This is a genomic window from Flavobacterium sp. FG68 (assembly GCF_057808895.1).
This window is the reverse complement of sequence record NZ_JBMDIY010000016.1, coordinates 1-57,671: the sequence shown is the minus strand read 5'-3', so window position 1 is coordinate 57,671 and position 57,671 is coordinate 1. Positions and strand designations below refer to the sequence as shown.

At 33.3% G+C, this 57,671-nt stretch carries 47 protein-coding genes and 1 other RNA gene (1 of these 48 running past the window's edge); 25 read left to right on the top strand and 23 right to left on the bottom strand.

Features of this window, described 5'->3' with window-relative positions:
* The 7 genes from ACODSB_RS11925 to ACODSB_RS11895 all read right to left on the bottom strand — a co-directional run.
* Positions 1–202, bottom strand: partial view of a hypothetical protein gene (locus tag ACODSB_RS11925; protein ID WP_488937203.1) — the 5' portion only. 11 nt of this gene lie to the left of the window's left edge; the window shows 202 of its 213 coding nt (coding positions 1–202); its start codon is at positions 200–202; its stop codon lies off the left edge, out of view.
* Positions 180–2,636, bottom strand: coding sequence for a DEAD/DEAH box helicase (locus ACODSB_RS11920; protein WP_488937202.1), 2,457 nt, complete (start codon positions 2,634–2,636; stop codon positions 180–182). Before ACODSB_RS11920 ends, ACODSB_RS11925 begins: the two co-directional genes overlap by 23 nt.
* Positions 2,636–3,577, bottom strand: coding sequence for a HamA C-terminal domain-containing protein (locus tag ACODSB_RS11915; protein WP_488937201.1), 942 nt, complete (start codon positions 3,575–3,577; stop codon positions 2,636–2,638). Before ACODSB_RS11915 ends, ACODSB_RS11920 begins: the two co-directional genes overlap by 1 nt.
* Before the next feature lie 247 nt (positions 3,578–3,824).
* A complete protein-coding gene (locus ACODSB_RS11910; protein ID WP_488937200.1) occupies positions 3,825–4,625 on the bottom strand; it encodes a TatD family hydrolase in 801 nt (266 codons plus the stop codon).
* Between the two features lie 79 nt (positions 4,626–4,704).
* Positions 4,705–5,040 (bottom strand): S24 family peptidase, encoded by a 336-nt coding sequence (locus ACODSB_RS11905; protein WP_180858273.1) that lies wholly within the window; start codon positions 5,038–5,040, stop codon positions 4,705–4,707.
* Positions 5,041–5,333: 293 nt separating this feature from the next.
* A complete protein-coding gene (locus ACODSB_RS11900) occupies positions 5,334–6,755 on the bottom strand; it encodes an RtcB family protein (RefSeq protein WP_488937199.1) in 1,422 nt (473 codons plus the stop codon).
* A gap of 1,047 nt (positions 6,756–7,802) precedes the next feature.
* Positions 7,803–9,329, bottom strand: a complete 1,527-nt coding sequence (locus ACODSB_RS11895) for a TROVE domain-containing protein (RefSeq protein ID WP_488937198.1) — start codon at positions 9,327–9,329, stop codon at positions 7,803–7,805.
* Positions 9,330–9,451: 122 nt separating this feature from the next.
* Here ACODSB_RS11895 and ACODSB_RS11890 point away from each other — a divergent pair, with 122 nt between their 5' ends.
* On the top strand, positions 9,452–10,066 hold the full coding sequence (locus ACODSB_RS11890; protein WP_488937197.1) for an HD domain-containing protein: 615 nt from the start codon (positions 9,452–9,454) through the stop codon (positions 10,064–10,066).
* Positions 10,067–10,464: 398 nt separating this feature from the next.
* Here ACODSB_RS11890 and ACODSB_RS11885 read toward each other — a convergent pair whose 3' ends face one another.
* Both ACODSB_RS11885 and ACODSB_RS11880 read right to left on the bottom strand, forming a co-directional pair.
* A complete protein-coding gene (locus ACODSB_RS11885; protein WP_488937196.1) occupies positions 10,465–11,466 on the bottom strand; it encodes a PorP/SprF family type IX secretion system membrane protein in 1,002 nt (333 codons plus the stop codon).
* A 15-nt stretch (positions 11,467–11,481) separates the two neighbouring features.
* Positions 11,482–15,855, bottom strand: coding sequence for a PKD domain-containing protein (locus ACODSB_RS11880; RefSeq protein ID WP_488937195.1), 4,374 nt, complete (start codon positions 15,853–15,855; stop codon positions 11,482–11,484).
* A gap of 321 nt (positions 15,856–16,176) precedes the next feature.
* On the opposite strand from ACODSB_RS11880, the gene ACODSB_RS11875 reads away from it, so the two are divergent.
* From ACODSB_RS11875 to ACODSB_RS11845, 7 genes are all read left to right on the top strand, one after another.
* Entirely contained in the window at positions 16,177–17,214 is a 1,038-nt protein-coding gene (locus ACODSB_RS11875) for a helix-turn-helix transcriptional regulator (protein ID WP_488937194.1), read from the top strand.
* Between the two features lie 221 nt (positions 17,215–17,435).
* A complete protein-coding gene (locus tag ACODSB_RS11870; protein ID WP_180858261.1) occupies positions 17,436–17,921 on the top strand; it encodes a MarR family winged helix-turn-helix transcriptional regulator in 486 nt (161 codons plus the stop codon).
* Between the two features lie 52 nt (positions 17,922–17,973).
* The gene (locus ACODSB_RS11865) at positions 17,974–20,364 is read left to right on the top strand and encodes a 3-hydroxyacyl-CoA dehydrogenase/enoyl-CoA hydratase family protein (RefSeq protein WP_488937193.1); all 2,391 of its coding nucleotides are present in this window, start codon (positions 17,974–17,976) and stop codon (positions 20,362–20,364) included.
* A gap of 93 nt (positions 20,365–20,457) precedes the next feature.
* The gene (locus ACODSB_RS11860; RefSeq protein WP_488937192.1) at positions 20,458–21,639 is read left to right on the top strand and encodes a thiolase family protein; all 1,182 of its coding nucleotides are present in this window, start codon (positions 20,458–20,460) and stop codon (positions 21,637–21,639) included.
* 56 nt (positions 21,640–21,695) lie between these two features.
* Positions 21,696–22,046 carry a four helix bundle protein gene (locus tag ACODSB_RS11855; protein WP_053471784.1) on the top strand — a complete coding sequence of 117 codons (351 nt, stop codon included), beginning with the start codon at positions 21,696–21,698 and terminating at the stop codon, positions 22,044–22,046.
* Between the two features lie 56 nt (positions 22,047–22,102).
* Complete coding sequence (locus tag ACODSB_RS11850) at positions 22,103–23,908, top strand: acyl-CoA dehydrogenase FadE (protein WP_053471785.1); 1,806 nt, start codon at positions 22,103–22,105, stop codon at positions 23,906–23,908.
* A 470-nt stretch (positions 23,909–24,378) separates the two neighbouring features.
* Positions 24,379–25,473 carry a glycoside hydrolase family 18 protein gene (locus ACODSB_RS11845; RefSeq protein WP_488937191.1) on the top strand — a complete coding sequence of 365 codons (1,095 nt, stop codon included), beginning with the start codon at positions 24,379–24,381 and terminating at the stop codon, positions 25,471–25,473.
* Positions 25,474–25,544: 71 nt separating this feature from the next.
* Here the strand turns inward: ACODSB_RS11845 and ACODSB_RS11840 are convergent, their stop codons facing one another.
* The 3 genes from ACODSB_RS11840 to ACODSB_RS11830 all read right to left on the bottom strand — a co-directional run bounded on the left by ACODSB_RS11840 (position 25,545) and on the right by ACODSB_RS11830 (position 27,101).
* A complete protein-coding gene (locus ACODSB_RS11840) occupies positions 25,545–26,030 on the bottom strand; it encodes a hypothetical protein (protein ID WP_053471824.1) in 486 nt (161 codons plus the stop codon).
* Between the two features lie 90 nt (positions 26,031–26,120).
* On the bottom strand, positions 26,121–26,642 hold the full coding sequence (locus ACODSB_RS11835) for a DUF4251 domain-containing protein (RefSeq protein ID WP_488937190.1): 522 nt from the start codon (positions 26,640–26,642) through the stop codon (positions 26,121–26,123).
* Between the two features lie 30 nt (positions 26,643–26,672).
* Entirely contained in the window at positions 26,673–27,101 is a 429-nt protein-coding gene (locus ACODSB_RS11830) for an META domain-containing protein (protein ID WP_488937189.1), read from the bottom strand.
* Positions 27,102–27,315: 214 nt separating this feature from the next.
* On the opposite strand from ACODSB_RS11830, the gene ACODSB_RS11825 reads away from it, so the two are divergent.
* Entirely contained in the window at positions 27,316–27,843 is a 528-nt protein-coding gene (locus ACODSB_RS11825; protein WP_488937188.1) for a superoxide dismutase family protein, read from the top strand.
* Positions 27,844–27,961: 118 nt separating this feature from the next.
* Positions 27,962–29,164, top strand: a complete 1,203-nt coding sequence (locus ACODSB_RS11820) for an LETM1-related biofilm-associated protein (RefSeq protein ID WP_488937187.1) — start codon at positions 27,962–27,964, stop codon at positions 29,162–29,164.
* A gap of 34 nt (positions 29,165–29,198) precedes the next feature.
* Here the strand turns inward: ACODSB_RS11820 and can are convergent, their stop codons facing one another.
* The 4 genes from can to ACODSB_RS11800 form a co-directional block, all read right to left on the bottom strand.
* Positions 29,199–29,837, bottom strand: coding sequence for a carbonate dehydratase (can, locus tag ACODSB_RS11815; RefSeq protein WP_053471791.1), 639 nt, complete (start codon positions 29,835–29,837; stop codon positions 29,199–29,201).
* 122 nt (positions 29,838–29,959) lie between these two features.
* Entirely contained in the window at positions 29,960–31,606 is a 1,647-nt protein-coding gene (locus ACODSB_RS11810) for a SulP family inorganic anion transporter (protein WP_256635609.1), read from the bottom strand.
* A gap of 80 nt (positions 31,607–31,686) precedes the next feature.
* Entirely contained in the window at positions 31,687–31,965 is a 279-nt protein-coding gene (locus ACODSB_RS11805; RefSeq protein WP_235992049.1) for a hypothetical protein, read from the bottom strand.
* A 133-nt stretch (positions 31,966–32,098) separates the two neighbouring features.
* Complete coding sequence (locus tag ACODSB_RS11800) at positions 32,099–32,578, bottom strand: Dps family protein (protein ID WP_488937186.1); 480 nt, start codon at positions 32,576–32,578, stop codon at positions 32,099–32,101.
* A 110-nt stretch (positions 32,579–32,688) separates the two neighbouring features.
* Here ACODSB_RS11800 and ACODSB_RS11795 point away from each other — a divergent pair, with 110 nt between their 5' ends.
* Positions 32,689–33,636: a LysR substrate-binding domain-containing protein gene (locus ACODSB_RS11795; protein WP_073484761.1), complete on the top strand. Its 948-nt coding sequence runs from the start codon at positions 32,689–32,691 to the stop codon at positions 33,634–33,636.
* A gap of 28 nt (positions 33,637–33,664) precedes the next feature.
* On the opposite strand, the gene ACODSB_RS11790 is transcribed toward ACODSB_RS11795, so the two are convergent.
* Both ACODSB_RS11790 and mnmC2 read right to left on the bottom strand, forming a co-directional pair.
* Positions 33,665–33,862: a hypothetical protein gene (locus ACODSB_RS11790; RefSeq protein ID WP_053471796.1), complete on the bottom strand. Its 198-nt coding sequence runs from the start codon at positions 33,860–33,862 to the stop codon at positions 33,665–33,667.
* Positions 33,863–34,028: 166 nt separating this feature from the next.
* Entirely contained in the window at positions 34,029–34,694 is a 666-nt protein-coding gene (gene mnmC2 / locus ACODSB_RS11785) for a tRNA (5-methylaminomethyl-2-thiouridine)(34)-methyltransferase MnmC2 (RefSeq protein ID WP_053471825.1), read from the bottom strand.
* 311 nt (positions 34,695–35,005) lie between these two features.
* Between mnmC2 and ACODSB_RS11780 the strand changes: the two genes are divergently transcribed.
* Positions 35,006–36,076, top strand: a complete 1,071-nt coding sequence (locus tag ACODSB_RS11780; protein ID WP_180858237.1) for a branched-chain amino acid aminotransferase — start codon at positions 35,006–35,008, stop codon at positions 36,074–36,076.
* A 242-nt stretch (positions 36,077–36,318) separates the two neighbouring features.
* Here the strand turns inward: ACODSB_RS11780 and ACODSB_RS11775 are convergent, their stop codons facing one another.
* Entirely contained in the window at positions 36,319–36,699 is a 381-nt protein-coding gene (locus tag ACODSB_RS11775) for a pyrophosphohydrolase domain-containing protein (protein WP_053471798.1), read from the bottom strand.
* Between the two features lie 343 nt (positions 36,700–37,042).
* On the opposite strand from ACODSB_RS11775, the gene ACODSB_RS11770 reads away from it, so the two are divergent.
* From ACODSB_RS11770 to ACODSB_RS11755, 4 genes are all read left to right on the top strand, one after another.
* Positions 37,043–38,284: an SRPBCC family protein gene (locus tag ACODSB_RS11770; protein ID WP_053471800.1), complete on the top strand. Its 1,242-nt coding sequence runs from the start codon at positions 37,043–37,045 to the stop codon at positions 38,282–38,284.
* 76 nt (positions 38,285–38,360) lie between these two features.
* Positions 38,361–38,903 carry an RNA polymerase sigma factor gene (locus tag ACODSB_RS11765; RefSeq protein WP_488937185.1) on the top strand — a complete coding sequence of 181 codons (543 nt, stop codon included), beginning with the start codon at positions 38,361–38,363 and terminating at the stop codon, positions 38,901–38,903.
* A 33-nt stretch (positions 38,904–38,936) separates the two neighbouring features.
* Positions 38,937–39,350, top strand: coding sequence for a hypothetical protein (locus tag ACODSB_RS11760; protein ID WP_053471802.1), 414 nt, complete (start codon positions 38,937–38,939; stop codon positions 39,348–39,350).
* An 18-nt stretch (positions 39,351–39,368) separates the two neighbouring features.
* Entirely contained in the window at positions 39,369–39,824 is a 456-nt protein-coding gene (locus ACODSB_RS11755; protein ID WP_053471803.1) for a hypothetical protein, read from the top strand.
* Positions 39,825–39,898: 74 nt separating this feature from the next.
* Here the strand turns inward: ACODSB_RS11755 and ACODSB_RS11750 are convergent, their stop codons facing one another.
* Positions 39,899–40,960: a WD40/YVTN/BNR-like repeat-containing protein gene (locus ACODSB_RS11750; protein ID WP_488937184.1), complete on the bottom strand. Its 1,062-nt coding sequence runs from the start codon at positions 40,958–40,960 to the stop codon at positions 39,899–39,901.
* Positions 40,961–41,198: 238 nt separating this feature from the next.
* Between ACODSB_RS11750 and ACODSB_RS11745 the strand changes: the two genes are divergently transcribed.
* From ACODSB_RS11745 to ACODSB_RS11735, 3 genes are all read left to right on the top strand, one after another.
* Positions 41,199–42,506, top strand: a complete 1,308-nt coding sequence (locus ACODSB_RS11745; protein ID WP_488937183.1) for a hypothetical protein — start codon at positions 41,199–41,201, stop codon at positions 42,504–42,506.
* Positions 42,507–42,638: 132 nt separating this feature from the next.
* The gene (locus ACODSB_RS11740) at positions 42,639–44,618 is read left to right on the top strand and encodes a KUP/HAK/KT family potassium transporter (RefSeq protein WP_053471806.1); all 1,980 of its coding nucleotides are present in this window, start codon (positions 42,639–42,641) and stop codon (positions 44,616–44,618) included.
* Positions 44,619–44,767: 149 nt separating this feature from the next.
* Complete coding sequence (locus ACODSB_RS11735; RefSeq protein ID WP_488937182.1) at positions 44,768–45,985, top strand: RsmB/NOP family class I SAM-dependent RNA methyltransferase; 1,218 nt, start codon at positions 44,768–44,770, stop codon at positions 45,983–45,985.
* 427 nt (positions 45,986–46,412) lie between these two features.
* On the opposite strand, the gene ACODSB_RS11730 is transcribed toward ACODSB_RS11735, so the two are convergent.
* Positions 46,413–47,453, bottom strand: coding sequence for an AMP-binding protein (locus tag ACODSB_RS11730; protein WP_488937181.1), 1,041 nt, complete (start codon positions 47,451–47,453; stop codon positions 46,413–46,415).
* 7 nt (positions 47,454–47,460) lie between these two features.
* Entirely contained in the window at positions 47,461–48,414 is a 954-nt protein-coding gene (locus ACODSB_RS11725) for a CPBP family intramembrane glutamic endopeptidase (RefSeq protein WP_488937180.1), read from the bottom strand.
* Positions 48,415–48,528: 114 nt separating this feature from the next.
* On the opposite strand from ACODSB_RS11725, the gene arsC reads away from it, so the two are divergent.
* The 3 genes from arsC to fumC all read left to right on the top strand — a co-directional run bounded on the left by arsC (position 48,529) and on the right by fumC (position 53,629).
* Positions 48,529–48,873 carry an arsenate reductase (glutaredoxin) gene (arsC, locus tag ACODSB_RS11720; RefSeq protein ID WP_488937179.1) on the top strand — a complete coding sequence of 115 codons (345 nt, stop codon included), beginning with the start codon at positions 48,529–48,531 and terminating at the stop codon, positions 48,871–48,873.
* A gap of 92 nt (positions 48,874–48,965) precedes the next feature.
* Complete coding sequence (locus tag ACODSB_RS11715) at positions 48,966–51,479, top strand: TonB-dependent receptor (RefSeq protein ID WP_488937178.1); 2,514 nt, start codon at positions 48,966–48,968, stop codon at positions 51,477–51,479.
* Between the two features lie 764 nt (positions 51,480–52,243).
* Positions 52,244–53,629 (top strand): class II fumarate hydratase, encoded by a 1,386-nt coding sequence (gene fumC, locus ACODSB_RS11710; RefSeq protein ID WP_488937177.1) that lies wholly within the window; start codon positions 52,244–52,246, stop codon positions 53,627–53,629.
* Positions 53,630–53,750: 121 nt separating this feature from the next.
* On the opposite strand, the gene ACODSB_RS11705 is transcribed toward fumC, so the two are convergent.
* Entirely contained in the window at positions 53,751–54,953 is a 1,203-nt protein-coding gene (locus ACODSB_RS11705) for an NAD(P)-dependent oxidoreductase (RefSeq protein WP_488937176.1), read from the bottom strand.
* Positions 54,954–55,194: 241 nt separating this feature from the next.
* Between ACODSB_RS11705 and ACODSB_RS11700 the strand changes: the two genes are divergently transcribed.
* The 3 genes from ACODSB_RS11700 to ACODSB_RS11690 all read left to right on the top strand — a co-directional run bounded on the left by ACODSB_RS11700 (position 55,195) and on the right by ACODSB_RS11690 (position 57,633).
* Positions 55,195–56,397 (top strand): serine hydrolase domain-containing protein, encoded by a 1,203-nt coding sequence (locus ACODSB_RS11700; protein WP_053471814.1) that lies wholly within the window; start codon positions 55,195–55,197, stop codon positions 56,395–56,397.
* A 142-nt stretch (positions 56,398–56,539) separates the two neighbouring features.
* Positions 56,540–56,937: a transfer-messenger RNA gene (gene ssrA / locus ACODSB_RS11695) on the top strand.
* 189 nt (positions 56,938–57,126) lie between these two features.
* Entirely contained in the window at positions 57,127–57,633 is a 507-nt protein-coding gene (locus ACODSB_RS11690) for an AAA family ATPase (protein ID WP_488937175.1), read from the top strand.
* Positions 57,634–57,671 lie beyond the last annotated feature (38 nt).

The window sequence follows — 57,671 nt, the reverse complement described above, 5'->3', positions numbered from 1 at the left end:
CTTGAAGTAAAAATCCCTTTCTTTTTAAGTATTTATTGTAAATACTTTTAATCTTTAACTCTTTTTGCTTCGATAACCAATTAAGTGGATTATCTACTTCTTCATCAGGAATTAATTTATAAATTTTAATAGCTATTGACCTAGACATTCCTTTAGAAATAAGAAGCAGTACTAAACTATTACTTGTACCTAATTCTAACATTGTAACTATGTTTTTCTAATTCTTCATCGTTCAATATTGATTTAAGAATGTCTGATAGTAATTTTGTATACTTCACTAAAACGTAACTAATAATTGATGAATAAACCTTTATTACTTCATTAATTGTTTTATTAATATGTGATTTGTTTTGAATGTCAATTTTTTCAAGGACATTTGCGTTAAAATTTATTTCTCTTAATATGAGATCTTGAAAGCTTCTATTATCTAACCAAAGAATTGCATAGAAAACCATTTGTGATAAAGAACGAGACACTTTATGTCTAAAATATGCTTCTTTACTGAAATCAAATATTTCATCAAGCTTAAATAATATATTCCTTAACTGTCCATAAAAGTTAGTTTCAACATGTGCTTTTTTTGATAAGACATCTTTTGTCCAGCGTGCATTGAAATTTACATGTTTATGAAAAACCCAATTTTCAATACCTTCTTCTTTAATTTTTAAATAAAGCTTATTTTGTAATTCTGGATCAATGCTTGGATTTAATTTTAATAACTCTTTGGGTATCTCAATTTGCTTTAATTTAACTGAAAGATTCTCATTCATAATATCAATAATATCTTCCGTTGCTCCTTTACTTTTTAGATAATCCGTAAGAATCTGATCTCCTTGAAGATATTTTACTTTTAAAAAAATAACTGCAAATTCAATAGTCTTTTTATTTTCATCTAAAGGCTGATTTAATGCATCAATTAATTCATTTATTGGATATTTTAATATCTTATTAATTGCAGGAACAATTTCTTTGTCTGGTTCATTTTCGAAGAATTCCTCTGCCCAAATTTCATCTCCTTTTTCTAAACAAATAACAGTTCCTGTTAGCGCATCTCTAATTCTACCTGCCCGTCCAATAATATTTCCAAATTCAAATTTGCTAAGATCTTCACTATCTTTTTTAGGATAAGGAATAAAAACTTTTTCCGCAGGTAAATTTACTCCTTCAACCAATGTAGATGTGCAAATAATATTATCAAGATAGCCATTAGCAAAAAGATATTCTAATTCAGATCTTATAATCTCTGGTAATTTACCATGATGGAATGCTGATCTAATTTTTAATATGTCAATCAAATAATAATCTGGATGAATTTCTTCTTTTATTAAATCAATTAATTCAATTACTTCGTTACTTAGTACAAATTTTTCATTATTATTATTCTTAGCATTAACTAAATGCTTTGAGAAATTTTCAACAAAATTCCCTTTTGGTAAATAAATAATATTTTTACTTTTTTCTCCAAATTGTAATAAAATTTTAACTGTGGTTATTAGTTTATTTTGCGAAATTTCTTTTTCATAATTAAAATCCACTGGTACCTCAATTGTATTTATTAATTTTTCTTGAAAGAAAATTTTAGCCAATATTACATTTTTATTTGTACTCGGTTTTAAACTAATCTTTAATTGAAATATTGGAGAAAATATTGTTTTTAAATTTTGACTAGCCTCTTTAAACATAAGTTCTAACAAAGTATCTGGATTGTTTAGAAATGGTCCTGCTATAATTTTTCGAGATTTTCGCCAATTAATCTCTATTTCATTAATCAAATATTCAAAAAGAAATCCTCGATTTCCTTCGTCTTCTACATTTTGAACCTCGTCAATAAAAATTAAATCGGGAGAAAATTCATAATTATATGAATATTGCATTAACTTCAAAGTTCTTTCTGGGGTTAAAATAAAAATTTCTTTATTAGAAAACTGGCTCGATTCAATATTATCATTTTCAATGAAGGCTGTGTTGATACTTACATCATCGCCCAATATCTTTTTAAAATCTTCTGACACCTGAGAAATTAAGGCTCTAGTCGGAACTATATAAAGTACAAAAAAGGAATCTTTTGCTAAAAAAGTTTGTCTAATATAATTTTGGATTATAAATGACTTTCCTGCTGAAGTTGGTGCTGATATCGCAGTATTGTAATTAGTTTTAGTTAATATATTCCATAAATATTTTTGATAATCTGAACCAATAATTTTTTTACTTCCGTTATCAATTTCATTTAAAGCAATCTTAGAACCAAGTTCAAAATCCAATGTTGTACCAAAACTATCATTAAAAAAAAGGTTACCACTATCTGAATTAATAGTTATTAATTCTTTAAAAAACTTTGAAGCAATCAAATTTCCTGACCGAGATAAAATTATATAAGCAGTTTTTCTATATTCTTGAGAAGGATATTCTAGAAATAAAGCTATGCCAAATACAGAACTTAAAAATTTATCTTCTTCTTCATTACTAGTAGAAATAATACTAGCTAACCAAATTGCTTTATCCAGTTTATCTTTCTCAATATCATTTTTATCAGTTTCAATTTCTAACTCTGAATAAAATCTATTTGTAATTAGCGAATTCAATACATATTTAAAATCCCGATGATTTTTTGCTGATTCAATAGTTAAATTAATCATTAGCTTTTATCTCTTTTATATTCTTTACCATTATGAAAGACCTCGTAACACATTTCTCTAAAAGAACTAACGTTTTGAACTGGCATCATAAAAAATTCAAAAGTGATATCTGATGTCTTTGGCAATGATGCTTTTATATATTTCGATCTTCTAAGCTTAACTGAATTAATAAATTTTGCAACATGATTTTCTATCTCTGTCAAGTTATCCTTTATTAGCTTATCGATTTTCAATTCTTGATACATCAAAAAAGCTGGATAACAAATACTATATTCCTTAAATTCAACCTGTCTTGTTCTAAGACTTTGATAAATTACATCTAAATCATTTTCATCTAAATTATTTAAATCCCTACTTAAATGTTTTTTTGCAACTTCTAGCTCTCTTCCAACCGCATCTGAATTATTAATATATCTTTTTAAAGAATCCATCACATCACCGACACATACATTAAAGTTGTTTCTCATTTTAGATTCTCCGATTAATAAAGTTGCTTTATCGTTAATATTTCCAATAAATAGCCCATCTGACCCTTTTATTTGGTCATTATTATTATATGTTTGAGCAATTTTGTGAACTATCATAGGTGTTTCAAGTACTGCTTCAACAAATAAATATAATATCAATTCTCCATATCGACCATCTGTTAATGGATCAATATCTCCAAAATAACTTAAAGCTTTTTCAGCGGGAACATATCCATCATCTATCAATTCTTTTATATCTTTTTCATCAAAAACATATTTCTCAACTTCTTGATAAAGGTGATTAATAAATCCTCTAACATCAGGTGTATTATCTTTACATTTTAAGCTGTAAAATTTAATTTTTACTTCATCTGAAATTATTTCTTCTTCACTTAGACAAAACCAACTAAAAAAAATATCTCTATCAACTTTTAAAAGTTTTAGCCAATCAATTTCTTTAATTTTTTTTGCCATTTTCTAACACGCTTATCATTAACTTCGTAAATATATAAAGAATAATATTACATTTTTACGGTTTTCCGTAAACTGAATTATTGTTAAAAATAGATATAAGAAAAAATTATTTTAACATCTCATTTCTATATTAATTTTCAATTATTATTTTTTTCTTCATTATCCCAAATATATATAAACAAAAAACCTTTAAACCCAGTACAAACACCTGATTTAAAAGCCAACAAATAATCTTTTATAAATATTTCTAAATAGTAAAAAAGCTTTTAGAATTCCTACTCGTTTCCTCCGCCACTTTATCTAAAGTAATTCCTTTAAACTGTGCAATTGTTCCGGCAACAAAAGGCAGAAAAGCAGGTTCGCATCTTCGTTCGTGATATTGCTGCAAAAGACTTTTCGGAACATTTTTTGGAAGCATAAACGGCGCATCGGTTTCGATCATCATTCGGTCAAGCGGAACGTATTGAATGACTTCTTTTAAATGACTGAAACGTTTGGTATCAGAAATCGCTCCTGTAAAACCAAGATAAAATCCGTTATCGAGATAGGTTTTGGCTTCTTGCAAAGTTCCCGTAAAACAATGCACGACTGCTTTTGGCAATTGTGGTAAATAGTCTTTTGTAATATTCATAAACCTTGTAAAAGCAGCTCTTTCGTGCAAAAACAAAGGTTTCTGAACTTCGATCGCCAATTCTAATTGCGCTTTATAACATTCTTCCTGTTTGTTTCTGGGCGAAAAATCACGATCAAAATCGAGTCCGCATTCGCCAACAGAAACGACTTGTTTTTGCTTTAATAAATTTCGCAGTTTTGAAATGCTTTTTTCGTCAAAACTCTTCGCATCATGCGGATGAATTCCGGCTGTGGAATATAATATTCCCGGATATTGTTTTGCGATTTCTAATGAAGCTTCGCTGTTTCGTATGCTTGTTCCCGTTAGGATCATTTGCGATACGTCGGCGTCGAGCGCGTCTTGTACAACATCGTCTATGTCGTTTTGGAATTGTTTATTGGTTAGGTTGATTCCTATGTCTATGTATGTTTTCATTTTTTTTATTTTTTTGCCACTAAGGCACTAAGACACAAAGTTTTTTATTTTTAAGGTGATTAAAATTGGAATTTGGAATTTAATCTTTGTCCATTTTCATATAAATTACCTCATTTTTAAACTCGCCCTGAATTACTTTTCCGTAAATGATTTTTGTCCAGCCATTTTCGAATCCGTGATTATTGGCGATTAGGAAACCTTTGTTTGTGTCGGTTTTTATGATTTTATGGGCGTCGATGTATCTGCCTTTTACTTTGCAGAATACTATATCGCCTATTTGGTAATTTTCGCTTTTTATAAATGTTAAGAGACTTCCGCTTTTTAATATGGGCCGCATTGAGTCTCCAAATGCTTTCATCTTTCCATTTCCGACTGTTTCTAATTCTGTTTTCAGTCGTTCGTATTTGTTATTCATATTTTTATTTTTGCCACGAAGGCTCTAAGACGCAAAGTTTCTTTTTGATCTTTGGTTTGTTTTTAATCTCGCAAAGACGCGAAGTCACAAAGTTTTTTTTGCCACAGATTATAAAGATTAAAAGGATTATTAAAAAATCTGCTGGATCTGCGTGAAAAAATTCTTTGCGAACTTTGCGTAAATCTTTGTGTGCTTTGCGGTTAAAATCATCACAAAGCGTTAGACGCACTGCTGTGCGTCTCTACGCTGAAAACTGCGACTGTGATTGAACACTCAAAACTGATCACTGACCACTAGTCCTCTCTACTCCCGTCATCCGCCATTCTCACTAATTTTGGGGTAAATTTGGCTACGACATCTACTAAATCTTGTTGTGCTTCCATTACCTGATTGATATCTTTATACGCCATTGGTGCTTCGTCCAGACCTGCTCCAATAAGTGTAACACCGTGATCTTTTAAGATCGTTTTCATCTCGGTTTGTGTGATGTTTTTTATGGCCTGAGTTCTGCTCATTTGTCTTCCTGCTCCGTGTGAAGCGGAATTTATGGCGTTCTCCTCACCTTTTCCTCTCACCAAAAATCCCGGTGCGGTCATACTTCCGGGAATGATTCCCATAACGCCTTTTCCGGCTGGAGTTGCCCCTTTTCTATGCACGATTACTTCTTCGCCATTCCAGATTTCTTTCCATGCGAAATTATGGTGGTTTTCGACTTTGGCTAAAATTGTTGCTCCCAAAGCTTTTTCCATTTTGTTATGGATAATCTCGTGACAAGCCGAAGCGTAATCTCCCGCAAGATTCATCGCCAGCCAATATTCCTGTCCTAATTGTGAATTCATATCCAAATAAGCTAAGTTTCTTGCTACTTCTGGAAGTTTACATTCGTCTTTGGCAATTTTGGTATAATGTCCGGCAATTGTTGCGCCCATTCCGCGTGAACCTGAATGCGTTAACAAAGCGACGTATTTTCCTTTAGGGATATTCAAAACGGCATCGTCTTTTGCAAATTCCATGATTCCGAATTCCACAAAGTGATTTCCTCCACCTGAAGATCCTAATTGTGACCAGGCTTTATCTTTTAAATTCTTCACAAACGGATTCATATTAAATGTATCGTTCTCCAAAACCGCATGATCTGATTTGTATTGTCCGTGAAATCCATGACCTGCTCCAAAAATAGAATTCGCAATTAATTCTTTTTTGAATTTGGCTTCGTTTTCAAAGTAAAAATCTTCCGGAATATCGTAAACTGACAATGCCATTCTACATCCAATATCAACGCCAACACCATACGGAATAATGGCATTTTTGGTGGCTAAAACTCCGCCAATTGGTAATCCGTAACCTTGATGCGCGTCTGGCATTAAAGCTCCGGCAACTGTAACGGGAAGTTTCATTGCTACTTCCATTTGTTTTCTGGCTCCGTCTTCGATATGATCTAATCCGTACGCAGAATAAGCATTTGGATTTTCATTTAAAGCAATGAAATCTTCCGGTTTTTCATTTGCTTTTTCGATTAAAGCAACGGCTAGTTTGCTGAAGATTTTATCGTCTATATAGTTTTCTGGAGTTTCTAAAACGTTTTTGAAATTAGTGATCATTTGATCGCGGTTAAATCCGTTTCTTTTGCTGTTTATTTTTAAGGCAATCCCAATTATTTTTCCTTCCGGGAATCCTAATTCTAATATATCTGTACCGTTTATTTGTGTATTCATTTGTTTTGTTTTTTTGATAGTACAAAGGTTGTTTTGTACTGCGCAGTTATTTTGCGTAGCTATTTTAATTCTAAATTTTTTGCTCAGCGAAGACATATTTCTCGCAAAGTCGCAAGGGCGCAAAGTTTTATTTTAAGTGATTAACACACAGTTTGTCATTTCGAGGAACGAGAAATCTCCACGAGAAGCTCTACAAAGATTGGACTCTCGTTACGGAGTTACTTGCGCAGATTTCTCGTTCCTCGAAATGACAAACCTGGTGTTTAATTTTATTTATTTGATGTTTATTCTACATCCATTTTAATTAATAATTTAAAAGAGGTAATGTTTAGGAATGGTTTAATTTTCTTTGGAACGAAGGAACCATTTCCTGACGACACTCTTTTTTTAAGAGCAATAATCTATTAAGTGACTTTAGGACTCGAACCTAACTAATCAACCAACGAAGTAACACTTATAAACGGCATCTTATTTTTTGAAAAAGTGATAATTGATGAGAGTATTTTGAACCCTATACGAAGTAGCTCTCACACACGGCATTTTTCATTTTTTAAAAGAAGTAAAAAGCAATAAGAGAAACGGGGCTTGTCTTGCCAGAGTCGAACTGGATAGCCTTGCTGATTTTACAACTTCGCTATTCCTCCCCTAAATTTGAGACGAAGTAACTCTTATTTACGACATTCTTTTTATTTTATCGGGTTATGAGCGACAAGAGACTATTTTATGCGTGTTTCCACTTACACCATCAGATTATCTGAACAGGATTCGAACCTGTAACACAATTCCCTCGAAGTAACTCTTGTCTACGACACCAATGTATTTTAAACAAGGCAATAAGCAATAAATGACATATCCTGCTCTAACCATCTGAGCTATATTTTTATAATTAAACAAAAATAGTGAGAATCGAACTCACGACCCGGGCGTTAAAAATGCGAAGTAACACTTATTTACGGCACTTGTTTTTTCTTTATTTTCAATGAACTTATTTCTTTTACAAATATTCAAATACTACTGCGCAATTATTCTGCGCAGCAGATTCTTTTTTTACAATTCTATTCGATTGATGTAATTCAACGCACTGTTTTTATCTTCTAAAGCATTCAAAACATCAAATACTTTATCTGACCAGCCGGCTATTAAATATACATCGTTTTTTTCGATGTTTATTGGTGACTGACCGTAACCAGCCAAATCAAATAAATACAATTTTGCGTTTGGTGCGATAGTTTTGTATCGGTTCCATGAGTTTGCAAATGAATCTTTTGTGTACGTATTATTCCACATTTGAACATCTGTAAACAACATTACTTTATCTACAATTTCTTTTCGGCTGATTAAATCTTCTACAACCAAATGACCGTTTGTATCGTAACCCTCTTCACCTTCGCGTTTGTAATATTCGTTAACGTTAGCCAATATGCTTCGTTTTGGCATATTGATTATTTTCCAACGGTCACCAAACATACCGCTTACTACATTTTGGCAACGGCTTTGCATTAACATACCCAACATCAAACCGATATCGTAAAGCATTACTTTACTTTTTGGTGAGATTGCTTTTTGCATTGAACCCGAAACGTCGCAGGCAATTACAACCGATGTATTGACATCAAAACCTTTTATGTTTTGTGAACTTGCCATAACGGCATCTTCTAAAGCATCTAAAACCATTGAAGTGTATTTGAAATTCAAGTCTTTCACTTCACGATATGCTGCTAAAAAACGAAATGGCAATTGTTTTGAGTTGGCGACCGCTTTTTCGTTAGAAAGGTAATCGCATACTTTCAACATATGAAAACCGGAAACATTGGCTTCTAAGATATTTCGTAAGTTACGCAACAATGCCATGTAACCTATTTTACCGCTGTCGATTAATTCTTCCCATTTCTGAGTAAATGCTTTTTGCTTTTCATTCTCATCATAGAATTTTACTTGACCTAATTGCGACAACTCTGTTTCCCATGTATATGGCGTTTGCAAAGTGTTGTTTACCAATTTATCAAAGATTAATTGCTGTGCTTTATCTTTTGCTTTTGGATGAACCAAAAACAAAGCGTCTTTTAATTTTACAGCGCCATCACGATTGTATTTTGCGAATTGGTATTCGTCAAATTTGTTGAACGAAACGGCTAAACCTTTTTGTATTTGTTTTGATAAACGGTTTAACTTTTTAACGCCATTTCGTTCGTTTGCCATTTGGTAATACGCTAACAATTCTGTTATTTCGTCTGCACGTTGTATAACGTGTGTGATCATTTTACTGATTAATGAATCACCAGAATATATCTTGGCTAATTCTACTACCAAAACTAATGGTACAGAACGCATATGCATTTCGTTACGGGCATAAACAGCCAATTTTGCTACAAATACCGGATTGCTTTTTTTGATTAGGCTTTGTATTCTTTGTAAACGAGTTGTATCTTTTTCATAAAATGAAGCGTTTAAACTTGTTGTTACAACTGCTGCGTACAATTCGTATTCTGATGTTAAAGAAAAAGCTGGTGCATTTTCATGATTAACTATATTGCTTTTATTGTTTTTCTCTTTTGCTAAAAAATTGAATTTCATAATTTCTGGTTTTTAAAATTAGACAATGGTTATTGTTTTATTTCCTGAGCAAAGATTTCAGAACTACTGCGCAATTATTTTGCGCAGTAAAAAAGAAATTTTAAATTTGAGTAAAAAAGATCATGAATTTAGAGAAAATCTATTCTGAATTACTTTTGAATATTGGCTTTTCAGCAAATGAAATTCAGCAGAACTGGAAGGATCTAGAAAAGGCATATTCAACAAAATCAAGGCATTATCACAACTTAACTCATATTTCGGCTATGATTGAGAGTTTTGAAACGTATCGTGATAAACTGCAAAATCCAAATGAAATATTATTTTCTATTTTTTATCATGATTTTGTTTATTCGGCTTCTAAAAAAGATAACGAACTTAAAAGCGCCGAATATGCTTTGGCAATTTTACCTGAAAATGTCAACTTAAATAAGCAATTAGTATTTGATGCTATTTGTGCTACGCAGCAACATCAGCATAATAATATTGAGGATATTAACTGGCTGATTGATTTTGATTTGAAAATTCTTGCCAGAGATTGGGAAGATTATAAAATCTATTTTGAACAAATTAGAAAGGAATATCGTATTTATCCTGATTTTCTATACAAACCCGGGCGTGCCAAAGCCCTGAAACATTTTCTGGAAAATGAGTTTATTTTTCAGACCACTGAATTCCGAAATTTATATGAGGAGAAAGCGAGAATTAATATTGAAAAAGAGATTTCTTTATTAACGTAAAATTATCCGTAGCAATATTCCGTAGAGACGCACCGTAGAGGCGCACCGTAGAGGCGCACTGCAGTGCGTCTACGCAAAGTAATTCGACACCAATATGCCGTAATAATTAAACCCGACAGGTTTTGAAAATCTGTCGGGTTTTCTGTATGTGCTTTACGTTGTGGATAATCGTTGCGGAGACGCACTGTTGTGCGCCTCTACGGTGCGCCTCTACGGAATATCTGTGTGGAATATCTGGGCGGAAAATTGAAATCATTTTATAATTATTAAAAACGATTTTTTTTGTTATCTCAGATGCGTGAGGGATTGAGGCGGTATCCTTTTGTGAAGAGAAACGGAACAAAAGATATAGCCGAAAGCCCGACCCGAAGGGACACGCCCAAATTATTATCCTTATATTATTTCCCTGAATAGTTAGGACAGCCGAAACATTTTCTGCTTAAATCAAACTGATAGGTTAACGAAAGTTCGTAGATTCCGCCGGTTTTCCCAATTTTTGTTGTGTTTAAATCGTATGAAAGTCCAAATCTTAAATGCTCATATTGCAAGCCTGTGAAAAGGTTTACAGAAGTCAGCAAATCGCCGTTGATTCCGTTTTTTGCGGGATTTGTTACGGCTGTTGCACCAAAGAATATTTTTTCGAATAAAATTGAAGCTCCTAGATCAAGTCGGTTGTATCGGCCTTGCTGCATGTAATTTGAGGTTACAAAAAACTTGGTTTCGTACGGAAGCAGTAATACATCGATATAATCTATTACGAGGAATTCGTAACCTGCGCTCAAGGAGAAAAAGGTATTTAAGGGCACATTTCCATCTGAACTAAAGGCAATATTTGGTTTGTTAAGATGTTTCATCGAAAGGCCAACCCAAGCGTTGTCGTTATTGAAAACCATTCCGGCAGAAACATCAAAAAATGTCATCTTTCTGTTTAACAATGTCGGATCCATTGTGTTTGAATTTATTACACCTGTTCGAATATTAATTTGATCTTCGAGCAATAAATTTTGAAATCCAAATGATTTAAGTCCGAAACCAGCTTCGACAGCAGGTCTAAAATACCAATCGTCATTTAATCTTACTTTGTAAGCGTAATTTGCATTTATCTGCGAATAATTATAGCTAGTCAGGTTTTCTCTTTGGTTTAAAAAACTGATTCCTAAACCGCTGTTTAATTTATCACTCCAGGTATTTACAAATGCATAATCAGTATCAATCCTTAAATCTAAATCCGGCCATTGTTCACGGTGAATTATACCTGCATAAGTGGTTTCCATAAATCCTGTAAATCCCGGATTTAGGGTTTCCGGAATTAGAAAATATTGTGTAAAAACAGGATCTTGCGCTTTTGCCTGAGAATAGAAGCAACATGTAATAATTATAATAAATAGTTTTAATCTCATTGGTTATTCTGTTGCTTATTTAATTAGTGTAAATGCTCCTTTTTCTACTACAGTATGGTGGTAAAAGGTATTTAAGGTTATTTTATAATAGTAGTTCCCGTTTTCGGCATCTATATCTTTTACTTTTCCATTCCAGCCTCTAATATTTGTTCCGGTTTCTGAATAAATAACAGCGCCCCAAGTGTCATAAACGTCTAAGGTAATGTCTGATAAACCAAGGAATACTGGCGCAAACGTATCGTTCATTCCGTCGTTATTTGGTGTAAAGGCATTTGGCATAATTAAGCTGTATCCTTTTTCTACTTTTAATGTTGTAGTATATGTATATTGACAGCCAAACGGATAGGTTACGGTTTGCTTTATAGTATACGTTCCTTCTTTAGTATAGATATGTTTTGGATTTTCTTCGTCTGAGAAATTTCCATCTCCGAAATCCCAGGAAATTAAAGTGAAAGTTCCAGTCGCTAAATTGGTAAATGTGATAGGATCGTAAATTGAATATAAATCGTACATGTCTTTTCCGTAAGAACCTGTGGAGAAGTTAGCAATACCTAAAACTGGCGTATCAACATTATACGAAACATCGGCAGAACAGCCAAAACTGTCTTTTACGGTAAAGATTACCAAACCGTTATTGTCGGTATTCATAATTTCACCATTTGCTCCAGAAACTACTCCATCTGACCAGCTCAATGTATAAGGCGGAATTCCTCCTTTTACATGTCCTACAAATGTTTGTTTAACATGTTTGGTATCACAATTGAAATCTGTTAAGACTTCGATTGAAGGTGTAAGCTGTTCGAAACGGGTAATTTTAAACGATGCCGATTTATTACATCCGTTGGCGTCGGTTACCTTTACGGTATAATTATTTGGTATTAAATTTTCTAAATCTTCAGTAGTTGCACCATTTGACCAGTCGTATGTAAATGGCGGTGTTCCACCAGTTACAACCAAATTAATTGAACCTGTATTAGCATTAAGACAGTCTAACGGATTTTTAACATCGGCGTTTAATTCTAATAATAAAGGATTATCAATTATCCATGAACCTTTAATGATACAGTTTTTCCCGTCGGTAATTGTTACTGAATATGTTCCTGGCCCTAAATTATTTCTTTCGATTCCGGCTGTTGCGTCATCATCCCAAACTAATTTTACCGGAGCTTTTCCACCTACAAGATTTAAACGAATATGAGCGTCTTTTTCGCCATAACAAGATATTTTTTTAATATCTGGATTGATTTTAAAAATTGGCGCGTTCTCAATTACAATCGTAAAATCTTTAGGACAGCCAACAGCATCGGTAATAGAAATAATATACGTTCCTGCTGATAAATTATTCTGTACAAGTCCGGTTCCTAAATTGCTCCATTTAACAATGTACGGATCTCCGGTTGCAAAGGGAACTCCGCCAGTTATCTTGTTAATCGTTATCGAAGCATCGGCATAATCATAACAAGCAATTTCGGTTTTAGTATAATCTAATTTTATTTCATCGTTTTGAAGTAATATAACATCAAGATCATCCGTACATCCAGAATTATCTGAAACGGTTAGATGATAATTTCCGGCTGGAACATTTCTTAGATTTTGAGAATAACTCGTATATCCGTTTGGACCTGTCCAAAAATATCTGTAGCTGTAAACACCCGGAGAAGTTTCTGTTACTCTACCTCCAACTGTTTTTACATCAATTTCTCCTGTTGAATAACCATAACATAAAATATCTACTTTGCTTACAAAACTAAGTTCTAATAATGGCGGTTCTTCGATCTTGTAATTTCCATGTAGAATACCACAGTTATTTTTTTCTGTAATGGTTACATCATAAACTCCCGGCTCCAGATTGCTCAGGTTTCCGGAATTTGCAGTAAAAGGGTTTCCGTCTTTTGTCCATACATAGGTATATGGCTGATTTCCGCCAGATACGTTTATATTAATCCTTCCATCATTAAGACCAAAACAGGTTATATCTTGTTTGTATTCTCCTAAAATTTGAAATTTCCCCGGTTCACCAACATAATACGATCGTGAAAACGGACAATTACCATTATCTCCTACTGTTAAATTATAATACCCTGGTTTTAAGCTCGAAATGTTTTGGTTCGAACTCGTGTATCCGTCAGGACCTGTCCACGTATACGTATAAGGTGCGCCTGTTGTAAATGGAATTCCTCCTGCAACTGTTATGTTTATTACACCGTCGTTAGCTCCAAAACAAGTTCCCGGCTTTATAATTTCTGTTACATTTATCAATGGATCGACTGTTACGGTAATCGTAAAATCTGGTCCCGGACAAAGTTTAGAAATTGGTGAAACGGTATAAACAACCGTTGCACGATTATTAGTAAGATTAGTTAAAGTTTGACCAATGCTTGTTCTTGGAGTTGTTTCTGCAAATGCACCGCTTATTGCTCCCGCAGGAGTAACTACCGGATTCGACCAAACAAAAGTTGTTCCGGCTGGTACATTATCTGTAGTTCCGTTGCTGACTGGTGTGATCTGAAATGAATTGCCACTGCAAATTACTGCCGTTTTCGGTGTTATTACAGGCGAAAGAACCATATCTACAGAAAAATTTCTTGATACACTTGTTGTTCCGCAGCTATTTGTAACACTAAAAGTAGCGGTATAATTTCCGGTTTTGGTATAATTTATTGAACCCGGATTTAGTGATGTAGATGTTGAAGGCGTTCCTCCCGGAAAACTCCATAAATAGGTAATCTCTGAGCTTGGCGAACAAGTTTCTACCACAGTACCAACTGGTCTGATTGTGGCAGATTTACAGAAATCAGAAATAGGATCTAATTTGATTACCGGTTTCTTTTTTACATCAATATATCTTGTAGTATATTGATAAACACCGCAAGAATTTAGTGTTCTTAATCGTAATTCGTATGTTCCCGGAATACTGAAATTAATAACTGGATTTCTAACATACTGGCCATTTACAAAATAAGATTGTCCCTGCCCTTTTCCACAAAATCCTTCATAATAACTCAAAACTTCCCAATAGTAACTTTCTGCACCACAGCCTAAACTTGTGTCTGTTGTATTGGTAATCTGAACATTTTCTGAAGCACAAGCTGTTGCATAAGTAAAACTTGGTACTAATACAGGCTCTACACAAATAGTTTGTGTGGTTGATCTTCCAATTCCGCAGGGAGTTTGAGCAGATAATTTTATGGTATAAGTTCCCGGCTGAGTATAGACGTGAGAAGGACTTACTTCTCTGGAAACAGGTGTTCCGTCTCCAAAATCCCAAGTGTATACATTATAAGTGCTGCAATCATTTGTATAACCTGCCTGAGTTGTATTATGAAATTGAGTATACGTATTTGCACATGCAATACTTTGTACGTTGAAACTTATTACAGGAACATCTAAAATAATAATTGGCCCTGCGGTTAAATAAGTGCTTCCGCAAGAAGTTGTTATGGTTAATGTAACGGTATTTCCTGACGGACAGTTAAATCGTGTGAACGTATGCGGAATAGGGAAATTTTGCGACGCCTGCGGATTTAAACTGTTATAATATGGAGAACTTTCTAATTGCGCCTGCGTATAACTTTGGAAAGTTCCATCGCCATAATTTACCTGATAATTAGTATCTGACGGGTTAAGTCCCCACGATCCTATCGCAAAATCCATTGGCGGTACAGGCGTACATAAGTTAGTGGTGTTACCAGGTGCGATAAGCGCCCCAATTGGGTTATTAGAATTTTTTACTACATAGGTAATCGAATTATTGCAGGTACCTGTTCCCATTGCAGTAATTACCATATTAAACGAACCTAATTTTTTGTATTCATGTTTTTTAGGAAAAACAACATTAGTTTCGGTGCTGCCGTCTCCCCAATCTACATTGTAAGATGTGACACAAGAAGCAGAAGCTGAGCTGTTTCCAACATTTATAGTATATTTTGGATTTGAGTTATTATCACCACATCTTTCAAAAGGTTTTGCAGATGTAGGAGCACTTAAATCTACGAATTTTAGATCTGGTTTTTGCTTAACCGAAACAGTTTTGGTAACCGAATTTACTTCACCATTAGCATCTGTAACAGTAAGTTTTACAGTAAAATTTTGAGACCCGCAGCCAAGTGCTGTAAAAGCATGGTTCGGGTTATTTATTGCTGCTGAAGTACCATCTCCAAAATCCCATTTATAAGTAAAAGGTGCCGCGCCGGTAACTACTGCATTGAATGTCACAGGAGTACCCGAACAGGTATTGTTATTGGTAAAATTAAAATCAACAGTTGGAGGAACCGTAAGATTATAACAATCCTTAAGGGCTAAATTACTTCTGTCATTTGTATTAAAGGCAAATAATGAAGTAGTAATAAAAAAAACACAATATATGTGCAGCGAGTAAAGTTTCCCCATGTGGTATTGTTAAAATTTGTGCGGTAAAAGTAGACGATTTTATTTAACAAAAAAATAGTAGAAATACTCATTTTAAATAAGTTTTAAAACCACTACGCAAAGCTGTTGCGTATTATAATAAAATCAGTATTTTTATCATTTAATGAATCTAAAAAAATAAATAACAGTTCTTGAAATTCTAAAATTTGAATCTCACAAAACCGCTAAGTTTTATTTAATGCCACAGATTAAAGGATTAAAATGATTAAAAAATCTGCTCAGATCTGTTAAATCTGCGGGAAACAAAATTTAGAGCTTTTGCTACCAAAATCCATATAATATATGTCACAAAATAAAAACGCCTTAATTCGCTACAAAACAATCGACAAATGTCTGCAGAATAAATACCGGCAATGGACTTTAGAAGATTTAATCGAATGCTGTTCTGAAGCTTTATTTGAATATGAAGGCCGGGAAAATCCTATAAGCAAGCGAACGATTCAAATGGACATTCAATTGATGCGAAGTGAAAAACTGGGTTATAATGCTCCGATTGTCGTTTACGATAAAAAGTTTTATAAATATGAAGACGAAGATTTCACGATAACCGATATTCCGCTGACGGAAACGGATATGAATGTTTTAACCGAAACAGTTTCGATGTTAAAACAATTCAAAGATTTCTCTCTATTTAATGATGTATCGGATATTTTACAGCGTTTGGAAGATAAAATCTACGCCGAAAAGTCGCATACAAAACCTGTAATATATTTGGATAAAAATGAAAACTTAAAAGGGCTGCATTATTTAGATGAAATTTATCAGGCAATTATAAAGAAGATGGTTCTTATAATTACTTATAAATCTTTTAAATCGAGAGAAGAAACAAAATTTCATTTTCATCCTTTTATATTAAAAGAATTCAACAACCGCTGGTTTTTAATCGGGAAGAAAAAAGCATCGCAACCAATTACAAATTTAGCTTTGGACAGAATTATTTCTATTGATTACGATTTTAATCTTCCTTATTTAGAAGAAGATTTTGATGCAGATAATTATTATAAAGATGTAATTGGAGTTACAGTCAATTCAGGATTAAAAGCAAGGAGAATTGAATTGTGGGTCGATGCTTCAAATGCCCCGTACGTCCTCACAAAACCTTTGCATACTTCTCAGCGTGTTATTAAAGAAAATGAAGATGGAAGTATTATTGTGCATTTGTTTGTAATACCGAATTATGAAATGGAAAGGCTTTTTCTAGGTTTTGGAAGCTGTGTTGAAATTTTAAGACCCGAAGGACTCAGAAATCGTATAAAAAAGATTTTTCAGGATTCAATTTCAAGATACGAACCTGAAAATTCTATTGAATTAAATTCATAATTTTTTGAAGAATGAAGAATTAAACCCGATTTTAAAATTAAAAAAAGATTTTGACACCATTAAAAATGTTAAAATCCAAAAAAAGAATAGTATATTTCACTCTAAATAAACCACCAAACCACTCTAAATCAGTGGGATTTTTTAACTAACCAAAAATTTATTAAAAAATTATATGCATGCATAGTATTTTTTAATTATATTTGAAATCGATATAGTTACCTATGAAAGACAAAACAATAGATTATATTTTGAGAGCTACATGGCAGGCTGTTTCAAGAATGTATAATGAAGAGGCTGCGAAGTACGATGCTACCATGGCAACAGGATTTGCTCTTTTAAGTATGGATAAGGAAGAAGGAACTCCATCAACCGCTTTAGGCCCTAGAATGGGTATGGAAGCAACCAGCTTAACAAGAACACTTAAATCTATGGAAGAAAAAGGTTTAATTGTTCGCAAAAAGAACCCAAGTGACGGACGAGGTGTTTTAATCTACCTGACCGACTTTGGAAAAGAAAAAAGAGATTTATCTAAAAATACAGTTCTGAAATTTAATGAAACGGTTAGAAAACATGTATCAGACGAAAAACTGAAACATTTTATAGAAGTTTCTGAAATCATAAACGAATTAATTCAGGATAAAAATATTTTCAATCACACGAGCGCCAGCGATTTGGCGAAGCAAACAGAAAACCCAGAAAATGAATAATCTTTTTTAAGAGAAAATTCAAATTCTACCCAAAAAAACAAATTTTACAAATATGAAACGCACAATTAAAAAAGTTGCTGTAATTGGATCCGGAATTATGGGTTCAGGTATAGCTTGTCATTTTGCTAACATTGGTGTTGAAGTTTTACTTCTGGACATCGTACCTCGCGAACTGACTGAAGCTGAAGCTAAAAAAGGATTAACACTTGAAAGTAAAGCCGTTCGCAACCGTGTGGTAAACGAACATTTGGCGAATTCATTAAAATCAAAACCCTCTCCTATTTACAGCCAAAAATTCGCAAACCGAATCACAACTGGAAATACAACCGATGATATGGCAAAAATTGCCAATGTTGACTGGATTATCGAGGTTGTTGTAGAGCGTTTAGACATTAAGAAATTAGTTTTTGAACAAATCGAGAAATTCCGCAAACCGGGAACTTTGGTTACTTCTAACACTTCTGGTATTCCAATTCATTTTATGAGTGAAGGAAGAAGCGAAGATTTTCAACAACACTTCTGCGGAACTCACTTTTTTAACCCTGCGCGTTACTTAAAATTATTTGAAATTATTCCTGGTCCAAAAACTTCAACTGAAGTATTGGATTTCTTAAACGAATACGGATCTAAATTCTTAGGAAAAACTTCGGTTGTTGCTAAAGATACTCCAGCGTTTATCGGAAACAGAATTGGTATTTACGGAATCCAAAGTTTATTCCACTTGGTAAAAGAAATGGGATTAACGATCGAAGAAGTTGATAAATTGACAGGACCAGTAATTGGTCGTCCAAAATCGGCTACTTTCCGTACGGTTGACGTTGTTGGTTTAGATACTTTGGTACACGTTGCCAACGGTATTTATGAAAACTGCCCAAATGACGAACAACACGAATTGTTCAAACTTCCTGTTTTCATCAACAAAATGATGGAAAATAATTGGTTAGGAAGCAAAACCGGACAAGGTTTCTACAAAAAAGTAGACAAAGATATTCTTTCTTTAGACTTAGATACATTAGAATACCGCACTGCAAAAAAAGCAAATTTTGCTACTCTTGAACTAACAAAAACTATCGATAAACCAATCAATCGTTTTAAAGTTTTAGTAAAAGGAACAGACAAAGCGGGAGAGTTCTACCGTAAGAGTTTCGCCGGAATGTTTGCTTATGTGTCAAACAGAGTTCCTGAAATCTCAGACGAATTATACAAAATTGACGATGCCATGAAAGCTGGTTTTGGATGGGAAAATGGTCCATTCGAAATCTGGGATGCTATTGGTGTTGCCAAAGGAATTGAAATCATGAAAGCAGAAGGTTTAGAGCCTGCTGCATGGGTTACTGAAATGCTGGCTTCTGGAAGCGAAAGTTTCTATTCTGTAAAAGAAGGAGCGACTTATTTCTATAACATTCCAACAAAATCACAAGTAAAAGTTCCTGGACAAGATTCATTCATTATTCTAAACAACATCCGCGAAAGCAAAAAAGTTTGGAGCAATAGTGGTGCAATTATTCAGGATTTAGGAGATGGAATTTTGAACTTAGAATTCCAATCTAAAATGAATACAATTGGTGGCGACGTTCTACAAGCCATCAATAAAGCAATCGACTTATCTGAAAAAGAATATCAAGGTTTAGTTATTGGTAACCAAGCAGCGAATTTCTCTGTTGGTGCTAATATCGGAATGATTTTCATGATGGCGGTTGAGCAGGAATATGATGAATTGAACATGGCAATTAAATTGTTCCAAGATACAATGATGCGTGTTCGTTATTCTTCTATTCCAGTTGTGGTTGCGCCTCACGGAATGACTTTTGGTGGTGGATGCGAAATGAGCTTACACGCTGATAAAGTGGTTGCTGCGGCTGAAACTTATATGGGATTAGTTGAATTTGGTGTTGGAGTTATCCCTGGTGGTGGTGGTTCTAAAGAAATGACTTTAAGAGCATCTGATTTATTCCGCAAAAATGATGTGGAATTGAACGTTCTTCAAGAGTATTTCTTAACTATCGCAATGGCAAAAGTTTCAACTTCTGGTTATGAAGCTTTTGACACTGGACTTCTTCAACATGGAAAAGATGTTATTGTGGTAAACAAAGATCGTCAGATTGCTGAAGCTAAAAAACATGCTTTATTATTAGCTGAAGCTGGTTATACACAGCCTATCAGAAGAAACGACATTAAAGTTCTAGGAAAACAAGCATTAGGTATGTTCTTAGTTGGAACAGATCAAATGGAAGCTGGAAAATACATTTCTGAGCACGACAAGAAAATTGCTAACAAACTGGCTTATGTAATGGCTGGTGGTGATTTATCTGAAGCAACTTTAGTATCTGAACAATATTTATTAGATATCGAACGTGAAGCTTTCTTGAGTTTATGTACAGAACGCAAGACGTTAGAAAGAATCCAGTACATGTTGACTAAAGGAAAACCACTTAGAAATTAGAAAATAGAACAAAGAGAATAGAATATAGATTTAAGACTTCGTAAAGTCTATTTTCTATACTCTATCTTCTATACTCTTAAAAAACAAAAACAAATGAAAACAGCATATATAGTAAAAGCATATAGAACAGCAGTTGGAAAAGCTCCAAAAGGTGTTTTTAGATTTAAAAGACCTGATGAATTAGCTGCAGAAACGATCCAGTTTATAATGGACGAACTGCCTGATTTTGACAAAAAACGCATCGACGACGTTATGGTAGGAAATGCCATGCCGGAAGCAGAACAAGGACTTAACGTTGGACGTTTGATCTCTTTGATGGGATTAAAAGTAGAAGACGTTCCTGGTGTAACGGTTAACCGTTATTGCGCATCTGGATTAGAAACTATCGGAATGGCGACTGCTAAAATCCAATCAGGAATGGCAGATTGTATCATTGCCGGTGGCGCAGAAAGTATGAGTTTTATTCCGATGGGAGGTTACAAACCAACTCCGGATTATAAAGTTGCTGCTGCAGGTCACGAAGATTACTATTGGGGAATGGGTTTAACTGCTGAAGCGGTGGCTAACCAATACAAAATCTCAAGAGAAGATCAGGATGAGTTTGCTTACAACTCTCACATGAAAGCGTTGAAAGCGCAGGCAGAAGGAAAATTTGACAAACAAATTGTTCCAATTACTGTTGAGCAGACTTTCATCAATGAAAATGGTAAAAAAGAAACTAAATCATACGTTGTAAATAAAGACGAAGGTCCAAGAGCAGGAACTTCTAAAGAAGCTTTAGCAGGTTTAAAACCAGTTTTCGCTGCTGACGGAAGTGTAACGGCTGGTAACTCTTCTCAAATGAGTGACGGTGCTGCTTTTGTTTTAATCATGAGCGAAGAAATGGTAAAAGAATTAAACCTTGAACCAATCGCACGTTTAGTAAATTTTGCTTCTTCTGGTGTTGAACCAAGAATTATGGGTATTGGTCCTGTAAAAGCAATTCCGAAAGCGTTGAAACAAGCGGGATTAACTTTGAACGATATTGAATTAATCGAATTAAACGAGGCTTTTGCTTCACAAGCTTTAGCAGTAACTCGCGAGTTAAACATTAACCCGGAAATCGTAAACGTAAACGGTGGAGCAATTTCTTTAGGACACCCACTTGGATGTACGGGAGCTAAACTTTCTGTTCAGTTATTTGACGAAATGAAACGCAGAGGTAATAAGTACGGAATCGTTTCGATGTGTGTGGGAACTGGACAAGGTTCTGCGGGGGTTTACGAAGTATTATAAGGAAGAAAATAGAATATAGAGAATAGAATATAGAGAATAGAATATAGATTTTTAGAATGCGACATAATTATAAGAACTTGAAGATTTGGCAGATTGGAATCTCAATTGCTAATGAAATTTCAGATTTATTGGTAGAGTTTCCAAAACATGAAAGATATGATCTAAGTTCTCAAATAAGCAGATGTTCTGTTTCGATGCCTAGTAATATTGCTGAAGGTTCTTCAAGAACTGATAAATCTTTCAGTCATTTTTTAGACATTTCTCTAGGTTCTTCATTTGAACTGATTACGCAATTATTGATTGCTACACATAGAAAGTATATAAACGAAAAACAATTTAACCAATTAGAAATTAAAATAGAAGAATTTCAAAGAATGACAATGGGTTTTCAAAACGGATTAAAGTAAGTCCAGTCAAAATCTATTTTCTATATTCTATTTTCTTTTCTCTAAAAAAATAAAAAATGGCAGATACAATCGAAAAAAACGTAACCCGTGGTGGTCAGTTTTTAGTTAAAGAAACAAAGAGCGAAGATATCTTTACACCAGAAGATTTTTCGGAAGAACAATTAATGATGCGTGACTCTGTAAAAGAGTTCGTAGACAAAGAATTATGGGCGCATAAAGATCGTTTTGAGAAAAAAGATTACGCTTACACAGAATCTTCTATGCGTAAAGCTGGTGAACTAGGACTTCTTGGAGTTGCAGTTCCAGAAGAATACGGCGGATTAGGAATGGGATTTGTTTCTACAATGTTGGTTTGTGACTACATTTCTGGAGCAACTGGTTCTTTCTCAACTGCTTTTGGTGCACACACAGGAATTGGAACTATGCCAATTACCCTTTATGGTACAGAAGAACAAAAGAAAAAATACGTTCCTAAATTGGCTTCTGGAGAATGGTTTGGAGCTTATTGCTTAACTGAACCAGGCGCAGGATCTGATGCTAACTCAGGAAAAACAAAAGCTGTTTTATCTGAAGACGGAACTCATTATTTAATCACAGGACAAAAAATGTGGATTTCGAATGCAGGTTTCTGCAGCGTTTTCATCGTTTTTGCTCGTATTGGTGATGATAAAAATATTACAGGTTTCATCGTAGAAAACGATCCGTCAAACGGAATTTCTATGAATGAAGAAGAACATAAATTAGGAATCCGTGCTTCTTCTACTCGTCAGGTTTTCTTCAACGATACAAAAGTTCCAGTCGAAAACATGTTATCTGAAAGAGGAAACGGTTTCAAAATCGCAATGAATGCTTTAAATGTTGGTCGTATTAAATTAGCTGCTGCATGTCTTGATGCTCAAAGAAGAGTTACTACAGGAGCTGTAAAATATGCTAACGAAAGAATTCAGTTCAATACTTCTATTTCATCTTTTGGAGCTATTCGTTCTAAATTAGCTGAAATGGCTACTAGCGCTTACGCTGGAGAAAGTGCTTCTTACCGTGCTGCAAAAGATATCGAAGACAGAATCGCTGCTCGTGAAGCAGAAGGAACAAGTCATCAGGAAGCAGAATTGAAAGGTGTTGAAGAATATGCTATCGAGTGTTCTATCTTGAAAGTAGCCGTTTCTGAGGACGTTCAAAACTGTTCTGACGAAGGTATTCAGGTTTTTGGTGGAATGGGATTCTCTGAAGATACTCCAATGGAAAGTGCCTGGAGAGATGCTCGTATTGCCAGAATCTATGAAGGAACAAACGAAATCAACAGAATGCTTTCTGTAGGTATGTTGATCAAAAAAGCAATGAAAGGTCACGTTGATTTACTTGGACCTGCAATGAAAGTTCAGGAAGAATTAATGGGAATTCCTTCTTTTGATACTCCAGATTTCTCTGAATTATTTGCAGAAGAAAAAACAATCGTGGCTAACCTGAAAAAAGTTTTCTTAATGGTTGCAGGAAGTGCTGTTCAAAAATATGGTCCGGATTTAGATTCTCACCAACAATTATTGATGGCTGCTGCCGATATCTTAATCGAAATCTACATGGCTGAAAGTACTATTCTTAGAACTGAGAAATTAGCGAAAAGAGAAGGTGAAGATAAAGTAAAAGAACAAATCGCTATGGCAAAATTATACTTGTACAAAGCGGTTGATATCGTAAACTTAAGAGGAAAAGAAGGAATCGCTTCTTTCTCTGAAGGTGACGAACAACGTATGATGTTAATGGGATTAAAACGTTTTACAAAATACACCAACCTGCCAAATGTTGTGGCATTAAGAGAAACAATTGCCTCTAAATTAGTTGCAGAAAATTCATACTGCTTCTAATTCAAAAATAGTTTTTAGCTTTTAATTTGTTTAAACCCGCACAAGTCCGAAACTGTGCGGGTTTATTTTTTTTGTTTTTTTGAACCATATAAGTTATATAAGTTCATTTAAAAAAAAATGTTTTTTTGTAGAAACGCACAGCAGTGCGTCTAACTATGTTTTTTTGTTTTGCCACAGATTAAAGGATTTTCACAGATTTTTTAATCATTTTAATCCTGTAAATCTGTGGCATTTTTTGTAGAGACGCACAGCAGTGCGTCTACGTTATGTTAGACGCACTGCTGTGCGTCTCTACGGAATATTGGAACGGAATAAAATTCTGTCCACTCTAAAATGAACTTATATCACTTATATGGTTTCAACCAATTTCACAAATCTTTATTAAAATTGAGGTTATGTTACAGGATTGATAGCAAAATTTAAATTCTAATGTTTTATATTTAGCGTTTTAAATCTTCAAAAAACATAAAATGAAACAAATTAGCCTAATTGCCCTTTTATTTATCTGCCTTATATCCACAAACATTTTTGCGCAGAAGAATAAGAAATTAGATATCATCGCTTATTATACTGGTGATTCTAAACTAATTGACGAGTACGAAGTCAATAAAGTAGATCAAATTATCTTTAGTTTTTGTCATTTAAAAGATGGAAAACTAAGTGTCGATTCTCCTAAAGATTCTATTACCATAAAACATTTGGTTTCTCTAAAAGCTAAAAATCCACAATTAAAAATCGTTTTATCTCTTGGTGGCTGGGGCGGCTGTGAACCATGTTCTGATGCTTTTTCTACTGCTGATGGTCGTTTGAAATTCGCAAAATCAGTAAAAGAAGTAAGTGATTACTTTAAAGTTGACGGTTTAGATTTAGATTGGGAATATCCTGCAATTGAAGGACTTCCTGGACATTTATATCAAGCTGTTGATAAACCTAACTTTACCGAATTGCTTAAAATTCTTCGTTCAACTTTAGGTAAAAAATATGAATTGAGTTTTGCTGCCGGAGGTTTTCAAAAATATCTTGATGAATCGATTGATTGGAAAGCCGTATCTCCATTAGTAAACCGAATCAATATCATGAGTTATGATTTAGTCAATGGATATTCTAAAGTTACAGGACATCACACACCATTATACAGTACAAATCCAAAAGAAGAATCTACAGACAGAGCGGTTGAGTTTTTATTGAAAGCTGGAGTTCCTGCTGAAAAATTAATAATTGGAGGCGCATTTTACACCAGACAATGGAAAAATGTAGAAAATATCAATAACGGATTGTATCAGGCAGGAGAGCATTTTCAAGGTGCTGACTTTAAAAACTATGCCACAACTTATACGGAAGCTAACGGCTGGAAATATTTCTGGGATGATAAAGCAAAAGCTCCATACTGGTATAATGAAGGAACGAAAACTTTCGCAACATCAGATGATATTAAATCTATTAAGGCAAAAACAGAATATGTGAAGTCTAAAAAATTAGGCGGAATCATGTTTTGGGAATTGACTTTAGACAGTTTCCGTGACGGAATGGTTAATGCCATTTATGAAGTTAAAACGACTAAATAAATTTCATTAAAGCAAATAAAAAACGGCAGTTATTTTTTAAGTAACTGCCGTTTATTTTATAAAGATGTTTTTTATTGGATTTTTGATTTGTCTAATTCTCCAATAAACGGAATCGATTCTAAAATTTCTGCTCTAATTATTGTCTGCAAATAAACTTCTAACTGAATAAATTTTGCAGCATTTATTGCTCCAACCGCTTTCTTTGCCTGTCCGTATGTTTTAGAGAATAATTTTTCATAAGCCAGATGATTTTTTAAAGTTCCTTTTGCTAATTCATCTGCCTTTGCATCTGTAAGCGTTGCATAGTTTTGTGCATAATCATTTATTAATTGAAATTTTTCCTGCCCGAGATTTTTTCGCTCTGTTTCATAATTATCATACACTTTCGTAAAAGCTGCTGATTGAGCATCTGATAAATTCATATACTGCTTTACTAAATCAGCTTTAGATTTTCCGTAAACACTTTGTAAAACATCTACATCTTCTTTAAACGAAGATTGTGCATAAGATGAAAACACGGCAACTGCCATAATAAAAATAAGACTTAATTTTTTCATAGTATTGATTTTTAATTTGTTTCTAAATAATTATGCATTCTAAAATATATTGATTTAAAAAATGGGAGTTATATTATAAAAAAAAGTTTTTTAATTTTTCGTTTCTTGTGTTCTTGGTGCGCTTATTTCTCCATCATAAGAAATTGGTGATCTATTATTAATGGTGACAGAAAGTGAAGCTCCTCCATCAAAAAAAATAGTAAATATTAAATCATAAACATCGTCTTTGCCTTTTACGGTGGCTCTCACACTATAATTTTTAGACTTCTTCCCTATTTTTATATTTTCCGGCGTTCCTTCAAATTTAATTCCGCCGTCGCTTCCGTAACCAACATTATATCCGCGGCCAAAAAAAGGAAGGTCACAGGTTGTTTTTTCAGCATTAAACTTCAAGAAATAAGTATTGTAATCTAAAATAATAAGTCGTCCACCTTGTGGTGTGACTTTTTGGGCTTCAAAAACAAAATTTTTAGAATCGATTAAAGCTTCGGTATCTTTTTGTTTTTGCAGTTCTTTTTCGGCTTTGAGCTCTTTTTTGCTTTTTTGCTGTGCAAATACAGAAACATTCAAAAAGCCAAACAGTATTAATAAAAGGAATAATTTAGTTTTCATCTCATATTATTTTAAGTAAAAACAAGTCGTTTACTTTTTCGTAAATCGCATCATTGCAATATCTCCTGAAATTAAATTCAGTGTTTTTCCATCATCTGTAATATCATACGATGTAATTTTTTGAAGCGTACTCATATACGTTTGTTCGCCTTGCTGTCCGTCAATGCACATCATTTTAGTAACTGCCATTGGCTGTGTAAAATCAATTTTATTGCCGTTTACAACCAATTTTCCGGTATAGGAATTACAACTATTGTTTCCAGAAACCTGATTGTCTTTTGTATTGAATGCTATAGTCGGTTTTTTATTCGGATATAAACCATCAAAAGTAATTCGAGGTCCGGTAATATAATTGAGTTCCCAGGTTCCGTCGAGTTTTGCGACCGAATCTGTTTTTTGACACTTACAGGAAAATAAAATCGAAGTAATTAAAACGAGGATAAAAATCTTTTTCATCATAACATTAAGTATTAAATATGAACGAATTAGAAAAATTTAGTTTCAGAAAATTTTCGTTAAAACTATTACGAATTTAAGCAATATTTTTTGTTTTTGTGCTCAATCGATCTTAAATTACGACGTATAGTTTGACTTTTTTTTAACTTTTAGAGTCAAATTATTCCGTTATTTTATGTTAAATTTACTTAATCTTTAATTTAAAATGCCCGTATATATGAAAAAACTGATCGTATCATTCGCTATAATTACAGCTTTAATCATTGGCTGTAAGACCAATACAAAATCAAATGATGCTAAAACTTTGACTGTAGCATTAGAACCAAAAAGTGGTAGTAACGTAAGCGGAACTGCAACTTTTACGGAGAAAAACGGTAAAGTAACTTTTACTGCAAAAGTTTCTGGTTTACAGCCTGGAGTTCATGCAATACATATTCATGAAAAAGCAGATTGTACTGCTGCCGACGGAAGTTCTGCCGGCGGACACTGGAACCCAGCTTTTAAAAAACACGGAAAATGGGGAGTTGGAGAATATCATAAAGGTGATATTGGAAACTTTACCGCTGATGAAAAAGGTAACGGAACTATAACCTTAACTACTGACGAATGGTGCGTAGGCTGCGGCGATGCAACTAAAGATGTGTTAGGAAAAGGTTTAATTGTGCATCAGGGAACAGATGATTTTACAACTCAGCCAACCGGAAATGCCGGCGGAAGAGTTGCCTGTGCCGGGATAATTAAATAATAAAAAATAATAAAACGCTAATAACCACTATATTTCACAAAAATCTAGTGGTTATTTTATTTTTAATTCACTCTAAAACAAGAAAAAGATATAGCTTTGCAATTATAAATATAATTCAATGATTAACCCATCAGCACACGGCTGGATCGATAAGTTTTTTAGTGAGCAGAAGTTTTCAGAGGCAATTCCTTTTGAAACTACAGATTCCTTTTACTATAAAGTTAGAGAAACTGGTTTTATCTACGGTCATATCATTGCAATTGATTCTCAAATTCCAATTCCGATAAAAGGCTGGTTTAAAACCGAAATTTCTAAAATTGCCTTATTAAATACCCTTTATCATGTTTTTTGTTTAGAAAAAAGAAATTCTGAACCAAATAACTTTATTACCGAAGTTTTAAAATTCTACAAACAAATGAATCCGGAAGGGTTTAATTTGTTTAAGATTCTGCTTCCTAAAGACACTCCTTCTCATTCATTAGAAAGTATAATTGATGAAAGAGTGCAGACCAATGACAGTATTATCAGCAAAAACTTTTCGCATTTAGTAACAAATGCGCTTTTGTTTATTGATGTTTTGGCTTTTAGACAATATTTAGAACACGGAGAAATTCCGGAAAAATATCTAAAAAGAATTGAAGAAACGGTTCTTGGAATCGTAGGTTTGGCTTTAAAAACAAAAACAATCAAATCGCAGCACGACGATTTGCTGATTAAACTTTTTGAGGCTTCTATACGTTATTCTAAATTTTCGAAAGTTACCGTAGATACTCTGGAAACTTTACAATTAGATTATTTTAAAAATACTTTAGAGCATTATTATTTAATTGACATGGCCGGAATGGCATTGTGGAGCGATGGTGTTGTCGAAAATGAAGAATCTTATTTCTTGTATTCTCTAGGTTCAATGATGGGCGTTGCCGATGATTTTGTAAAAACAAGCATCGACACAACCCATGATTTTATTACGACTCATAAAAAGAAAATCCCATACTTTAATTACTCCAATCCGGTTAAGCATTTCTACGACCAGATGACGCACAGCGTTGTAAAACTGATTATAAGAAACAAAAACAGGTTAATTAAAGAAATTGTTCAGAGTAAAGAATTAATGGTTCTATTAGCTTATTCTACAACAAGGGATTTAGATGCGAAGGAAAAGAAAAAAGTAAAAAAACAGCTTTTAGATATTTGTAAAACGATTCCGTCCTTAACAATATTCCTGCTTCCGGGCGGAAGTTTATTACTGCCGATTTTAATCAAGTTTATTCCAACGATGTTACCATCTGCATTCAATGAAAATCTAGACGAAAATGAATAAAAAAAATCGCCCTTTTGAGGCGATTTTTTATTTTTTATAGATTACTCAGCTGGTAAACATCATCAAGTTCATCATTTGAAGAAATGGTTACATTCAAATCGGTTACAAAACCAGAATTCAATCCGTAAACCCATCCATGCAGCATTAAATCCTGACCGTTTTTCCAAGCTGATTGTACAATTGAAGTTTTAGCTAAATTGTAAACCTGTTCTTTAGCATTGATTTCTACAAAAGCATTAAAACGTTCTGTTTCATCTTCAATAGAATTCAAATATTTATCATGTAAACGATATTCATCTTTAATGTGACGAATCCAGTTATCGATAATTCCAACAGATAAATTACCCATAGCCGCTTTTACACCACCACATCCGTAATGTCCGCAAACAATAACGTGTTTTACTTTTAAAACGTTTACTGCATAATCCAGTACGCTTAACATATTCATATCTGAGTGAACAACCATGTTAGCAATGTTTCTGTGTACAAACACTTCACCAGGTTTTGCCCCAATAATTTCGTTTGCAGGAACACGGCTGTCAGAACATCCAATCCATAATAATGGCGGAGATTGCCCTTTTGCTAAATCAGCAAAATAATTAGGATCTTTTGCTAATGAATCTTCTACCCATTTTTTATTGTTCTCTAATATTTGTTCATAGAACTTTCTCATCTTTCTTAGGTTTTTTTCTTGGTATTATCAATGCTTAAGCATATCAAAAAGACTTTTTTGTAAAGTTATTTAAATTTTGATATTTCTCAAACCTGAATAATATCTTTATTTATATAATTTGTTTAAAATTTTTCTTTTTGTTCTTTCTTAACCAATGCTCGTTTTGCAACATCATAATAATGTTCAATCGTAACGTGATTGTTATTATCCGGAGTATTTTCTAATTCGTATGCTTCTTTAAAACCTTTTAGCTTTACTTTGATATTTTCATCGATAGCGCGGGTTTCTTTAAATTCACGAATTAAATCTAATACATCATGAGCAATATATTCTGTATCATGCGCATTAATAATTACTTTAGAATTTTCCGGAATTTCACTTAATGTTTGTTTGATTGCGGCTTTATTTAAAAAAGAAACTTCCTGCGCTAAATCAATATGAATGACATCCCCATCTTCATATTCTTCTTTTTTGAAGATGTAAGCTCTTTTTAAATTTCCTCTTAAAACAAAAATGATACTAATGATAATTCCTAAAGCAACTCCTTTAAGCAAATCTGTCGCAACGACAAAGACCAAAGTTGCGATAAAAGGGACAAACTGGTATTTCCCCTTTTCCCAGAAATGCATAAAGGTTGCTGGTTTTGCTAATTTATATCCAACCAAGATTAAAACCGTAGCTAAAGTTGCCAAAGGAATTTTATTTAAAATTGCCGGAATCGACAATACACTGATCAATAAAAGTACACCATGAATAATAGTCGACATTTTAGATTTTGCACCGGCATTATTGTTTGCAGATGATCTCACCACAACAGATGTCATTGGTAAACCTCCTAAAAGTGCACTCGCAACATTCCCAATACCCTGCGCTCTAAGCTCAACATTAGTATCAGTATAACGTTTTTGAACGTCCATTCTGTCAGAAGCCTCAATACACAAAAGTGTTTCGATAGAAGCTACAATGGCAATTGTAACAGCTACAACCCAAACCTGCGGATTTGTTACTGCAGAAAAGTTTGGTGTAATTATAATAGATTTAAAATCATCAAAAGACTTTGGAACTGGCAAAGAAACCAAATGTTCTTTTGCAATTGCCAATGAGCTTCCTGTTGATATAAAAAATTCGTTTAATAAAACGCCCAGAATAACAGCTACAAGGGCGCCCGGAACTAATTTTAATCTCTTTAAAAAAGGAACTTTATCCCATGAAATTAATATTACAAGTGAAACCAATGAAATTACAACTGCTCCTAAATTGATATGATTTAAGACATCAAAAAGAAATGAAAATGAATTGCTTCCGTCGTTTTGAATAAAAGCCTGATCACCTTCAAAATCAGCATCGTAACCAAATGCATGCGGAATTTGTTTCAGAATAATAATAATTCCGATACCTGCAAGCATTCCTTCGATTACGTTTGTGGGAAAATAGTTTGATATACTTCCCGCTTTTAAAAATCCTAATGCCAATTGAATTAGACCTGCAATAAACACAGACAGTAAAAACACATCAAAGGCACCAAAATCAGTAATAGCAGTTAAAATAATTGCTGTTAAACCAGCCGCAGGGCCAGAAACACTAATATGTGACTGGCTTAAATAACCTACCACAATACCACCAATAACACCCGCAATAATTCCAGAAAATAACGGCGCTCCAGAAGCCATTGCAATACCTAAACACAATGGAAGAGCCACCAAGAAAACCACTAAACCTGAAGCAAAGTCAGACTTAAGGTTGGCAAAAAGATTGATTTTTTTTGTCATAATACAATACTAAAAATTGATACATTAGAACCATGCTGCATTTGCTGTAAATACAGTTGTTCTTCAAATAATCGGAAGTATTATGCCAGGTTGGGTGGTGGAGCAAATATGCTCGGAGAAATATTATCTAGTTTTACGATGTTTTCAGAAACAATCGTTTTCTTTTGAATGTAAACAGGAAGCGGTGCTTCGTGTTCTAAAATTACAGGATGCACTACAGATTTTAGTTCTTTATGCACCTCTTCTTCAGAAAAATTAAAAGACACGCAGGAACTTCCTTTCTTAATCGCCTGAACAATTGTCGGGGTCGATAAGAAGGCAATAAATATGAATAATAATATGCGTGCTAATATTTTCATTGTGGCAAAAATAGCGTTAAACAAATAAAATCAAAGCGACAAGGCAAAAATTTTATACAATTTTAACAAAAACATAAAAGCAGAATAATCAAACTAGACTATTCTGCTTTTTAATACATTCATAAACAATAAATTACAATGTTTCATCAAGCCATGCATTCATCATCCAAATTGTTTTTTCCTGCTCTGCAATAAAGTCACTCATCATTGAATTTGTACCTTCATCATTAATTTCGCCAGATTTATTCAGGATTTCTCTTTCAATTTTTAACAAATCCGATAATGAATTTACAATTAACTGAACTGCTTTTTCATCGTTAGAGATATTTTTTCCAACTGTCAATTTATTGTTGTTGATATAATCTTCAAAAGTATGTAATGGAGTTCCGCCAATTGTTAAAACCCTTTCTGCAATCATATCTATTTTTAATTGTGAATCTGTATATAATTCCTCAAATTTTACATGTAAATCGAAGAAACGTTTCCCACGAATATTCCAATGAATTCCTCTTAAATTTTGATAGTATACCTGAAAATTTGATAATAAAATATTTAATTCTTTCACTAACAATTCTGACTCTTTTACAGGTAATCCTAAAATATTTGTTTTCATAATCTTCATTTTTTATAACTAAGTTTACTACAAATTTAAATTATCTTCATTAAAAAAATTATAAAAAAAAATTATATTTACTTATTTTTGTATCAAAAATTACTATCAAAATGACGATAACTCAATTACAATATGTGTTAGCAGTTGCAGAGCATAAAAACTTTACTCTTGCGGCCGAAAAATGTTTCGTGACACAACCTACATTAAGTATGCAGATTCAAAAAATTGAAGAAGAACTTAATATTTTAATTTTTGACAGAAGTAAAAAACCTATTCAGCTTACAGATATTGGACAAAAGATTGTAAATCAGGCAAAAAATATTGTAAACGAAGCAGATCGTATTAAAGATATTGTTGAACAGCAAAAAGGTTTTATAGGCGGCGAATTTCGCTTAGGAATTATACCAACCATTATGCCAACGCTTTTACCAATGTTTTTGAATAATTTCATTAAGAAATATCCAAAGGTGAAGCTTTTAATTGAAGAGCTTAATACAGATGAAATTATTGTAAAGCTAAAAAATGGTCATCTTGATGCAGCAATTGCAGCAACTCCGCTTGAAGATGAAAAAATAAAAGAAATCGTTTTATACTTTGAGCCATTTGTAGCTTACATTCCGGAGCATCATCACAGCTTTCAAAAAGAAGAAATCGAAGTGGCTGATTTAAACATTAATGAGATTTTACTTTTACAAGACGGACATTGCTTTAGAGACGGAATTTTAAATTTATGCAAAAACGGTACTGATGTCGAGCAAAATAATTTCCAGATTCAAAGCGGAAGTTTTGAAACTTTAATAAAATTAGCCGACGAAGGTTTGGGTACAACGTTACTTCCGTACTTGCACACCTTAGACTTAAAAGAGTCCGACAAACTGAAACTACGAAACTTTAAGGAACCAAAACCTGCCCGAGAGGTAAGTTTGATTTACCCAAAGAGTGAATTAAAAATGCAAATCATTGACGCGATTCGATCTACAATTGCCGGCGTTGTAAAAGGGGCAATTGTTTTTCAGAACGTTCAAATCATTAGTCCGCTGCAAAAAAAGCAAGCATAAAAAAAGGAGCCAATTTGGCTCCTTTTTTTTATACTTTAATCAGTAGTAGACTTTGTTTTAATTCTGGTTTTTCAATAATGAAATTTAATAACCATTCTTGCAATTGTTCCATTTCGTATGGTAACAGTGTTTTGATAGCTTTTTCTAACTCTCTGCAGAAAAGTACCGGGTCGAAACTTACTCTCTCAAGTATTGATTTCGTGTAATCAAACATCATTTTTGACATAATAAAATAAGATTTTTGGGGGTTATCTATATTTTTAAACTCGCACCAAATGTAAACATTAATCACATATAAAGTTTCTTTTTAACTTATTTTTTTAAAAACTTTAGCAACGAATACGTTTTCTTAGTACATATAAATCAATATAGAACCATTCTAAACAACTAAATTACACCTTTTTAAAGGCTCTAAACATTTCTCGTTTTCCCGGCGGGCCTGCTAATTTTTCGACTGTAAACCCAACAGAAATCATGCTTCTTTTAACAACTCCGCGGGCTGCATAAGTAACAAGGACTCCATTAGGTTTTAAACTATTGTACATTTTCTGAAAAATTTCAGTACTCCAAAGCTCCGGCTGTACGCGATATCCGAAGGCATCAAAGTAAATCAAATCAAAAATTTCAAAATCGTTTATTTCATCAAAAAATTGTTTCCTTTTAGTTAACGAGAATTGGCTGCTAATTTCGTTTTTCTCATTCCATTCCGTTTTATGCATTTTTTCGAAAATGTTCTCAAATTCCAATGCCTCAAGTTCGGCAACATAGTTCATTCCTAAAATCTCTTCGGCATTTACAGGATACGCTTCTACCCCAACATAATCTATTTGCTGCTGCTTATGTTCTGATTCTAAAAACGTTATAAAAGCATTCAAACCAGTTCCAAAACCAATTTCAAGAATTGACACCGGATTACTGTCAAATAAGGACAAACCATTTTTTATAAATACATGTTTTGCTTCTTGTATGGCACCGTGTTTTGAATGGTAACTTTCGTTCCATTCTTCTAAATGAATTGTGGTTGAACCATCTAGCGTTTTAATTATTTCTCTTTTCACAATTTTCGAATTTTGCAATGGATAATTATTGATCTGTAACCCATTTTCTAAGTCAAAATTACTCAAAACAAATGCGTAAAGCCTTAAAAAATGATAGTTTTTTCATAAATTCCTTATAAAACTCCGCAAAAATTTTAGGTTTATTATAAGATAAATAAATCTCAGTTAAACACAGGAATTAATGCAGTTTTACCAAGTAAATTATATATTTTTCCGTAATTTTGCATTTAAGAAAACCTATTCTTCATCAGATCATTACGTTATATTTTCATCTGTTAAGAATACAAATTAGATAAAAACTTTACATAATTATGAGTACAACTCAAACAAGCAAAATTGAAATCAGAAAAGCTACTTCGTCTAAGATAAGTTCTGTAGACTTTGAAAACTTAAGCTTTGGTGCTGTATTTACAGACCATTTATTTGAATGTGATTACAAAAACGGACAATGGCAGACTCCGGTCATTAAGCCTTATGCACCGATTTTAATGGATCCTTCTTCAAAAGTCTTTCATTATGGACAAGCGATTTTTGAAGGAATGAAAGCTTATAAAGATGAAAATAATGATGTTTGGTTGTTTAGACCTGATGAAAACTACAAGCGTTTCAACAATTCTGCTGTACGTATGGCTATGCCTGAAGTTCCAGAAGATATATTTTTAGAAGGTTTAAATGAATTATTGAAAATCGACCAGGAATGGATTCAAAGAGGAAACGGTGCAAGTATGTATATCCGTCCTTTTATGATTGCTACTGGCCCTGGGGTTATTGCAAATCCATCTGACGAATATAAATTCATGATTTTACTTTCTCCTGCAAAATCTTATTATGGAGGTGAAGTAAAAGTAATTATTGCTGAACATTATAGTAGAGCTGCAAATGGAGGAATTGGTGCGGCAAAAGCTGCCGGAAACTATGCTGCACAGTTTTACCCAACTAACTTAGCAAACAAAGAAGGTTTCCAACAAGTTATCTGGACTGATGATGCAACGCATACAAAACTGGAAGAAGCCGGAACAATGAACGTTTTCTTCAGAATCAACGATACTTTATTAACAGCTCCAACAAGCGAAAGAATTTTAGATGGTATTACCAGAAAAAGTTTAATTGCAATGGCTGAAAAAGAAGGATTAAATGTTGAAGTTCGTCCGGTAATCGTTTCAGAATTAGTTGAAGCGGCTAAAAACGGATCTTTAAAAGAAATCTTCGGAGCCGGAACTGCTGCAGTTATCAGTGTTATCAAAGGATTCTCGTATAAAGATGAGTATTTTGAATTAACGCCAATCGAGAACTCATACGCTTCTTTCTTAAAAGAAAAACTAACAAGTCTTCAAAATAAACTTTCGGAAGATACTTATGGATGGACAGTTAAAGTTCAATAATCCAAAATCAGAATAAAAACAAAAACCCGACAGCATTTCGTTGTCGGGTTTTTTATTATATCTCTATTACTTATATCTAAACACATAGAAACATAGATTTAATGTGTTTAATTAAAGAATACAAAAAGAAACACGTTTCTCACACATAGCTATGTGCATTAATGCAAGTGAAACGCCTTTTTTATAAGCACCAAAAAACTATGTCTCTATGTGTTAAAACATTTGCACACAGAATTTTATTTTTATAACAACTTTGAAAAATCTGGTTTAAAGTAATTCGGACCTTTCATTACTTTTCCGTCTTCGCGATAAATTGGTTTTCCGTCTTCGCCAAGTTTACTCATATTACTGCGTTGGATTTCATCAAAAACAGCTTCGATTTTATCCTGCAAACCGTGCTCAATAATAGTTCCGCATAAAATATACATCATATCACCAAGAGCATCAGCAATTTCGACTAAGTCATTATTTTGTACCGCTTCAAGATATTCCTCGTTTTCTTCTTTCATTAAATTATAACGAAGCAGTTTTTTAGTTTCTCCCAAATCAGCAATTGGAGTCTGGCTGTGACCTATTTTAAAAGCAGTATGAAATTCAGTAACTGCGTCTAGTTGTTTTTTCATGTTTTTATTCTATTAAATGAGTCGGCAAATTAGCAACAAATCGTATACAATTCTCTAAATTTGTCAAAAATTATTTTTAAGTATGTTTAGTCAAGGACAATTAATATTCGGACTCTGTTTTTTTATTGCATTTGTAATCGTAATGATTTTCGCTTACCGCAAAGATCTTGCACTTCACAAAGTTTTTTATAAAGGAAATTATAAAGTATTACTTGTATTTCTTCTTTTTATTGCCCTTTTATTTGTTATCAAAATCTTTTTAAAAAGATAATACAATCTATTATTTTTAGTTATTAGTTTAGACTCCCAAGAAAATTTATAACTTTACGAAAAACCTGCACCAATGAAGATTCTAAAATATTTATTTCTTTTACTTTTATTAAGTTTAGTTGCTCTTACCGTTTTTGTTGCTACCCAAAAAGGGATTTTTTCTGTTGAAAGAAGCAAAGTAATCAATTCGCCAAAAGCTACTGTATATAATTATGTAAATGACTTTAGAAACTACGAAGATTTTGAATCTTGGGCAGTTGAAGATCCGTCTTTAAAATTTACTTTCCCAAATAAAACTTCCGGAAACGGAGGTTCATTTTCATGGTCCAGCGAAGAAGAAGCCGGAAATGCCATTACACTAAAAACAAAGGACGGAGAAAGTATTGAGCAAAAAATGAAATATGACGGCACAGAAGCTGATGTAACATGGACTTTTAAAGATACTCTTGCAGGAAAAACAAAAGTGACCTGGAAAGCAAAAGGAACAATGAGCTTTTTGTTTAAAATATATGCAGCATTAAATGGCGGTTCAGATAAAGTTATTGGAACTATTTACGAAAAAAGTCTTGTAAACATTGACAAAAACCTGGATTACGAAACCAAAACTTACGCCGTAAAAGTAGATGGAGTGGTTAAAAAAACCGAAACGCCATATATCAAGCAGACATTTACAAGCGAAATTTCTAAGATTAATAAAAATGCGAGAATTGTAATTCCGAAACTGATTCATTTTAGCGAAACCAATGATTTAAGCGCAAACGGAAAACCTTTTATTATTTATCACACTTATGATACTGCAAAAGGATTAGCAAAAATCTCCATTTGTTTACCAATTAATAAAGAGATTTCTATTAGTTCCGGAAGCGATATTTTATCAGGAAAATTAAATGGTTTTGACGCTGTTAAGACCACTTTAAAAGGAGATTATACGCATACAACTGAAGCTATTGCAAAAACAACAGCTTATATCAACAATCAAAAAATTATCCCAGAATTAGGATGGTCGCATCTTGAAATTCTGTCTGTAAGCAAATTAGACGTAAAAAGCCCTTCTAAATTAGTTACAGAAATTTATTTCCCAATTAAACCAAAAGTAGTTCCTGCTTCTGCACCAACAACTGTTACATCACCAGATTATCAGGCTGAAACAGAAACTGACGCTTCAGGAACAACTACACCTGCGACAACTGTACCAAAACCAGCAGTACAGAAACCAGCAACGCAAAAACCTGCAGTTCAAAAACCAGTTACACCAAAACCTGCAGCACCCGCAACAACAACTCCTGCAAAAACAGAAGAAGACTCTGAATTTTAATTTTTTTTAAGGTTGGATTAAACCTTTTGCTTAAAATTCATTCTAAGTTAATATAAGGATTGATAAATCAAGAAGTTTGATCGACGAAAAGGAATTTATACAACAATTATTAGATCCTAAAACGCAAAACACAGCGTTTCAAAAACTTATATCTGATTATCAAAGACCGCTGTATGCTCATATTCGAAATATTGTTTTGAATCATGATGATGCAGACGATGTTTTGCAGAATACTTTCGTAAAGGTATTTCAGTACTTAAAAAACTTTAAGGGAGAAAGCAAACTCTTTTCCTGGATGTATCGAATCGCAACAAACGAAGCTTTGACTTTTTTAAATCAAAAAGCAAAATTAAAAGTTATAACTTCTGAAGATTTACAAAATAAAACGATCGACAATCTAAAAGCAGATGTTTATTTTGATGGAGATGAAATCCAGATCAAACTTCAAAAAGCAATCGTTACACTGCCGGAAAAACAGCAGCTGGTTTTTAAAATGAAATATTTTCAGGAATTAAAGTACGAAGAAATCGCAGAAATTCTTGGCACATCCGTTGGTGCATTAAAGGCATCTTACCATCATGCGGTAAAAAAAATAGAATTATATGTTACAACAAATTAAACCTTTTATAGCTAATCTTATCTTACAGACATTATGAAAGAATTTAAATTAGAAAACGAACCGAAAGTAAAATCAGGATTTAAAACTCCGGATCATTATTTTGATACCCTTTCGGCAAAAGTTTTAGAACAGATTAATGAAAGAGAAGTAAAAGTAATTCCTCTTTATAAACGCAAAAAAGTTATTTCGATAGCTGCTGCGGCCGCAATTTTTATTGCCTTTTTGATCCCAACTGCTAATCACTATTATAAAGCATCAAAAGAACTTGACGAAGCAACATTAGAAACCTATCTGGCTTATCAGTCAAACTTAAATCAATACGATTTAATTAAAGAATTAGATACTAAAGATATTGACAAACTAAATAAGAATGTAGCCCTTGAAGAAGAGACATTAGAGGATATTTTGGCTACAAATCCTAATATTGAAAATTTAATTTCTGAATAAAAACAAAATTATACAAATATGAAAATCAAAAATATATTAGCATTACTTCTGTTTTTAGTTACTTTTTCATTTTATGCCCAAAATGATAAAACAGATGAAAAACGTGAAAAAATTAAAGCTTTTAAAGTTTCGTTTTTGACTACAGAATTGGAGCTTACACCAACAGAAGCAGAGAAATTTTGGCCAATTTACAATGCATATGATGACAAACAATTTGAATTGCGTCATGATAAAATGAAAACGTACCTGAAAAAACTGGACGATGACAATATAAATTCAATTTCAGAAAAAGAAGCTACTACGCTATTATCTCAAATTGAATGCACGGATAAAGAATTATATCTTTTACGTGAAAAGTTTATGACAAATATAAAAAAGGTATTGCCGGCAAAAAAAATATTAAAGCTTAAAAAATCTGAAGATGATTTTAACCGAAAATTATTAAAACAATATCGGGATAAAGCAGGAAAATAAATTCCTTTAAAGAAACAACAGTGATAAGAACCCTATATAATAATACTTACTTTATTATTTAGGGTTCTTGTTTTTTATTTAAAGTTTAAACGAACTACTTTGTTATAACCTGCAGCAATTGCAGTATTTCTGTTAACGAAACGAATGGTAAAAAGTTTAGAATCTGTAGACAATTGTGTCCAGTTTTCGCCTCCGTTTTGAGAATATTGAATTCCTTCAGAACCAACACAGATAATTTCTTTACCATTTCCACCCGGAACATATTGTATGCACGAAGCATATCCAAACCCTAGATCCTGACCAATTAATTCCCATGTTTTTCCGCCATCTTTGGTAAAAGCTTTATTGCCTGTTTTTTTATTTGGAAGATCATAATCACCGCCTGCAATAAAACCATGTTTTGAATCATAAAAATCGGCGGTGTAAATACCTGTCATAGCTTTTCCCTGAACAATAGGAGTTTCTACAACTTTCCATGTTTTTGCTTTATCTGGAGAATAAAATACACGAGCCTTTTTTCCACCAGAAACCAGCCAGGTATCATCTCCTTTTACAACTATATTAGTATTACTTGCTGCAAAAGCGGCTTCTCCGGTTGCATTTGTAGGCAATTTATCAGACAATAATTTTGTCCACGTTTCTCCTCCGTCACGAGTTACAATTACAGAAAAAGTATCTTCTGTAGGATCTCCAATAGCAATTCCTTCTTTATCATTCCAAAACTGCATACTGTCATAAAAAACCTTTGCGTTAACTTCTTTATACACTAACTTAACTTTATGGTCTTTTTTAGAAACTGAATAAAGCAAAGCCGGATTAGAAACACTTAACAAAAAGATGTTTTTTGAGTTTTGTGCAATACTTCTAAACTCTAATTTTAACGTATCACGATAAATATGTTCTTCAAATTTTTCTTTTTTAGTTAAATCGTAATAACCAAAACGTGAGTTATCTCCTCCATACCAAACTTTATCTTTATCAATTAAGATTGCTCGTATGCTAATTTTATCCTGAAATAATGTATCGATTTTTACTGATATAAAACCACTATTATAAGCTTTTTTACTGCTGATATTAAGCGTTCTAAAAGACATTAATAAAATAAAAACACCAAAAAATAAAATTAGTTTTTTCATAAAAATTAAGATTTGTTCAATGCTAAAATACAATTATTTCTAACATCTCAAATATGTTTTGTTTATTTTCAGAAAATAATAATTTCCTGTATTTTTTGTTCAATCAAAATCCAATTACAATTCAACAAAAACATAACAAACTACAAACGTGCTATTTACAAACCAAAAACCTCTAACATTAATTTGTGGCACAGTAATTGGATATCTACTATCACAAATAATTTAATATGATTTAGTCATGAAAACGAAATTACTTTTAATAGCGGTTGTAGCATTAGTTTTTGGTTCATGTGCGGCACAAAACCAAACTACTGTTTACGCAAAAAACTCAGATATAAGTGATAATTTAGATTTAAGAGCAGTTGCTTCAATGTTTGGAGAATCTGCTAATCTTCAGGATTTTGAAAGAAGATTAAATGATCCTAAATATCAAATATCAAACCTTGACCTAAATGGCGATGACGAGGTTGATTATTTACGTGTAATTGAATCTGTAGAAGACAGAACTCACGTTGTAATTATTCAGGCCGTTTTAGATCGCGATGTTTATCAGGATGTGGCTACGATTGATGTTGAAAGAGATAATTATAATAAAGTAAGCGTTCAGGTTGTAGGTAATACTTATTTATATGGTGACAACTATATTTATGAGCCGGTTTATAGTGTAGCTCCGGTAATTTATACTTCATTTTGGGTTACTAATTACAGACCATACTACTCTACCTGGTATTGGGGTTACTACCCAACTTATTATGCTGCGTGGAGACCTTACCCTGTATACAGATACAGAAATAATGTAAATGTATGTATTAATGTTCACAACAATTACAATTATGTAACTACAAGAAGAAGTTACAGAGCTCCGGTTCTTTACGAATCAAGACGTACTTATGGTTATGAAAGAATGAGACCAAACAATAGTTTTGCTCAGAGACATGCTAATGTAAGCAATAGATATGATTTAGATCAAAGAAGAGTTGCAAGCAGAGAAGCTAACAGATCTCAAAACAATTATGGTTCTAACAGATCAAACACAGGAAGAGTAACTTCTACTGAAAATAGAAATACAAACAGAGATTACAACAACAGCAGAAATAATTCTGACAGAAGTTACACAAATCGTGCAGCAGCCAACAGAGATAATGCCGGGACTGTAAATACTCCTGTAAGAACTGATAATATTCCGAGAACAGAGCCAAGAGCTGATTATAACAGAAACAACTCAACAGCAACTGCTCCAAGAGGAAACTCAGAAAATAGAAATTATTCTAACAGAACTTCTTCACAAACAAATGAAGCGCCTAGTAGAAGCTATTCTGAAAACAGAGCAAGCAGACCAGCTCAAACTCAATCTGCTCCTGTTCAAAGAACTGAAGCTCCAAGAAGCTACGAAAACAGATCAAGCTCTCAAAGCAATTCAAATGCTTCAAGACCGCAAAGTGCTCCACAACGTTCTGAATCACCAAGAATGAGTCAGGAATCAAGAGGCAGCCAACCGCAGAGAGAAAGCAGTTCAAGCTCTAGAGGCGGCGGAAGAAGAGGTTAAGAATATCTCAATTTATATCAAAAATTAAAAGCACAATTTGGGGATTGTGCTTTTTTTTATCTTTTTAATTATAATAGCGGCTAATTTGTTTTAAAAGAGTAAATTTGCAACCGTCTTTTATTAAAAATATACATGAGCGCATCGCATAAAAACTTACATAGTAAGTTGTCTATAGGGGGTTTATTGATAACATTGGGGATTATTTATGGAGACATTGGAACGTCTCCTTTGTATGTAATGAAAGCTATTCTTGGCGATCATACCATAAATGCTGATATTGTACTGGGAGGTATTTCCTGTGTTTTTTGGACTCTTACTTTACAAACTACAATAAAGTACGTACTAATTACTTTAAGTGCCGATAATCATGGTGAAGGTGGAATTTTCGCATTATATGCTTTAGTCAAAAAGACAAAAATTCAGTGGCTCATTGTGCCCGCCATTATTGGAGGAAGTGCCTTGCTTGCCGATGGTATTATAACACCGCCCATCTCGATTTCGTCTGCAGTTGAAGGTATTAGGGCATTCTACCCTACAATGGAAACAAAGACCATTATTTCTATTGTAATCACTATTCTTTTCATCTTATTTACCATACAACAGTTTGGAACTAAGTTAGTTGGTAAGTTTTTCGCACCAATGATGCTGATTTGGTTTGCTATGCTTGGAACTCTTGGTTTTATACAAATTATCCATTTCCCGGAAGTTATTAAAGCTATAAATCCTTATTATGCTTACCATTTACTTTCTGTTCATCCTGACGGCTTTTTTGTTCTTGGATTTGTATTTTTATGTACAACAGGAGCCGAAGCTTTGTACTCAGATATGGGACACTGCGGTAGAAAAAACATTAGAATCAGCTGGATATTTGTAAAAACTACTTTAGTATTAAATTACTTTGGTCAGGCTGCTTATTTAATTCATCATGAAGGAAGTACATTACAGCAATTAGGAGGAGAAAATGGGAATCCGTTTTATCTGATTATGCCACATTGGTTTTTACCATTTGGAATTGTAGTGGCAACTTTAGCTGCCGTAATTGCATCTCAGGCACTTATCAGCGGATCATTTACTTTGATAAATGAAGCAATGCGTTTGAATTTCTGGCCGAAAGTAAAAATCAAATACCCTACAGAAGTTAAAGGACAATTGTATATTCCGTCAATCAACTGGTTATTGTTTTTTGGTTGTGTTGGAATTGTATTACACTTCGAAAAATCAGGAAATATGGAACATGCATATGGTTTAGCGATCATTTTATGTATGATTATGACAACCATTTTGCTGAATTATTATTTAATTATGAAGCGTGTGAAATTGTATTTCATGGTTCCGCTTATCACAATTTATTTATTGATCGAATTTAGTTTCCTGATCGCGAACATTACAAAATTTGCCGAAGGAGGTTATGTAACTTTAATCATTGCAACACTTCTTATTTCGATAATGACAATTTGGTATTTAGCTAAGAAAATCAACAAAAGCTATACTAAAATCATCAAAATTGAGGATTATAAAAAAGTATTAGTAGAATTAAGCCAAGACTTATCGATTCCAAAATACGCAACACACCTAGTTTATATGACAAACGCGAACCGTGTTGATGAGCTGGAGGAAAAAGTAATTTATTCGATTTTACAAAAACGTCCAAAAAGAGCTGATATTTACTGGTTTGTACACGTAAATATTTTGACTGAACCTTATAAAACACAATATAAAGTTACCGAAATCGCGAAAGACGATATTTACAGAATCGATTTTAACTTAGGATTTAGAGAGCCTACAAAAATCAATTTAATGTTTAGAGAAGTAATTCGTGACATGGTAAAACGCGGAGAAGTTGATATCACCAGCCGTTACGAATCATTAAACAAAAACAATATTATTGGTGACTTTAAATTTGTATTGTCTGAGAAATTCTTATCAAATGACAATGATTTAAGATGGCACGAAAATATTATCATGAACTCTTATTTCTTTATTAAGAAACTGAGTTTATCTGAAGAAAGAGCTTTTGGATTAGACAGCAGCTCGGTAAAAGTAGAAAAATTCCCGATGGTGCTTCACGCTCCGGAAAATATCGGATTGACAAGAATAACTGCAAAAGAATAATCTGCTTGCAGAAATCTCTTCAGAAAAACACTCTTTTAAAACTTTATCAGAGTGTTTTTCTCTTTTAAAAAGGAAAGCTAAATAACAATCATAATTAAAAATTTAACTTTCAATCAATTAATAGTACCTTTGCAACTCAAATAATTAAAATGAGATTACACAGAAATTTAGTTTATACTACCATCGACTCTTTGAACGCAATTTTCAATGAAGGAGAATATGCAGATAAAGTGGTAGCAAGAGCATTAAAAAAAGACAAACGTTGGGGAAGTTCTGACAGGAAGTTTGTTGCTGAAACGATATATGAAATTGTTCGCTGGAAACGTTTATATGCAGAAATTGCAGAAGTAAAAGAACCTTTCGACAGAGACAATTTATGGAGAATGTTTGCGGTTTGGGCAGTTTTAAGAGGATATCCTATTCCGGATTGGAGACAATTAGAAGGAACTCCTGAAAGAAAAATAAAAGGACGTTTTGACGAACTTTCAAAAGTTAGAGCTTTAAAAGAATCTATCCCAGACTGGATGGACGAATTAGGCGTTAAAGAACTTGGCGAAAAAGTATGGGCAAAAGAAATTGCTGCTCAAAACCAGCCTGCTAAAGTTATTTTAAGAACCAATACCCTTAAAGGAACTAAAGAAAACCTGAGAAACACCTTGATGGATTTAAATATTGAAACTGAATATTTAAAAGATCAGCCTGAGGCTTTAGTTTTAAAAGAAAGAGCAAACGTATTTTTAACAGATGCTTTTAAACAAGGACTTTTTGAGGTTCAGGATGCTAACTCACAATTAGTTGCCGGTTTCCTTGATGTTAAACCTGGAATGCGTGTTGTTGATACGTGCGCCGGAGCGGGTGGAAAAACATTGCATATTGCTTCTTTAATGGAAAACAAAGGGCAATTGATTGCAATGGATTTGTACGAAAGCAAACTAAAACAATTGAAATTAAGAGCCAAAAGAAATGGTGCTTTTAATATTGAATACCGCATTATTGACACTACAAAAGTGATCAAAAAACTGCATGAAAAAGCAGATCGTGTTTTAATTGACGCACCTTGCAGCGGTTTAGGAGTTTTAAAAAGAAACCCGGATTCTAAATGGAAATTACAGCCTGAATTTATCGATAACATTCGTAAAGTTCAAAGCGAGGTTTTAGAAAGTTATTCTAAAATTGTAAAACCAGGAGGGAAATTAGTTTACGCAACTTGTTCTGTTTTACCATCAGAAAATCAGGAACAAGTAGAGAAATTCTTAAAAACAGAGATCGGAAAAGAATTTACGTTTATTCAGGATCGTAAAATACTGGCTTCAGAATCTGGTTTTGATGGATTTTATATGGCTTTATTAGAGCGTAAAACAAAATAAAAATTTAATATTTTAAATTCTAATATCTTAAATTCCAAATTCCAACATAAAAATTGGAATTTGGAATTTTTATTTTGGGATATTTTACTGCCATAATTTGTTTAGTCCCTACGGGACATTTTTATGGGTCGTCTTTATTTTTCTACCGACATGTAACTCCTAACGGAGTTTTTTTCTCATAGAATATTTTTTTTCTGTTGCTTATTTTTTTATATACCCCTATTCCTAATATAGTTTCTCTTAAGAATGTAATACCTTAAAATACTCCACACTCTTTTAGAATATCTCGTAGAGATTAAATATCGGTAAAAACATAGAAAGACGCCGTCAACATTTGTCCCGTAGGGACTTAACATTCCACAAAAAAAATCCCAAATCCCAATATAAAAATTGGAATTTGGAATTTAAAATATTGGAATTTCCTAATCTATCTTAAACTCGACTTACGCAATAACTTTCCGTTTTCGTTTTCCTTAAATTTCGGAACAAAAACAATTTCTTTTGGTCTTTCAAATTTTCCTAAAACATCAAAAAAGTCAGCAGAGAAATCATATTTTTCACCTTCTATAACTAAAATTAGTTTTTCACCTAAAACAGTATCGGGAACACCCGTTACAAAAAAACGATTACTAATTCTGCCGATTAACTTCGCTTCAATCTGCTCTGGAATCAGTTTCACTCCTCCACTATTAATTACATTATCGATTCTTCCCAAAAATACAAACTGATTTTCATTTACTAAATCAACTAAATCATTAGTAACAATTGGCTCTTCAGAAATAGAGGAAACATAAATTACCAGACAGCCGCGATCGTCTTTTTCAATTTTTACATTTGGTAAAATTGTAAAAGCGGTTTCTCCTACTCTTTTAGCTGCAATATGCGTTATCGTTTCGGTCATTCCGTACGTTTCGTAAATCTCTGTTTTAAAAGGCAGAAGTTTCTCTATAAGGTCGCTGTCTGTTTTTGCTCCGCCAATAATTAACTTTTTTATATTACTTAATTTTTCAAGCGAATTTTGAACCTGTAAAGGAACCATCGCAGCAAAATCGTATTTTTTATTATTATAAGCCAAAGGTTCTGTACTTGGAACTACAACATCCAGTTCTAATCCTAAAATCAAACTGCGAACCAGCATCATTTTACCCGCAATAAACTGAGTTGGCAGACAAAGCAAAGCTTTATTTCCCGGTTCTAAGCCAAAGAAATCTCCCGTTGCTAATGCCGACTGAATCATAGCTTGTTTTTCTAATCTAACTAACTTAGGAAGTCCGGTAGTTCCAGAAGTGGTCATTTCGATATAATCCTTGTGATCAAACCAATCCAGAAAAAATTCTCCAATGGCGCGTTCGTAAACATCGCCTTCTTTGATAAAACTATATCCAATGCGGCATAAATCTGCAGCGTTTAGATGGTATCCATCAAGTTTAAAATAATTATGTACATTTTTATGTGTTAAGTTTGGCATGATCCTGTTAGTTTAAATTTAAAAATTCTGAAACCTCATTATTTGATTCATCGATTTTACCCGTTAATTTCTCTTTCCAATTCGTCCATTTATACTTTTTACTAAAAATAAAAAGCAAAATAGGATACACAATCACAACCGGCAAAATAACATCTGCCCCAGCAGAAGGATCTGACATATCTTTAAAAATAGAATGCGTTTGAAAAACCGACCAATCTGAAGTTACCAATAAAGCCCCAATAAGATTATTTGCAGCATGAAAGCCCAAAGCCAGTTCCATTCCGTCATCCATTAAAGTTATAACCCCGAGAAATAAACCTGTTCCTATATAATAAACCATGATAATATATCCCATCTTGGTCACTTCGGGATTAAGAATGTGCATGGAACCAAATATCAGTGAAGTCATCATTAATGGAAACCATCTGTTTTTGGCCAGATTAGCAAAGCCCTGCATTAAATATCCTCTAAAAACATATTCTTCTGTACTGGTTTGAATGGGAATTAAAATTGTTCCTACAACCACTAAAATCAAAAAAGGAACTAATTTAAAATTCCAGACAAATTTTTCCGGAGATTGAAAATAAAGTACCAAAAAGCTGATTACAGAAAATATTGCCCAAAGAAGGAAAGAAAATAAAATCCTGTTCCAGTCTACTTTTTTTCTTCCCGTTGTTACCGATAAAAGTGTTTGATGGTGCATATATTTTATCACAAAATATATTCCTGCAAAAGCAAAAACAAATGAAAGCATTACTAAAAATAAGGTAAGATTGGGCTCAAACATTTTTAAAGCCGAATCATTATCGGTCGGGAAAGCGGCGTGCTCTTTAAAACTTTTATAAAGAACTGCAATAGAAAAAGGAATTTGACCTACAAATGAAGCTGTGATAATAAAAACAGATCCTAAAAGATATTTCCAAAAATGATTTTCAGGTTTAACTCCTTGCTCTAAAAACATATATTTAAAATTTTTGAAATGAGAATTCGATTTAAATAGGAAATCCTATTTTTGTTGTACTAAATAGAACTCTTTTTGAGAGATTTTATTCTAGCAGACTTTAAATATAAGAAAATGATACAAATTTACCATAATCCACGCTGTGGAAAATCAAGAAGCTGTTTGGCTTTTATTGAAGATACCAAACAAGAATATGAGATAATTCCTTATTTAACAGATACTCCGAGTTTTGAGGACCTAAAAAAACTTCTTAAAGAATTAAATATTCAGCCCAATGAATTGGTTCGAACCAAAGAAAAAATCTGGATTGAAAACTACAAAGGAAAAGATTTGAGCGATGACCAAATTATTCAGGCAATGGCAGATAACCTAATTTTAATTGAAAGACCTATTGTTGTAAAGGACGGAAAAGCTATTATTGGAAGGGATTTAGACAAAGTTGCCTCTTTTTTAGACTGATTATAAAATAATCAATTAACATTTTTTTGTGATCTTGCTTTTTAAACCAAAAGGTACATTTGCTGTCTAAGAAGAAAAGAAACCAGAAAAAAATGAAACAAATCAATTTTGTTGTAATGCTCGTGATGCTTTTTACAGGCTTTTACAACTATGCGCAACAAGGACCACAAGCAAGAAATAAAGTAAAAGTTACCGGAAAAGTTTTCGAAAAAGTAAGCAAGCAGCCGCTTGAGTATGCTACAATTTCGATTATGGCACCAAATGACACAAAAGTTATTGCCGGCGGGATAACCAATCCTAAAGGTGAATTTGAAGTAGCTGTTGCTCCGGGAACTTACGATATAAAAGTAGAATTCATTTCGTTTAAATCGACTGAAATTAAACAAAAAAGTATCCAGGAAGACACCAATTTAGGTGTTGTAAATTTATCTGAAGATGCTGCACAATTAAACGAAGTTGTGGTTCGTGCCGAAAAATCATCTGTAGAAATTAAACTGGATAAAAAAGTTTATAATGTTGGTCAGGACATGATGGTAAAAGGAGGAACTGTAAGCGACGTTTTAGATAATGTCCCATCTGTTTCTGTTGATACCGAAGGAAATGTAAGTTTAAGAGGAAGTGACAATATCCGAATTTTAATTGACAGAAGACCTTCAAACGCTATAAATGTTGCAGAAGCTTTACGTCAGCTTCCTGCAGATGCCATTGATAAAGTAGAAGTTATTACCAATCCATCAGCACGTTATGATGCCGAAGGTGGATCAGGAATCATCAATATTATTCTTAAAAAAGGAAAAAATCAGGGCTTAAATGGAACTTTTATTGCTTCGACAGGACTTCCTGAAACGTATGGTTTAAGCGGAAATTTAAATTACAAAACAGAGAAATTAAACTATTTCACCACTCTTGGTTACAACCGCAGAACAAGTGAAGGTGCAGGTTTAACTAATACAGAATATTTAAATGCTGACGGAACTCCAAAAGGATTTCTTGATGAAGATCGTGATACTAAAAGAACTTCTGACGGATTTAACGGAAGAGCTGGTATAGAATGGACAGTTGCTCCAAACACATTCTGGACAAATGCCATTAATTATCAAAAGAGTTCTGGTGACACAAGAGACTATATCACTTATAGTAATTTTGGCGCAGCGCATGATTTTACTGGTAATTCATACCGTTTAAATGATGGTGTTACCGGAAGTGAAAACGTAGAATATACCTCAAACTTAATCAAAAATTTCAACGATAAAGGACATAAACTTACTGCCGATTTATCGATTTCAAGAAATACAGACGATAGTAATAGTACTATTACAGCATCTCCAAATTTCAATAATACCTTGAACGATCAGGTTCAGAAACAAGTACAATTACAAGCAGATTATGTATTACCATTAGGTAAAGGAAGCCAGTTTGAAGCCGGATATAAAGGAAGTTTTGGTGATTTGAACAACGAATATGTAATAACCGACAATCAGGGTAACCCAGATCCAAAATTATCAAATACTTTAGAATACAAGGAAAACATAAACGCAATTTACACGCAATACGGTTTCAAAGTTAATAAGTTCTCTTATTTATTTGGATTACGTTGGGAAGACACTAATATTCAGGTAAATCTATTAGATAGTAACGATTTCAACACTAAAAAATATAACAACTTGTTTCCAAGTGCTTTTATTAGTTACGAAATTTCAGATCAAAGTAACTTCACAGCAAGTTACAGTAAGCGTTTATCAAGACCTAGAGGACGTTTCATGAATCCTGCGACAAATTATTCGAGTAATGTTAATATTTTTCAGGGGAATCCGGACTTAGATCCATCTTTGACAGACAAATACGATATTGGATACATCAAACGCTGGGAAAAATTAACCTTTAATACTTCGGCATATTTTGAAAACACAAAAGACGTTTTCAGTTTTGTGAGAACCCCTACAGGTGACGTTGTAACTCCTGATGGTGATGTTGTAACTCCTACACCGGATAATCCAGTTGATGGAATTCCGGTTATTTTAAGCCGTCCAATTAACTTAGGAAGAGAGCAAAAATTTGGTTTTGAGTTTACTCTTAATTATACACCATTCAAAGTATGGAGAATCAACAGTAACTTCAACTTTTACAATGTAAAAACTACCGGTGAAAATACTTATATAGACACTAAAGGAAATACAGTTGTACAAGATCTGGATAATCAAGCTAATACATGGTTTGCCAGAATCAACTCAAAATTAACGTTGCCATACAAAATAGACTGGCAGTTAAGTGCTGTTTACAATGGCGAACAAAAAACGGCTCAGGGTAAAAACTTAGGTCAGTTTGGTATGAATACGGCATTTAGTAAAGATGTCTTAAAAGACAAAGCAACAATTGCATTCAATATTAGCGATATTTTCAACTCACGTATCATGAAGTCTGACACCTATCTTCAAAATGATGTCACTCGTGAAAGTCAAAAATCGTATAGCGAAATGCAGTTCCGTAAACGTCAGTTCAATTTATCATTTACATATCGTTTCAACAAACCAAAAAGTGATAGAGACAGAAACGCACAGCCTAAAAATGATGGCGGCGGTGATGGCGGTGGAGATTTCCCTGGATAACATAAGTTAAATTCCAATATTAAAAAATCCCAAATTCCAACTTCACTGGATAAATTCCAAATACTAAAAATCCCAAATTCTAATTGATTGATTCTCATTGGAATTTGGGATTTTTTTATTGAAATTTTATTTTAGTTTTTAGCATAAAAAAGGACTCGTTTTCACGAATCCTTTTATGAAATCAATTCAAATTAAATTGATTGTTCTTCTTGTCTTTTTTTAGCTCTCTTTTCTTTGAACATTTCCCAGCTAGCTCCCGTAACCCAATAAGATACGAAACCAACCAAGAAAAACATTAACCAAAACCCTATAGTTAGTATGGTTAAGAAAAGTAAAAAGCCTAAGTACTGTGAAAATTCAAACATGTTTTCCGGAATTTTTGAATGTTACCACAAATGTAGGCTATATATTTTTCCTCAGCAATAAAATCTAAATCAATTTTCGTGAAATAACATTTATCCGTATATTTATACTCATTTTAAATAAGCTTTCTTTTCGATAAATTATTCAACTATCTAAACTAGAAGAACATGAGTATTTTCAGGAGCTATTTCCCGCTATCCGCTGCAATCTTTTATGTTTTTAAAGAAAAAACATAAAAGGATTTCCGCTACTATCGGGGCTAGAATCCGTATTCAAAAGAAATCTTAAACACCAAAATAAAAAATCCGTTTCAATCCGCGTCTTTACGAAGTAAATCAGCGTTATCAGCGTTCCATTTACCCAAACAAAATACAATATTACAAACAACATATTTACACAAAATGAAATACAGAATAGAAAAAGACACCATGGGCGAAGTTCAGGTCCCAGCCGATAAATATTGGGGTGCTCAAACAGAACGTTCAAGAAATAATTTCAAAATTGGAAACTCCGCTTCGATGCCGCAGGAAATCATCGAAGGATTTGCTTATCTAAAAAAAGCGGCTGCTTACGCCAACTTTGATCTGGGAGTTTTACCAATAGAAAAAAGAGACGCAATCGCTGCCGTTTGTGACGAAATTCTGGAAGGAAAATTAGATGATCAATTTCCACTTGTAATTTGGCAGACAGGTTCAGGAACACAAAGTAACATGAACGTAAATGAAGTAATTGCTAACCGCGCCCAAGTTTTAAAAGGTTTTGAAATTGGCGAAGGCGAACAATTTATAAAAGCAAATGATGATGTAAATAAATCTCAATCATCAAATGATACTTTCCCAACCGGAATGCATATTGCAGCTTACAAAATGGTGGTTGAAACCACAATTCCGGGAGTTGAAAAACTGCACGCAACTTTGGTAAAAAAAGCAAATGAATTTAAGGATGTTGTAAAAATTGGCCGTACGCATTTAATGGACGCAACGCCTTTAACTCTTGGACAAGAAATTTCAGGTTACGCAGCGCAATTAGCTTTTGGATTAAAAGCGCTTAAAAACACCTTAGCTCATTTATCTGAAATTGCTTTGGGAGGAACTGCAGTTGGAACAGGATTAAATACTCCAAAAGGTTACGACGTAAAAGTTGCCGAATATATCGCTCAATTTACCAAACATCCTTTTATTACTGCCGAAAACAAATTTGAAGCTTTGGCTGCGCACGACGCCATTGTTGAAACTCACGGTGCTTTAAAACAATTGGCTGTTTCCTTAAATAAAATTGCCAATGATGTTAGAATGTTAGCTTCTGGCCCACGTTCAGGAATTGGAGAAATTCATATTCCGGAAAATGAACCGGGATCTTCTATTATGCCCGGAAAAGTAAATCCGACACAATGTGAAGCTTTAACAATGGTTTGCGCTCAGGTTATTGGAAACGATATGGCAATCGCAGTTGGCGGAATGCAGGGACATTATGAATTGAATGTTTTTAAGCCTGTTATGGCTGCAAACTTTCTTCAATCGGCACGTTTGCTTGGAGATGCTTGTGTTTCTTTTGACGAACATTGCGCACAAGGAATCGAACCAAATCATAAACGTATTAAAGAATTGGTAGATAATTCTCTGATGCTTGTAACCGCTTTAAACACAAAAATTGGTTATTACAAAGCTGCCGAAATTGCTCAAACCGCTCACAAAAACGGGACGACGCTAAAAGAAGAAGCAGTTCGTTTAGGCTACGTTTCTGCTGAAGATTTTGACGCTTGGGTAAAACCCGAAGAAATGGTTTAATTTAATGGTGAATTGTTAATGGTGAATTATAAATTATTTGACCGACTATAATAAAAAAAGAGCTTTCTAAATTTAGAAAGCTCTTTTAATTAATTAACAATTTATAATTAACAATTCACAATTATTTACCGTCTACATAATCTTGTAAATAGCTGAATCTTTCTGTAAGTTTTCCTTTTTCGGTGATTTTTGCGCGTTTTAAAATTCCATCTTTATCTCCATTGAAAAAAGCCGGGATTACATGTTCCATAAATTGTTCTCCAAAACCTTCGCTGGCATCTTTTGGGATTTCACATGGAAGATTATCAACCGCCATAACCACAACTGCCGCCGGATGAAAAACATCTACTTCTTTATCTTCTAAAGGAAAATAACCATAAATAGGTTCAGCAATTGTCGAAGAACGAAGCGTACTTGCAATTGGCCCGTTTACATCGCAGGAAATATCTGCTACCACTTTTAATTTACAGTCGCTTGCGTTTAACATTTCTCTGGTCAAAATCATTGGAGCATTACTTGCATAAAAATGACCTGCAAAATAGATATCTGAAACTTTCGTGAATTTTTCAAAATCAGAAGTATAAGCTTCAGGATTTTCGACAAAATCATTAAAATCTAAAACCTGACCATCAATACGTTTGTTATATTCTAAAACATCTAACTGAACATAAACTGCCTGCGCATATTTTTTAGTCAGATAATTGTCTACCGTGATTTCTTTTATTTTAATAGCATCCAAAATTTCTTTTGCCCCGCTCCCAACCTTTCCTGTTCCGGTAATGACAAATTTTAAAGCCGGCATTGTAATGCGTTTTAAATGCATAATCAAAGCTTCTTTTCCTGAAAGGGTTTCTGCTTTTGGAAGTTTAAATAATTCGAATTTAATTCCGAAAGCACGGATTCCGTTATATACGCCAACCATTCCGGCATATTTGCCAAAACCAATTAATCGACGATCCAGCGAATCTACAATAGTTTCATGATCGTATAAATCAATTTTTTTTTCTAAAATCGCCTGAAGTAATTTCCTGTTATGTGGCTGCTTTTTTATCGTATGAGAAAAAAAGAAATATGCTTTGTTTGGAATTAAATTGTCAACAGGAACTTCTTTTACACCAAAAAGAACATCACAATCAGAAACATCTTCTGTAACGGTTATTCCCATATTTTTATATTCTGCATCAGAAAAAACTCTAATATCTGAACTTTCTACTTCAACAGAAGCATCATGATAAACTTGTTTTAGTTTTGTCAGCTCATTTGGAGAAAAAACAACTCTTCTGTCTGGTGGGTTTTTTCTTTCTTTTATGATTCCAAATTTCATTTAAATAAATTTAAAGCATTTAATAATATAACTTTTTACATCGTATTTGTTTCAAATATAACAAATATAGTTAAATTTTTGTTTCTAATTTACTATTTAGAATGTTTAAAAACCGTTAGTAGCTGAAAAACAAAGAAATAAAAAAAACAGTTCTTAAAATTATGTTAAAAAGACGTTTTTAAACCATCAAAAACTGAGAATACAACAAAATTGAATTCGATATATTTGTTTTTAAAGAACGATGCAAATGATTTTCCTTAAAAAAACAAAGATACCACAAATACTTTTCTCAGTATTAGTTTTAAGCTCTTGTGGTAATGACAATAAAACAAAAACAGCTACTACTCCTACAGTCGAAGATACATTACCTAAAATGAAGCCGTTAGGTCCTGAAAAGAAAATTTCTCAGGCTTATAAAAATTCAGTAATTGGCAGAATAAATCATTTTTATTATAAAAACTGGCCCAACAACAGCATGAACGGAAGCTTTTTAGTTGCCCGAAATGGTCAGATTATTTATGAAAAATACAATGGTTTTGCCAATAAAAATGAAGGAACTAAAATAACTGCCGAAACTCCTGTGCAAATTGCCTCTGTAAGTAAAGTATTAACGGCAACAGCCATTTTAAAATTGGTGAATGCGGGTAAAATAGATTTAGACCAAAAAGTAAATACAATTTTAAAAACGTTTCCATACGAAGACTGCACAATTAGAATGCTTTTAAGCCATCGCACCGGAATGCGTAATTATGCTTATTTTACAGATCACGATAAATCGGTTTGGGACAGACATAATCAGTTGACCAATAAGGACATTTTAAATCTTTTGGCAACTAAAGATATTGGTTTAGAATCTAAAACCGGAACTCGTTTCAGCTATTGCAATACTAATTATGCAATGCTGGCACTCATCATTGAAAAAATTACCGGCTTGAAATATAAAGAAGCAATGTCTCAAATGATTTTTAAACCTTTAGGGATGACGCATACGTATGTTTTTGACGATGACAAAGACAGAAAAACGATTGTTCCATCATATAAAGGAAATGGTGTAGAAATTGGTTTTGATTATCTGGACAATGTTTACGGAGATAAAAATGTTTTTTCGACAGTCAGAGATCTTTTAAAATTTGACCGCGCCAGACAATCTCCTGATTTCTTGAAACCTGAATTATTAAAACAAGTTTACACGGGTTACAGCAACGAGCGTAAAGGAACTAAAAATTACGGTTTGGGAATTAGAATGATTAATTGGGAAACGGGTCAAAACTATTATTTCCATAATGGCTGGTGGCATGGCAATACCTCATCTTACATTACTTTAATGAAAGAGAATGTGACTATTATTGCGTTGTCTAACAAAATGACAAGAAACACTTATGCCGTTCGTAAATTAGCTCCAATTTTTGGGGATTATCCTTTTAATTTTAAAGACGAAGAATAAAATAGTCATAAATTCGAAAGTCAAAAGTCTTAAAGTCAAATACTTTAAAAACTTTACGTCTTTCGACTTTTGACTTTCGAATTTTTCTGAAAATTTTAGTAGAAAGTAATTTCAAATACTCTAAATTTGCAGACTCATTTTTGGGGTCGACTGGTTTTGACAGCAAGTCGAATTGAACAGTAAGCACGTCGAGCATTGAGACCTTGCTCGTAAATATAAGATCTCAAACTTTTACACGGCGAAAATAATTACGCTTTAGCTGCATAATCCGAATCATAGTAAGATTGCGCCACGTCTCTACAAGGTAGAGAAGCTGGATTCTCCTGGAAAGCCTTGGTTTGTGGCGTTCCGTCAAGGGGAACCGTAAAAATAAACCTAGAAATCCATGAGCTTCGGGTGGGTTTCGAAACTTAAGAAGATAAGTGTTCGGTGGCTGTTTCTGGCCTAGCTTAACATCGAAAATCTAATCAGGAAATAAGCGTGTAGAAAGCTCTTTAGTTGCTTGTTTGGACCCGGGTTCGATTCCCGGCGACTCCACAAAAAAGCCTGTAAACTCTTTGTTTACAGGCTTTTTTCTTTCTAGTTGACAATTTAGTAGACATTTTTACTGTTGATAAATTAACCTTAAATAGTCAGATTATAATCCCAATTTAAGCAAATCAGGTAGTTTTACTCTACATTGTAGAGCTGTAAAGTTATAATTTCGGAATTAAAACTAACTGACCATTTATGAAACTACAAAAACTTATCATTAAAAATTTCCGAGGATTAAAGGGAGAAAATAATATAATTGATTTTTCATCCTCAAATATTATTTTCCTAATAGGGCTAAACAATGTTGGTAAATCTTCCTTTTTGCGTGCGTATGAATTTTTTATTAACTCTGCTCAAAAGGCAAACACATCGGATTTTTATAATTATGACGTTAATATTCCTATTGAAATAGAGGGCGTATTTTTAAAAGATGAAAATGACGATGATGACGACGAATTAGCATTAGCTTCTAAAGGCAAGGGTACAGATCCAGATTGGATTAAAAAATGGGTTGATGAAAATAATTTTATTCGTATAAAAAAAATCTGGACAGAAACTAATACTGCAGATAAATTCACATTTTCTCCTGAAACTAATGAATGGGTGTTAAACGGTTTTGGCGGAATGCCTTCACTATTTCAAAAACATTCTCCAACGCCTATCCTAATTAGCGCAATGGAAACTGTGGATGTGCTAACTTAGCATGGAGTTCTAGTTAAGAACTAAATCTTAACTTTAGA

What these genes read in the sequence shown, in the direction of transcription:
- ACODSB_RS11915 (WP_488937201.1), bottom strand. Translation starts at nt 3,577, where the DNA reads ATGGCAAAAAAAATTAAAGAAATTGATTGGCTAAAACTTTTAAAAGTT.
- ACODSB_RS11850 (WP_053471785.1), top strand. Translation starts at nt 22,103, where the DNA reads ATGGCAGATACAATCGAAAAAAACGTAACCCGTGGTGGTCAGTTTTTA.
- fumC (WP_488937177.1), top strand. Translation starts at nt 52,244, where the DNA reads ATGAAATACAGAATAGAAAAAGACACCATGGGCGAAGTTCAGGTCCCA.
- ACODSB_RS11735 (WP_488937182.1), top strand. Translation starts at nt 44,768, where the DNA reads ATGAGATTACACAGAAATTTAGTTTATACTACCATCGACTCTTTGAAC.
- ACODSB_RS11795 (WP_073484761.1), top strand. Translation starts at nt 32,689, where the DNA reads ATGACGATAACTCAATTACAATATGTGTTAGCAGTTGCAGAGCATAAA.
- ACODSB_RS11895 (WP_488937198.1), bottom strand. Translation starts at nt 9,329, where the DNA reads ATGAAATTCAATTTTTTAGCAAAAGAGAAAAACAATAAAAGCAATATA.
- ACODSB_RS11730 (WP_488937181.1), bottom strand. Translation starts at nt 47,453, where the DNA reads ATGCCAAACTTAACACATAAAAATGTACATAATTATTTTAAACTTGAT.
- ACODSB_RS11790 (WP_053471796.1), bottom strand. Translation starts at nt 33,862, where the DNA reads ATGTCAAAAATGATGTTTGATTACACGAAATCAATACTTGAGAGAGTA.
- ACODSB_RS11690 (WP_488937175.1), top strand. Translation starts at nt 57,127, where the DNA reads ATGAAACTACAAAAACTTATCATTAAAAATTTCCGAGGATTAAAGGGA.
- ACODSB_RS11755 (WP_053471803.1), top strand. Translation starts at nt 39,369, where the DNA reads ATGAAAATCAAAAATATATTAGCATTACTTCTGTTTTTAGTTACTTTT.
- arsC (WP_488937179.1), top strand. Translation starts at nt 48,529, where the DNA reads ATGATACAAATTTACCATAATCCACGCTGTGGAAAATCAAGAAGCTGT.
- ACODSB_RS11875 (WP_488937194.1), top strand. Translation starts at nt 16,177, where the DNA reads ATGTCACAAAATAAAAACGCCTTAATTCGCTACAAAACAATCGACAAA.
- ACODSB_RS11775 (WP_053471798.1), bottom strand. Translation starts at nt 36,699, where the DNA reads ATGAAAAAACAACTAGACGCAGTTACTGAATTTCATACTGCTTTTAAA.
- ACODSB_RS11740 (WP_053471806.1), top strand. Translation starts at nt 42,639, where the DNA reads ATGAGCGCATCGCATAAAAACTTACATAGTAAGTTGTCTATAGGGGGT.
- ACODSB_RS11715 (WP_488937178.1), top strand. Translation starts at nt 48,966, where the DNA reads ATGAAACAAATCAATTTTGTTGTAATGCTCGTGATGCTTTTTACAGGC.
- ACODSB_RS11700 (WP_053471814.1), top strand. Translation starts at nt 55,195, where the DNA reads ATGCAAATGATTTTCCTTAAAAAAACAAAGATACCACAAATACTTTTC.
- ACODSB_RS11855 (WP_053471784.1), top strand. Translation starts at nt 21,696, where the DNA reads ATGCGACATAATTATAAGAACTTGAAGATTTGGCAGATTGGAATCTCA.
- ACODSB_RS11760 (WP_053471802.1), top strand. Translation starts at nt 38,937, where the DNA reads ATGAAAGAATTTAAATTAGAAAACGAACCGAAAGTAAAATCAGGATTT.
- ACODSB_RS11845 (WP_488937191.1), top strand. Translation starts at nt 24,379, where the DNA reads ATGAAACAAATTAGCCTAATTGCCCTTTTATTTATCTGCCTTATATCC.
- ACODSB_RS11780 (WP_180858237.1), top strand. Translation starts at nt 35,006, where the DNA reads ATGAGTACAACTCAAACAAGCAAAATTGAAATCAGAAAAGCTACTTCG.
- ACODSB_RS11830 (WP_488937189.1), bottom strand. Translation starts at nt 27,101, where the DNA reads ATGATGAAAAAGATTTTTATCCTCGTTTTAATTACTTCGATTTTATTT.
- ACODSB_RS11870 (WP_180858261.1), top strand. Translation starts at nt 17,436, where the DNA reads ATGAAAGACAAAACAATAGATTATATTTTGAGAGCTACATGGCAGGCT.
- ACODSB_RS11745 (WP_488937183.1), top strand. Translation starts at nt 41,199, where the DNA reads ATGAAAACGAAATTACTTTTAATAGCGGTTGTAGCATTAGTTTTTGGT.
- ACODSB_RS11910 (WP_488937200.1), bottom strand. Translation starts at nt 4,625, where the DNA reads ATGAAAACATACATAGACATAGGAATCAACCTAACCAATAAACAATTC.
- ACODSB_RS11865 (WP_488937193.1), top strand. Translation starts at nt 17,974, where the DNA reads ATGAAACGCACAATTAAAAAAGTTGCTGTAATTGGATCCGGAATTATG.
- ACODSB_RS11840 (WP_053471824.1), bottom strand. Translation starts at nt 26,030, where the DNA reads ATGAAAAAATTAAGTCTTATTTTTATTATGGCAGTTGCCGTGTTTTCA.
- ACODSB_RS11770 (WP_053471800.1), top strand. Translation starts at nt 37,043, where the DNA reads ATGAAGATTCTAAAATATTTATTTCTTTTACTTTTATTAAGTTTAGTT.
- ACODSB_RS11835 (WP_488937190.1), bottom strand. Translation starts at nt 26,642, where the DNA reads ATGAAAACTAAATTATTCCTTTTATTAATACTGTTTGGCTTTTTGAAT.
- ACODSB_RS11810 (WP_256635609.1), bottom strand. Translation starts at nt 31,606, where the DNA reads ATGACAAAAAAAATCAATCTTTTTGCCAACCTTAAGTCTGACTTTGCT.
- ACODSB_RS11820 (WP_488937187.1), top strand. Translation starts at nt 27,962, where the DNA reads ATGATTAACCCATCAGCACACGGCTGGATCGATAAGTTTTTTAGTGAG.
- ACODSB_RS11900 (WP_488937199.1), bottom strand. Translation starts at nt 6,755, where the DNA reads ATGAATACACAAATAAACGGTACAGATATATTAGAATTAGGATTCCCG.
- ACODSB_RS11920 (WP_488937202.1), bottom strand. Translation starts at nt 2,636, where the DNA reads ATGATTAATTTAACTATTGAATCAGCAAAAAATCATCGGGATTTTAAA.
- ACODSB_RS11725 (WP_488937180.1), bottom strand. Translation starts at nt 48,414, where the DNA reads ATGTTTTTAGAGCAAGGAGTTAAACCTGAAAATCATTTTTGGAAATAT.
- ACODSB_RS11860 (WP_488937192.1), top strand. Translation starts at nt 20,458, where the DNA reads ATGAAAACAGCATATATAGTAAAAGCATATAGAACAGCAGTTGGAAAA.
- ACODSB_RS11905 (WP_180858273.1), bottom strand. Translation starts at nt 5,040, where the DNA reads ATGAATAACAAATACGAACGACTGAAAACAGAATTAGAAACAGTCGGA.
- can (WP_053471791.1), bottom strand. Translation starts at nt 29,837, where the DNA reads ATGAGAAAGTTCTATGAACAAATATTAGAGAACAATAAAAAATGGGTA.
- ACODSB_RS11890 (WP_488937197.1), top strand. Translation starts at nt 9,452, where the DNA reads ATGAATTTAGAGAAAATCTATTCTGAATTACTTTTGAATATTGGCTTT.
- ACODSB_RS11885 (WP_488937196.1), bottom strand. Translation starts at nt 11,466, where the DNA reads ATGAGATTAAAACTATTTATTATAATTATTACATGTTGCTTCTATTCT.
- ACODSB_RS11825 (WP_488937188.1), top strand. Translation starts at nt 27,316, where the DNA reads ATGAAAAAACTGATCGTATCATTCGCTATAATTACAGCTTTAATCATT.
- ACODSB_RS11750 (WP_488937184.1), bottom strand. Translation starts at nt 40,960, where the DNA reads ATGAAAAAACTAATTTTATTTTTTGGTGTTTTTATTTTATTAATGTCT.
- ACODSB_RS11805 (WP_235992049.1), bottom strand. Translation starts at nt 31,965, where the DNA reads ATGAAAATATTAGCACGCATATTATTATTCATATTTATTGCCTTCTTA.
- ACODSB_RS11705 (WP_488937176.1), bottom strand. Translation starts at nt 54,953, where the DNA reads ATGAAATTTGGAATCATAAAAGAAAGAAAAAACCCACCAGACAGAAGA.
- ACODSB_RS11880 (WP_488937195.1), bottom strand. Translation starts at nt 15,855, where the DNA reads ATGGGGAAACTTTACTCGCTGCACATATATTGTGTTTTTTTTATTACT.
- ACODSB_RS11800 (WP_488937186.1), bottom strand. Translation starts at nt 32,578, where the DNA reads ATGAAAACAAATATTTTAGGATTACCTGTAAAAGAGTCAGAATTGTTA.